This window comes from Cupriavidus sp. BIC8F (genome assembly GCF_032465815.1).
In the GTDB taxonomy this organism is placed as follows: Bacteria; Pseudomonadota; Gammaproteobacteria; order Burkholderiales; family Burkholderiaceae; genus Cupriavidus; species Cupriavidus necator.
Map to the genome: position 1 here is coordinate 2,672,057 of NZ_CP136095.1, position 56,928 is coordinate 2,728,984.

51 protein-coding genes and 2 pseudogenes (2 of these 53 only partly in view) are annotated in these 56,928 nt (G+C 67.2%); 14 read left to right on the forward strand and 39 right to left on the reverse strand.

Going from position 1 to position 56,928, the window contains the following annotated elements; all coding sequences use genetic code 11:
* The 5 genes from RS901_RS32440 to RS901_RS32460 all read right to left on the reverse strand — a co-directional run.
* Positions 1-517, reverse strand: the 5' portion of a protein-coding gene (locus tag RS901_RS32440) for a hypothetical protein (protein ID WP_316154766.1). It extends 65 nt beyond the left edge of the window; only the first 517 of its 582 coding nucleotides appear in the window; its start codon is at positions 515-517; its stop codon lies off the left edge, out of view.
* 312 nt (positions 518-829) lie between these two features.
* Entirely contained in the window at positions 830-3,952 is a 3,123-nt protein-coding gene (locus tag RS901_RS32445; protein ID WP_316154767.1) for a CusA/CzcA family heavy metal efflux RND transporter, read from the reverse strand.
* A 13-nt stretch (positions 3,953-3,965) separates the two neighbouring features.
* The gene (locus tag RS901_RS32450; RefSeq protein WP_316154768.1) at positions 3,966-5,156 is read right to left on the reverse strand and encodes an efflux RND transporter periplasmic adaptor subunit; all 1,191 of its coding nucleotides are present in this window, start codon (positions 5,154-5,156) and stop codon (positions 3,966-3,968) included.
* 54 nt (positions 5,157-5,210) lie between these two features.
* The gene (locus RS901_RS32455) at positions 5,211-6,593 is read right to left on the reverse strand and encodes a TolC family protein (RefSeq protein WP_316154769.1); all 1,383 of its coding nucleotides are present in this window, start codon (positions 6,591-6,593) and stop codon (positions 5,211-5,213) included.
* A gap of 362 nt (positions 6,594-6,955) precedes the next feature.
* Positions 6,956-8,113, reverse strand: a complete 1,158-nt coding sequence (locus tag RS901_RS32460) for an acyl-CoA dehydrogenase family protein (protein WP_316154770.1) — start codon at positions 8,111-8,113, stop codon at positions 6,956-6,958.
* Between the two features lie 233 nt (positions 8,114-8,346).
* On the opposite strand from RS901_RS32460, the gene RS901_RS32465 reads away from it, so the two are divergent.
* Complete coding sequence (locus RS901_RS32465; RefSeq protein WP_316154771.1) at positions 8,347-8,595, forward strand: hypothetical protein; 249 nt, start codon at positions 8,347-8,349, stop codon at positions 8,593-8,595.
* Between the two features lie 10 nt (positions 8,596-8,605).
* Here RS901_RS32465 and RS901_RS32470 read toward each other — a convergent pair whose 3' ends face one another.
* The 7 genes from RS901_RS32470 to acnB form a co-directional block, all read right to left on the reverse strand.
* A complete protein-coding gene (locus RS901_RS32470) occupies positions 8,606-9,466 on the reverse strand; it encodes a LysR family transcriptional regulator (protein WP_316154772.1) in 861 nt (286 codons plus the stop codon).
* A 234-nt stretch (positions 9,467-9,700) separates the two neighbouring features.
* Positions 9,701-10,063, reverse strand: a complete 363-nt coding sequence (locus RS901_RS32475) for a hypothetical protein (protein ID WP_316154773.1) — start codon at positions 10,061-10,063, stop codon at positions 9,701-9,703.
* A 232-nt stretch (positions 10,064-10,295) separates the two neighbouring features.
* A complete protein-coding gene (locus RS901_RS32480) occupies positions 10,296-11,120 on the reverse strand; it encodes a class I SAM-dependent methyltransferase (protein WP_316154774.1) in 825 nt (274 codons plus the stop codon).
* A gap of 141 nt (positions 11,121-11,261) precedes the next feature.
* A complete protein-coding gene (locus tag RS901_RS32485; RefSeq protein WP_316154775.1) occupies positions 11,262-12,110 on the reverse strand; it encodes an EamA family transporter in 849 nt (282 codons plus the stop codon).
* Between the two features lie 77 nt (positions 12,111-12,187).
* On the reverse strand, positions 12,188-13,519 hold the full coding sequence (locus RS901_RS32490; RefSeq protein WP_316154776.1) for a sorbosone dehydrogenase family protein: 1,332 nt from the start codon (positions 13,517-13,519) through the stop codon (positions 12,188-12,190).
* A 143-nt stretch (positions 13,520-13,662) separates the two neighbouring features.
* A complete protein-coding gene (locus RS901_RS32495; RefSeq protein ID WP_316154777.1) occupies positions 13,663-14,367 on the reverse strand; it encodes a glutathione S-transferase N-terminal domain-containing protein in 705 nt (234 codons plus the stop codon).
* A gap of 331 nt (positions 14,368-14,698) precedes the next feature.
* The gene (acnB, locus tag RS901_RS32500) at positions 14,699-17,290 is read right to left on the reverse strand and encodes a bifunctional aconitate hydratase 2/2-methylisocitrate dehydratase (RefSeq protein ID WP_316154778.1); all 2,592 of its coding nucleotides are present in this window, start codon (positions 17,288-17,290) and stop codon (positions 14,699-14,701) included.
* A gap of 442 nt (positions 17,291-17,732) precedes the next feature.
* On the opposite strand from acnB, the gene fliL reads away from it, so the two are divergent.
* The 8 genes from fliL to nadC all read left to right on the forward strand — a co-directional run bounded on the left by fliL (position 17,733) and on the right by nadC (position 23,088).
* Positions 17,733-18,224, forward strand: coding sequence for a flagellar basal body-associated protein FliL (gene fliL, locus RS901_RS32505; protein ID WP_011616679.1), 492 nt, complete (start codon positions 17,733-17,735; stop codon positions 18,222-18,224).
* 59 nt (positions 18,225-18,283) lie between these two features.
* Positions 18,284-19,303 (forward strand): flagellar motor switch protein FliM, encoded by a 1,020-nt coding sequence (gene fliM / locus RS901_RS32510; RefSeq protein WP_010810394.1) that lies wholly within the window; start codon positions 18,284-18,286, stop codon positions 19,301-19,303.
* Positions 19,296-19,745 (forward strand): flagellar motor switch protein FliN, encoded by a 450-nt coding sequence (fliN, locus tag RS901_RS32515; protein ID WP_114133902.1) that lies wholly within the window; start codon positions 19,296-19,298, stop codon positions 19,743-19,745. Before fliM ends, fliN begins: the two co-directional genes overlap by 8 nt.
* The gene (gene fliO, locus RS901_RS32520; protein ID WP_316154779.1) at positions 19,742-20,197 is read left to right on the forward strand and encodes a flagellar biosynthetic protein FliO; all 456 of its coding nucleotides are present in this window, start codon (positions 19,742-19,744) and stop codon (positions 20,195-20,197) included. The genes fliN and fliO overlap by 4 nt, the downstream gene beginning before the upstream one ends.
* A complete protein-coding gene (gene fliP, locus RS901_RS32525) occupies positions 20,194-20,979 on the forward strand; it encodes a flagellar type III secretion system pore protein FliP (RefSeq protein WP_410054203.1) in 786 nt (261 codons plus the stop codon). The genes fliO and fliP overlap by 4 nt, the downstream gene beginning before the upstream one ends.
* Before the next feature lie 38 nt (positions 20,980-21,017).
* The gene (gene fliQ / locus RS901_RS32530) at positions 21,018-21,287 is read left to right on the forward strand and encodes a flagellar biosynthesis protein FliQ (protein ID WP_010810398.1); all 270 of its coding nucleotides are present in this window, start codon (positions 21,018-21,020) and stop codon (positions 21,285-21,287) included.
* 58 nt (positions 21,288-21,345) lie between these two features.
* Positions 21,346-22,131 carry a flagellar biosynthetic protein FliR gene (gene fliR, locus RS901_RS32535; protein ID WP_316154780.1) on the forward strand — a complete coding sequence of 262 codons (786 nt, stop codon included), beginning with the start codon at positions 21,346-21,348 and terminating at the stop codon, positions 22,129-22,131.
* A 123-nt stretch (positions 22,132-22,254) separates the two neighbouring features.
* Positions 22,255-23,088, forward strand: coding sequence for a carboxylating nicotinate-nucleotide diphosphorylase (gene nadC / locus RS901_RS32540; RefSeq protein WP_316154781.1), 834 nt, complete (start codon positions 22,255-22,257; stop codon positions 23,086-23,088).
* A 102-nt stretch (positions 23,089-23,190) separates the two neighbouring features.
* Here nadC and RS901_RS32545 read toward each other — a convergent pair whose 3' ends face one another.
* Positions 23,191-23,736 carry a MarR family winged helix-turn-helix transcriptional regulator gene (locus RS901_RS32545; RefSeq protein WP_316154782.1) on the reverse strand — a complete coding sequence of 182 codons (546 nt, stop codon included), beginning with the start codon at positions 23,734-23,736 and terminating at the stop codon, positions 23,191-23,193.
* A 355-nt stretch (positions 23,737-24,091) separates the two neighbouring features.
* Between RS901_RS32545 and phnN the strand changes: the two genes are divergently transcribed.
* Both phnN and RS901_RS32555 read left to right on the forward strand, forming a co-directional pair.
* Positions 24,092-25,897, forward strand: a complete 1,806-nt coding sequence (phnN, locus tag RS901_RS32550) for a phosphonate metabolism protein/1,5-bisphosphokinase (PRPP-forming) PhnN (RefSeq protein ID WP_316154783.1) — start codon at positions 24,092-24,094, stop codon at positions 25,895-25,897.
* Positions 25,898-25,940: 43 nt separating this feature from the next.
* Positions 25,941-26,932: pseudogene (locus tag RS901_RS32555) on the forward strand (tripartite tricarboxylate transporter substrate binding protein).
* Between the two features lie 160 nt (positions 26,933-27,092).
* On the opposite strand, the gene RS901_RS32560 reads toward RS901_RS32555, so the two are convergent.
* The 7 genes from RS901_RS32560 to RS901_RS32590 all read right to left on the reverse strand — a co-directional run bounded on the left by RS901_RS32560 (position 27,093) and on the right by RS901_RS32590 (position 37,510).
* The gene (locus RS901_RS32560; RefSeq protein ID WP_316154784.1) at positions 27,093-29,534 is read right to left on the reverse strand and encodes a TonB-dependent receptor; all 2,442 of its coding nucleotides are present in this window, start codon (positions 29,532-29,534) and stop codon (positions 27,093-27,095) included.
* 10 nt (positions 29,535-29,544) lie between these two features.
* Positions 29,545-31,713, reverse strand: coding sequence for a TonB-dependent siderophore receptor (locus RS901_RS32565; RefSeq protein ID WP_316154785.1), 2,169 nt, complete (start codon positions 31,711-31,713; stop codon positions 29,545-29,547).
* Positions 31,714-31,870: 157 nt separating this feature from the next.
* The gene (locus RS901_RS32570; protein ID WP_316154786.1) at positions 31,871-32,887 is read right to left on the reverse strand and encodes a FecR domain-containing protein; all 1,017 of its coding nucleotides are present in this window, start codon (positions 32,885-32,887) and stop codon (positions 31,871-31,873) included.
* Positions 32,888-32,893: 6 nt separating this feature from the next.
* Positions 32,894-33,403, reverse strand: coding sequence for a sigma-70 family RNA polymerase sigma factor (locus RS901_RS32575; RefSeq protein ID WP_316154787.1), 510 nt, complete (start codon positions 33,401-33,403; stop codon positions 32,894-32,896).
* Between the two features lie 123 nt (positions 33,404-33,526).
* Complete coding sequence (locus tag RS901_RS32580; protein WP_316154788.1) at positions 33,527-34,756, reverse strand: RtcB family protein; 1,230 nt, start codon at positions 34,754-34,756, stop codon at positions 33,527-33,529.
* Positions 34,757-34,831: 75 nt separating this feature from the next.
* Positions 34,832-35,797: a threo-3-hydroxy-L-aspartate ammonia-lyase gene (locus RS901_RS32585; protein ID WP_316154789.1), complete on the reverse strand. Its 966-nt coding sequence runs from the start codon at positions 35,795-35,797 to the stop codon at positions 34,832-34,834.
* Positions 35,798-35,875: 78 nt separating this feature from the next.
* Positions 35,876-37,510 carry a methyl-accepting chemotaxis protein gene (locus RS901_RS32590; protein WP_316154790.1) on the reverse strand — a complete coding sequence of 545 codons (1,635 nt, stop codon included), beginning with the start codon at positions 37,508-37,510 and terminating at the stop codon, positions 35,876-35,878.
* 407 nt (positions 37,511-37,917) lie between these two features.
* On the opposite strand from RS901_RS32590, the gene RS901_RS32595 reads away from it, so the two are divergent.
* Positions 37,918-38,469: a cysteine hydrolase family protein gene (locus RS901_RS32595; RefSeq protein WP_316154791.1), complete on the forward strand. Its 552-nt coding sequence runs from the start codon at positions 37,918-37,920 to the stop codon at positions 38,467-38,469.
* Between the two features lie 26 nt (positions 38,470-38,495).
* Positions 38,496-38,786, forward strand: a pseudogene (locus RS901_RS32600) (SAM-dependent methyltransferase); the annotation flags it as partial.
* On the opposite strand, the gene dmpG reads toward RS901_RS32600, so the two are convergent.
* The 17 genes from dmpG to RS901_RS32685 all read right to left on the reverse strand — a co-directional run bounded on the left by dmpG (position 38,732) and on the right by RS901_RS32685 (position 54,806).
* A complete protein-coding gene (gene dmpG / locus RS901_RS32605) occupies positions 38,732-39,796 on the reverse strand; it encodes a 4-hydroxy-2-oxovalerate aldolase (RefSeq protein WP_316154792.1) in 1,065 nt (354 codons plus the stop codon). The pseudogene RS901_RS32600 and the gene dmpG overlap by 55 nt on opposite strands.
* 17 nt (positions 39,797-39,813) lie before the next feature.
* Positions 39,814-40,758, reverse strand: coding sequence for an acetaldehyde dehydrogenase (acetylating) (locus RS901_RS32610; protein ID WP_316154793.1), 945 nt, complete (start codon positions 40,756-40,758; stop codon positions 39,814-39,816).
* Positions 40,759-40,782: 24 nt separating this feature from the next.
* On the reverse strand, positions 40,783-40,974 hold the full coding sequence (locus tag RS901_RS32615) for a 2-hydroxymuconate tautomerase (protein ID WP_316154794.1): 192 nt from the start codon (positions 40,972-40,974) through the stop codon (positions 40,783-40,785).
* A gap of 23 nt (positions 40,975-40,997) precedes the next feature.
* Complete coding sequence (gene dmpH / locus RS901_RS32620; protein WP_316154795.1) at positions 40,998-41,786, reverse strand: 2-oxo-3-hexenedioate decarboxylase; 789 nt, start codon at positions 41,784-41,786, stop codon at positions 40,998-41,000.
* A gap of 36 nt (positions 41,787-41,822) precedes the next feature.
* Positions 41,823-42,605 carry a 2-oxopent-4-enoate hydratase gene (gene dmpE, locus RS901_RS32625; RefSeq protein WP_316154796.1) on the reverse strand — a complete coding sequence of 261 codons (783 nt, stop codon included), beginning with the start codon at positions 42,603-42,605 and terminating at the stop codon, positions 41,823-41,825.
* A gap of 9 nt (positions 42,606-42,614) precedes the next feature.
* Positions 42,615-44,069, reverse strand: a complete 1,455-nt coding sequence (locus RS901_RS32630; RefSeq protein ID WP_316154797.1) for a 2-hydroxymuconic semialdehyde dehydrogenase — start codon at positions 44,067-44,069, stop codon at positions 42,615-42,617.
* A gap of 101 nt (positions 44,070-44,170) precedes the next feature.
* Positions 44,171-45,106: a catechol 2,3-dioxygenase gene (locus RS901_RS32635; RefSeq protein WP_316154798.1), complete on the reverse strand. Its 936-nt coding sequence runs from the start codon at positions 45,104-45,106 to the stop codon at positions 44,171-44,173.
* Between the two features lie 71 nt (positions 45,107-45,177).
* The gene (locus RS901_RS32640; protein WP_316154799.1) at positions 45,178-45,501 is read right to left on the reverse strand and encodes a 2Fe-2S iron-sulfur cluster binding domain-containing protein; all 324 of its coding nucleotides are present in this window, start codon (positions 45,499-45,501) and stop codon (positions 45,178-45,180) included.
* 11 nt (positions 45,502-45,512) lie between these two features.
* Complete coding sequence (locus RS901_RS32645) at positions 45,513-46,580, reverse strand: phenol 2-monooxygenase domain-containing protein (RefSeq protein WP_316154800.1); 1,068 nt, start codon at positions 46,578-46,580, stop codon at positions 45,513-45,515.
* Between the two features lie 37 nt (positions 46,581-46,617).
* Entirely contained in the window at positions 46,618-46,977 is a 360-nt protein-coding gene (locus RS901_RS32650) for a phenol hydroxylase subunit P4 (protein ID WP_316154801.1), read from the reverse strand.
* 31 nt (positions 46,978-47,008) lie between these two features.
* Positions 47,009-48,529 carry an aromatic/alkene/methane monooxygenase hydroxylase/oxygenase subunit alpha gene (locus RS901_RS32655; RefSeq protein ID WP_316154802.1) on the reverse strand — a complete coding sequence of 507 codons (1,521 nt, stop codon included), beginning with the start codon at positions 48,527-48,529 and terminating at the stop codon, positions 47,009-47,011.
* A gap of 35 nt (positions 48,530-48,564) precedes the next feature.
* Positions 48,565-48,846 carry an MmoB/DmpM family protein gene (locus tag RS901_RS32660; protein WP_316154803.1) on the reverse strand — a complete coding sequence of 94 codons (282 nt, stop codon included), beginning with the start codon at positions 48,844-48,846 and terminating at the stop codon, positions 48,565-48,567.
* Positions 48,847-48,878: 32 nt separating this feature from the next.
* Complete coding sequence (locus tag RS901_RS32665; protein ID WP_316154804.1) at positions 48,879-49,874, reverse strand: aromatic/alkene monooxygenase hydroxylase subunit beta; 996 nt, start codon at positions 49,872-49,874, stop codon at positions 48,879-48,881.
* A gap of 50 nt (positions 49,875-49,924) precedes the next feature.
* Positions 49,925-50,149, reverse strand: a complete 225-nt coding sequence (locus tag RS901_RS32670; RefSeq protein ID WP_316154805.1) for a phenol hydroxylase subunit — start codon at positions 50,147-50,149, stop codon at positions 49,925-49,927.
* Between the two features lie 596 nt (positions 50,150-50,745).
* Entirely contained in the window at positions 50,746-52,473 is a 1,728-nt protein-coding gene (poxR, locus tag RS901_RS32675; protein WP_316154806.1) for a phenol degradation transcriptional regulator PoxR, read from the reverse strand.
* Between the two features lie 156 nt (positions 52,474-52,629).
* Complete coding sequence (locus RS901_RS32680; RefSeq protein ID WP_018313548.1) at positions 52,630-53,625, reverse strand: tripartite tricarboxylate transporter substrate binding protein; 996 nt, start codon at positions 53,623-53,625, stop codon at positions 52,630-52,632.
* Positions 53,626-53,687: 62 nt separating this feature from the next.
* Entirely contained in the window at positions 53,688-54,806 is a 1,119-nt protein-coding gene (locus RS901_RS32685) for a muconate/chloromuconate family cycloisomerase (protein WP_316154807.1), read from the reverse strand.
* Between the two features lie 112 nt (positions 54,807-54,918).
* Between RS901_RS32685 and RS901_RS32690 the strand changes: the two genes are divergently transcribed.
* Complete coding sequence (locus RS901_RS32690) at positions 54,919-55,809, forward strand: LysR family transcriptional regulator (protein WP_316154808.1); 891 nt, start codon at positions 54,919-54,921, stop codon at positions 55,807-55,809.
* A gap of 6 nt (positions 55,810-55,815) precedes the next feature.
* Here RS901_RS32690 and RS901_RS32695 read toward each other — a convergent pair whose 3' ends face one another.
* Positions 55,816-56,574, reverse strand: a complete 759-nt coding sequence (locus RS901_RS32695) for an enoyl-CoA hydratase/isomerase family protein (protein ID WP_316154809.1) — start codon at positions 56,572-56,574, stop codon at positions 55,816-55,818.
* A 21-nt stretch (positions 56,575-56,595) separates the two neighbouring features.
* Positions 56,596-56,928 carry the final stretch of a glutathione S-transferase family protein gene (locus RS901_RS32700; RefSeq protein ID WP_316154810.1) on the reverse strand. It continues 423 nt past the right edge of the window, so only the last 333 of its 756 coding nucleotides appear in the window; its start codon lies beyond the right edge, outside the window; its stop codon occupies positions 56,596-56,598.

Genomic DNA, 56,928 nt, shown 5'->3' on the forward strand with positions numbered 1-56,928 from the left:
CGCAGCGTTCCTTGTCGGCCTTGTAGGCGGCGTCGGTGGCGTCCTTCTTCGCGTCGGCGCGGGCTTCCGCCACGTCGGCACGCGAACCCGTGGCCGCGGCCTTGTCGACCTTGGCAGCCATCAGTGCCTTTTCATGGGCGGCCTTGGCGTCCTTCTTGCAAACGTCCTTGTCGTTGCCCTTCTTGTCGTCGCACATTTCCTTGGCTACGTCATAGTCGCGGTCGGCCTTGACCTTCTCGGCCTTGGCCATCGACTTCTGCGTGCCGTCGCGGCGGGCTTCGGCCTGGGCCTTGGCCACGTCGCGGTCGCGCTTGGCCTCGGCCTTGCAAACGTCCTTGGCGTTGGCCTTCATGCCATCGCACTTGGTGGAGGCAGCCTTGTAGTCCGCGTCAGCCTGCTTCACCGCGGCGTCATAGTCTGCTTTGGACCCAGCAGCCGTCGTCTGTGCCAGGGCAAAACCTGCCGGGGCTGCAATCAGCATCGAACACACTGCTGCGGTCAGCCATTTCTTCATCATGTCGAGCTCCTTTCCGAAGAATTGCGTAACGGTACGCATGAGAGGCCGGCGGCTACGCTGGCCACGCCGTACGTTCAGAGTAGGCTCGGGGGAAAATGAGAAGCAGGCGTGGGGCTCCGAAAGGCGCGTCAGACTATTCCGACATTGCGATTCGGGCGAGGCACACGGCGGGCCATGCACCGGATTGCGGAGGGACTTGTGGAATGCGCCTTAAAAGAAAAAACGCCGCCCGGTGTGGGGGCGGCGTCATGCCTGGGGCCTGTCTGCAATGCCACACAGGGCCGCGAGGGACATGCCCCCGCGGCCCTGTCATCACCCCGCAATCGACGGCGTCAACCGGCTCTCGTCGGGCTTGTCGCCCTCTTCGTCCGGCCAGTTGCGGCCCACCATCCATTCATACAAGGTGGGCAACACGATCAGCGTCAGCATGGTGGCGGTGATCAGCCCGCCGATGATGACGATGGCCAGCGGGCGCTGCGTCTCCGAGCCGATGGCGCGCGAGATGGCCATCGGGAACAAACCCAGCATGGCCAGCAGCGCGGTCATCAGCACCGTGCGCAGCCGGTCCATCGAGCCGGTCAGCACGGCCTGGCGCACCGGCATGCCTTCGTCGCGCAGCTGGTTGAAGTAGGTCACCATCACCACGCCGTTGAGCACCGCCTGGCCGAACAGCGCGATAAAGCCGATCGCCGCCGACACCGACAGCGGAATGCCGGTCAGGAACAGCGCGAACACGCCGCCGATCAGCGCGAACGGGATGTTCGAGATGATCAGCGTGGCGCTCTTGAACGACTTGAACGCATTGAACAGCAGCAGGAAGATCACCAGCACCGACAGCGGCACCACGATCGAGAGCCGCGCCATGGCGCGCTCCTGGTTCTCGAACTCGCCAGACCAACTGATCTTGACGTCCTCGGCCTTGACGTTCTTGGCCACCAGCGCCTGCATGTCCTTCACCACGCTGCCCATGTCGCGGTCGTGGATAAAGATGCCGATCGAGGTGGTGCGCTGGCCGTTCTCGCGGCTGATGTTCATCGCGCCGGATGCCGCGCGGAAGGTCACCAGCTGCGACAGCGGCACCTGCGCACCGTCCGCGGTCTGCATGAAGATACTGGGCAGGTTCGGCAGCGCGCGCTCCGACGGCTTCAGGCGCACGGCCACGCTGAAGTGCTTCTCGCCCTCCCACAGCTCGGTCGCGGCCTTGCCGGCCAGCGCGGTTTCCATCAGGTCCTGCACGTCGGCCACGTTGATGCCGTAGCGCGCGGCCTGGGCGCGGTCGAACTCCAGCACGTACTGCGGCAGCTCGCCGTCGCGGTCGATAAAGGCCCGCATCACGCCCTTGACCGACTGCACGTTGGCCAGGATCTGGTCGGCCACCTGCTTGTTGTGCTCAAGGCTGTCGCTCTGGACCTTGATCACGATCTGGCCCTTGATCTGCGAGATGCTCTCCAGGATGTTGTCACGCACCGGCTGCGAGAAATTGGGCTCGATGCCGGGGAGCTGGCGCAGGTTCTTGTCGATCTCGCCGATGATGCCGCGCTTGTTGAAGCCGTCGCGCCACTGCTTCTCGGGCTTGAGGTCGACCAGGATCTCGACGGTGTTGATCAGCTTGGGATCGGTGCCGTCGTCGGGGCGGCCCACCTTGGAGATGGTGGTGTTGACCTCCGGGGTCTTGCGGATCACGCTGCGCAGCAGCTGCGCCTGGTCGCGCGCTTCATCGATCGAGACCGAAGCGGGCAGGTCGAAGCTGACCCACATCGAGCCTTCGTCCAGTTCGGGCAGGAACTCGCTGCCAAGGAACTTGCCCACGCCCACGGTCACCACCAGCAGGCCCACCGCCGCGCCCACCACCAGTTTCTTGTGGTCCAGCGCCCAGGCCAGCATCGGCTCATAGAGCCGCTTGCAGTGGCGCACGATGAAGTTGTCATCATGCGCGATGTTCTTGGTGAGCAGCAGGTGGCACAGCAGCGGCACCAGTGTCAGCGAGAGGATCAGGGAACCGATCAGCGCGCCCGTCACCGTGTAGGCCATCGGCGCGAAGATCTTGCCCTCGTGCCGCTGCAGCGTGAAGATCGGGATATGCGCCGCAATGATGATGACCATCGAGAACACGGTCGGACGGCCCACTTCCGTGGTGGCCTGCAGGATGGCGAGGAGGCGCGCCTTGCTGTCCTTGATCTGCTGCTCCTTCAGCTCGCCCAGCCGCTTGAAGATGTTCTCGACCACGATCACCGCGCCGTCGACGATGATACCGAAGTCCATCGCGCCAAGAGACAGCAGGTTGGCCGGAATGCCCACCCAGGTCAGGCCGATGAAGGTCGACAGCAGCGCCAGCGGGATGATCAGCGCCACGATTGCCGCGGCACGCACGTTGGCCAGGAACAGGTACAGCACCGCCATCACCAGCAGCGCCCCTTCCACCAGGTTGCCGAACACGGTGTGCAGGGTCTTGTCGATCAGCGTGGAGCGGTCGTAGTACGGCACGATCTTCACGCCCTTGGGCAGGATCTGGTCGTCCAGCAGGTCGATCCTCTTCTTCAGCGCCTCCAGCACCAGCGACGGGTTCTCGCCCTTGCGCATCACCACGATGCCCGAGACGATGTCGTCCTCGTTGTCCTGGCCCATCAGGCCTTGCGGCGGCGCGCTGCCGACCCTCACGTCGGCGATGTCCTTGACCAGGATGGGGGTGCCCTGGTTCTCGGCCACCACCACGTTGGCGATATCGGCCGAGGTGCGGAAGCTGCCCAGCGAGCGCAGCAGGAACTGCTGCCGTCCGTGCGCCACGGCGCCGCCGCCGGCGTTGGCGTTGGCGCGCTGCAGCGCGGTGAACAGCTGCGACAGCGAGATCTTGGCATCGCGCATGCGCGCCAGGTTGGGATTGACCTCGTACTGCTTGATGGTGCCGCCGATGGTGACCAGGTCGGCCACGCCCGGCACCTGGCGCAGGTTCTTCTCCACCACCCAGTCCTGCAGCGTGCGCAGCTCTTGCGCGGTATAGCCCTTGCCGGTCAGGCGGAAGCGGTAGATCTCGCCGATCGCGGTGGACAGCGGCGCCAGGTCCGGATGCACGCCGTCGGGCAGGTCCACGCTGCGCAGGCGCTCCAGGATTTGCTGGCGCGCGGTCACGTCGGTGGCCTTGTCATTGAAGGTCACCATCATGAACGACAGGCCGAACTGCGTATGCGAGAACACCCGCACCGCGTTGGGCGTGCCGGCCAGCGCGGTTTCGATGGGGATGGTGACCTGGCGCTCCACCTCTTCGGCGGCGCGGCCCGGGTATAGCGTGATGACGTTGACCTGGATGTCGGAGACATCCGGGAAGGCTTCGATCGGCAGGTTCTTGAACGCGGCCAGGCCGCCCCCGACGAAGATAAGCAGGCCCAGCCAGACAAAGAGCTTCTGGTGCAGGGCAAAGCTGACGATGCGTGAAATCATGTGGCGGCCGTCCTCACTTCTTCTCGGACGCACGCGCCGCGTTCACGGCCGTGGCATCGCGCAGGATGTCCTGCAGGTAGAGGTTGCCATCGGTGATCACGGTCTCGCCGTCCTTCACGCCTTCAAGCAGCTCGGTGGTGCCGGGCAGCGTCACGCCCACGCGCACCAGGCGGCGCTCAAAGGTATTGGCGGCGGTGCGCACGAACACATAGTTGCGGTTGTCGGCCAGGAACACGGCCTTGGACGGCACGGCGATGCCCTTGAACGATGCGGCCGGCAGCTTCGCGGTGACGAACATTTCCGCCTTCAGGCGGCGCTCCGGGTTGGGCACCATCAGCCGCACCTTGATGCTGCGCGCGGTGGGATCGACATAGTCGGCGATCTTGATCACGGTGCCGGAGAAGGTCTCGCCGGGCCAGGCAGCGGTGGTGAGCTGCACGTCCACGCCCGGCTTGAACAGGCTCAGGTCAGCCTCGCCCGCGTCGACCTGCGCCCACAGCGTGGTCGGATCGGTCACCAGGAACAGCGGCGCGGCGGGCGGCTGGTCAGGGCGCAGCTCCATGCCGAGGTTGATGTTGCGCTCGACCACCAGGCCGTCGATCGGGCTGCGCAGGGGAAAGCGCTGGTTAACGGCGCCCGCTCCGCCTGCGGCCGCGCCGTACTGGCCCAGCGCCGCCTGGGTGCGCTGCAGGTCCGCCGCCGTACGCGCGGCGTCGGCCTGCGCCTGTTCCAGCTCCTTCTGCGCGATGATGCCGGCGCCGTACAGCTCGCGCTGCCGTGCCAGCGCCTTGGCCGCGACCGCGCTCTCGGCGGCGGCCTTGCGCGCATCGGCCTGGGCCACGCCGAAATCGGGCGAGGTCAGGCTGGCCAGCGGCTGGCCCGCTTTCACGGTGGCGCCGGGCTGCACCAGGATCTCGGTGACGCGGCCGGCAAACGGCGTCGACACGCGCACGGTCTTGTCCTCGTTCCACACAAGCCGGCCGGGCAGGCTCAGCATGCGCTCGCCGCCGGTCTTGGCGGCTTCGCCGGCGATGCCCGGCAGCGTCTTTACGCTGGCCGGGAACTGGATGGTATTGCCGCTGACCTTGGGATCGTCATTGGCCTTGGGCGCTTCAGACTTGCCGCAGGCGGCCAGCGCCAGCGCGCACAGGGACAGGGCAGCAACCCGTGCGGGCAGGCCGGCGGGGAAATGGACAGAAGACATGCGGCGGGACATGCGTGACAGGAGAGAGTGCATTGGATTCGCTGGAACTGCGGTTCAGGGACGCGAGGTCGTCGCAGTGCCGGTCGTGGAGGTCTGCAGCGCGGCGCGGTAGGCCGACAGGGCCTTGGCGTAATCGCCCTGGGCGCTGACGGCGTCGAGCCGGGTCTGGCGCAGCGCGCGGCGGGCATCGAGCAGGTCGAGCACGCCGGTGGCGCCCTTGCCGTAGGCAAACTCGGCGCTGCCGGCCACGCTTTCGGCAGCGGGCAGGACGTCGTCGCGCATCTGCCGCAGTGACTGGCGCGAGGCTTCGAGCTGGCTGCGCAGCCGTTCCATCTCATTGCCGGCTTCAAGCAGCACGCGGTTGCGCTCGTCCAGCGCGGCGTAGTAGTCCACCTCGGCGCGGCGGGCCTCGCCGCCGTTGCGGTGGCGCACGTACAGCGGGATCGTCAGGAACACGCCGTAGCTGTTGCCGCTGCCATTGGTATTGGTGGCCGAGACCGGATAGTGCTCAGCCTGCGCGCCCACGGTCACGTCAGGCACGCGGCCGGCGCGCGCCAGGTCGCGGGTGGCGGCGGCCGCGGCCAGGCGGGCCTCGGCCGCGGTCACGTCGGGGCGGCGCTGCAGCGTGTCGGGGTCGACCTGCGGCACGGGGGTATCCAGCGGCGGCCAGTCCGGCACCAGCCGGTTGTCGGCGAGCGTGCCGGGCACGCCCATGGCCTGCGCCAGCTGGGCCTTGTCGCGGTTGTGGTCGGCCATGGCCTGGCGCATGTCGTTCTGCGCGCGCAGCGCGTCGAGCTGCAGCTTGGTCACATCGGCACGCGAGACGTCGCCGGCCTTGAGGCGGGTCTCGCTGGCCTGGCGGGTGCGGTCGTACAGGCCCAGCATCTCCCTGAGCACGCCCACGCGCTCCTGGCTGACCACCGCCTCATAGAAGGCCTGCTCCGCCCCGGCGCTCTGCTGCACCACCACCGCCTGCACCACTTCGCCGGCGGCCGCGCTGGCCTTGCGCGCGGCGTCCACGCGCAGGCCGCCCTTGTTGGCGGTCTCGATCAGCTGGTCCACGCGCAGGGTGGAGTCCACGGTCTTGCTGCGCAGGTTGCCCGAGCCGATGCCGGCATGCGGGTTGATGTTGGCCACGCCCAGGCTCAGCACCGGGTTGGGCCGCTGCGAAGCGATCTGTATGTCCGCCTGGCTGGCTTCGACGCCGCGGCGGGCGGCGATGATGTCGCGATTGCAGCGAAGTGCGTCCAGGCGCACCTGCGCCAGGGTCAGCGTCGCGCCCGCCGGCGGCGGCACGCAAGGACCGGCAGCATCTGCGGAATCAGCGGAAGGAAGCGGATCGGCCGGGCGTTCGGCGGCAAGGAGTGCCGCGGGCCGGGCCAGAACCCCCAGTACCAGCAGGGCACCCACGGCAATACGGGAAAAGACAAAAGGCACGGTCAGTCAGGCTCAGTTCGACAACGGTCTGCGGTAAACGACCGTGCCCGCCGAACGGTGCACCGGGGCGGCAAATATTCATCCGACCCCGATCCCGCCAGTGCGGCCGCGAAGCGTGGCTGTCTTGGTGCGCCCTCGCCTGCTGTCCTGATGCATCAAACGCCACCCGGACACGATCTCCCGCACGCATTCAAACCGAATCGCATTACAAACAGCTTTCATTGGGCTGACAAAAGCCTTTAACTACGCGAAAACCCTAGCCAACCGGAAAAAACCACCACCGGTGCGGGCCGTTGCCGGCCATGCCGTCGGAAATTGCGGCGGACCTGATCCCTTCGTCCGCCCGCCTGATCCGTTTCTCCTTACCCCTTCACGCGGTCATCCAGCCCCAGGCTGCGGCCGATGATCTCCTTCATGATCTCGCTGCTGCCGGCGTAGATGCGCGAGATGCGCGCGTCGGTGTACATGCGGCAGATGCGGTATTCCTCCATATAGCCGGCGCCGCCGTGCAGCTGCACGCCCTCGTCGACCATGCGCCCCTGCAGTTCCGACGTAAGCAGCTTGGCCGACGCCGCGGTCTCCACGGTCAGCGTGCCGGCGTTGTGCTGCAGCACGCACTGGTCGACAAAGGTCTGCAGCGCATCCAGCTGCGCACGCAGCTCGGCCAGCTTGAAGCGCGAGTTCTGGAACGTGCCGATCGCGCGGCCGAAGGCCTTGCGCTCCTTGACGTAGTCCAGCGTGAGGTCGAACGCCACCTGCGCCGACGCCATGTAGCCGCAGGCGCCAATCAGCCGCTCTTCGGCCAGGTGGCGCGTCAGGTAGCGGAAGCCCTGGCCGGGCTCGCCCAGCACGTTGGCCTTGGGCACCTTGACGTTGTCGAAGAACAGTTCGGACGTATCCTGCGAGTGCAGGCCCATCTTGCGCAGCTTGCGTCCGCGCTCGAAGCCGGGCATGCCGCGCTCGACGATAAAGAGTCCAAGGCCGTGGCTGCGCTCCGCATCGGTGCGCGCGACCACCACCACATAGTCGGCCAGCTGGCCGTTCGAGATATAGGTCTTGGCGCCATTCAGCACCCAGTGGTCGCCATGGTCCTCGGCACGCGTGCGCATGCCGGCCAGGTCGGAGCCCGCCTGCGGCTCGGTCATGGCGATGGCAAAGATCGACTCGCCGCGCGCGGCCGCCGGCAGCAGGCGCTGGCGTTGTTCCTCATTGCCGATGCGGCCGATATATGGCGCCACCAGCCGCGAGTGCAGCGTGCCGAAAAAGCCTGTGTCGCCGTGGCGCGCGTTTTCCTCGATCAGGATCTGCTCATAGCGGAAGTCCTCCACGCCGGCGCCGCCGTATTTCTCATCGGCCCACATCAGCAGGTAGCCCTGCTCGCCGGCCTTGCGGAACACCTCGCGGTCGACGCAGCCCTGTTCGCGCCAGCGCTCCCCGTGCGGCCCCACCTCGCGCTGGTAGAAGCGGCGGGCGGATTCGCAGAAGGCGTCGTGTTCGGCTTCGAAGATCAGGCGTTGCATGGCGGGGTCTCCTGGTGTTTTTGAGAGTGACCGGCTGAGTGTCTGCCGTGCAGCGGCTATGAGACTCGTCGGAAAGGATGATTTTTCCTGCCGCAGCCGAACGGACAGGTTTGAAGGAGAAGCCGGCTTGAATGCAATTTTATTGATATGAAGTGGAAATAACTTTCATTTACCCGCCGTAACGGTTTGCGCCAATACTGGAATCACAGATACCTATTCGATGGAGCGGGAACATGGAAGCCGTCCTCTGGATTGCCCTGGCACTGGCACTGGTGGCACTGGGAGGCGCCGTCACCTGGCTGATCGGGACGCGGGTGCCCGAGCCGGTATTCGCACGCGCGCAACTGCACGGCCGCTTTGCCGGGCTGGAACCCCGCCCGCCGCGCGGCGGCGGACGCGGCCGCCGGGTGCGGCGCGTGCGGCAATGGCGCCTGGTGGCCGTGCCCGGCCCGATGGGCCAACTGGTGCCGGTCCGGATCTGACCGCTTTGCGCTACTGCGGGAAATCCCAGCGCTGCGACCAGTCGGATTCTTCGCGCACAATGTCGCGCAGGATGCGCACGGCATCCTGCGACGCGCCTGCGGGAGTCCTGGCGCAGACGAGGAATACCGGATATGAGAACTCTGAGGCGCCTTCCACGCGCGCCAACACCCCGCTGTCCAGGTAGCTCTGCACCACGCGTGTCCGGAAATAGCCGCTGCCGCCGAACTGCAGGATGTACTGCAGCGCCAGCGGCCCCAGGTTGAAGTACAGCGAGGCGCGCGCATGCTCCGGCAGCGCGCTGTCATGCTGGCGGCGGAATTCCGGCCCCCAGTCGACATAGACATAGCCGCCATCGCGCTGCGTCGAGCGGATCAGGATCAGCTTCTCTTCCATCAGCGCCTCGACATGCATGCCGGGCGCGTACTCCGGCTGGTAGACCAGCGCCGCGTCCAGCGTGCCCGACTGCAGCTTGCGCTGCAGTTCCGCCCCTTCCCCCACTTCCGCCCGCACCGCCTGCGCCGGCATCAGCTGGCGCAGGCGCGTGGTCCACAGCAGCACCAGCGGATTGCCCAGGCTGATTTCCGTGCCGAAACGAAACAGGCTGGCCAGCCCGGCCGGCAACGGCAGTTCGCGGCATGCCGCCTCCCAGGTCTGCACCAGCTGGCTGGCGTAGCCGAGAAAGCGCTGGCCATCGGGCGTCAGTCGTGCGCCCGCCTTGTTGCGATCGAACAGGCGGCAGTTGAGCTGCGATTCCAGGCTCTTGATGCGCGCGGTCACGGCGGTCTGCGTGACATGCAGCCTGTCGGCCGCGGCCAGCAGGCTGCCGGTGCGAACGACTTGCAGGAAGGTGCGGGCGAGTTCGATGTCCATGGGGCGGGGGATTAACCGGTGTGACGAATTGTAGGCAATTGAGGGCGAATATTCCGCAATTGCCGTCACATGGATGACCGCCGACGGTACTGCAACTATGCTGTCCTGCCCGGATGGAATGGGAAAGCACCGACTTCATGTCGGCAGGGCGGGGCGAACAGGAACAGATCAGGCGCTAAAGACCCACACGGCGCCGCTTGCTTCGCCGCCCTGCTCCCGGGGGGCCCCGCCGGGTCAGCGCGCCGGCTGCGGCCGCACCGCCGCTGGCATGGCAACCGGCACTGCGCCTGCCGCCGGCGTGCTGCTCGCCTCGCGCGGCGGCCTCAGCGGCGCGAGGCCTTCCGGCTCCCGCAATGCCAACCCATTGTCATAGCCGGTGGCAACGGCCTCCAGGTATCCGGGCGCAAACTTCTGTTCCGGCATCACGGCCTGCACGGCCGGCGCTGCAGCCTGCGGCGCCTCGGACTGGGCGCAGGCGACGCTGTTGATGCATAAGCCTAGCACGCGCAGCAGCGCCATGGCCTGGCGCGAGCGGTGCAGGATTGCGGGCGGGCGCGGCGCGGCCTGCCCTGTCTGGCATTGGGATCGGGTGTTCATCGGGGTTCTCCGGGAAGCCATTGCTGGCTGGTGGCACAACGAGCCGCGGCGCCGCGCTCGCTGTCCATAGCGCAATGACCGTGCCACCGCCGCAAGGCTGGTTGCGGCGTGGATTACGGCACTTTCCGGGGATCGGGTGGTGGGGCCAGGCCGACGCTGGCGGCAGGGATGTCGGTCGATCTCCAACACTCCCGGCGGCGTCCGCGCCGCGACGGGTGCGTGGGTGCCGCCCTCAGGGCTTGACCGCCGCCGCCAGCACCGCCGGCATCGGCACCTCGAAGCCGCTGCCGCGCATATAGGCGGCGACGGTGCCGCGCAGCACGGCGCGGATCTCATCGCGGGCCCTGGGGGTCTGCGCGCGCAGCGTGGCGGCGGCGCGCACGGTGCCCTGGGCCAGCGCATCGAACAGTTGATCGGGCGTGGAGAAGCGCCATACCTGCGGCACGCTGCGGCAGGTGGGCGAGACAAAGCCGGCCTGCTGCAACGCGGTGCGGCAATGGCCCGGATCGCTGAACAGGAAGAAGTTCGGCCCCACGGGGAGATCGACCTCCATCGAGCCGCAGGCGCGGATCGCGGCATAGACCGCGCCGAAGCCGACCGCGCGCTCGGGCGTGTCCCACACTGTGAAGGCGATGCGCCCGCCCGGGCGCAGCACGCGGAAGGCTTCGGCCAGCGCGGCGTCGGGGTCGGACAGGTGGCACATGCCGAAACCATTGACCACGACATCGAAGCTGGCATCGCTGAACGGCAGCGCCTGCGCATCGGCCTGCTCGTAGTGGACATCCGGATGAAGCTTGCGCGCCAGCTGCACCTGCGCCAGCGAGAAATCGATGCCGACGGATTCGGCGCCGCGCCGCACCGCCCCCGCCGCGACATGGCCGGAGCCGGTGGCCACATCCAGCACGCGCAGCCCGCTGGCCACATGGGCGTCATCCAGCAGGGACTCGACCGATTGCCGGGTCACGTGCGACAGATGCTCCTGGTACTGGCTGACGACCTCGGGATCTTCCCAGCCAGCCAGCTCAAAGGCCCGAAACGAATCTGCGGTGTGGTTCATGCCCTCTCCTCGGCGTCGATGCCAGGCTGCCGGTCTGCGCGGACGCAGTGCCCCTCCGCCGTCTGACCCCGGTAAAACCAAGTATAGACAGCGCCGGCTGCGCGCAGCGGCCGGGCGCCCAGGCGGGCACCCGGATTGCCCTCAGGCAAAGCGCAGCGTGGCCACGCCGGCGGCGATCAGGCAGGCCGCGCCCAGGCGGGCGGCGCCCACGCGCTCCTTGAGCAGCAGTCCGGAGATCAGCGCGCCGAACAGGATCGAGGACTCGCGCAGGGCCGCCACCGGGGCCACCGGCGCGCGTGTCATCGCCCACAGCGACAGCCCGTAGGACGCCAGCGTGCCGCCGCCGCCCACCAGTGCCAGCGACAGATTGCGCCGCACGTAGCCCGCCAGTGCCGGCCGGCGCGCCACCAGCGCCCACGCCGCCAGCGGCACCGCGGTCAGCACGAAGATCCAGAACGCATACGCTACCGGGGCGCCGGAGCGGCGCACGCCGGTGCCGTCGATCAGCGTATAGGCGGCGATCACCAGCGCGTTCAGCAGGGCCAGCCACATGCCCTCACGGCTGCCAGCGGCAGCGCGGGCACCGTGACCGCCGCCCGCCATGGCCAGGATGCCCAGGCTGACCACGGCGATGCCGCTCCACGCCAGCGCCGACAGGTGCTCGCCCAGCCAGCCCACGCTGGCCACCGCCACCAGCAGCGGCGCGGTGCCGCGCATCAGGGGGTAGGTCTGGCTCATGTCAGCGGTGTGGTAGATGCGTGCCACCAGCGCGAAATACACCACGTGCACGCCCACTGACGCGGCGATGAACGGCCAGCTCGCCGGCGCCGGCTGCGGCAACGCCGGCAGCGCCACGGTGGCCATCAGGCCGGCGCTCACCGCCACCATCACCGTCGACAGCATCTTGTCGCCGCCACCCTTGACCACCGCGTTCCAGGCGGCATGCAGGAACGCGGCGAGCAGGACGACAGCGAATACAGTGAGAGACATGGGCGGCAGCGGGCTCGGCGTGGGGGGACGCCGTCATTCTAGCGGCGCAGTGCCGCCGCTGCCGCGCCATGGTCCGCCTACTTCGCGCCGCTGACCCGCCACACCGTATTGCCGACGTCGTCGGCCACCAGCAGTCCGCCGCGCGGGTCGATCGCCACCCCCACCGGCCGCCCGCGCGCGTTGCCGTCCTCATCGAGAAAGCCGGTCAGCACGTCGAACGGCGCGCCGTTGGGGCGGCCCTTGCTGAACGGCACGAAGATCACCTTGTAGCCCGCCAGCGGCCTGCGGTTCCACGAACCGTGCTGGCCGACGAACATGCCTTCGCTGAAGCGCGCCGGCAAGCTGTTGCCGCCGGCGGCGGCCAGCCCGAGCGATGCGGTGTGTGCCCCCACGGCATAGTCCGGCACGATGGCCCTGGCCACCAGGTCCGGCGCCGGCGGCTTCACGCGTGCGTCGACATGCTGGCCATAGTAACTGTAGGGCCAGCCATAGAAGCCGCCGTCGCGCACCGAGGTGATGTAGTCCGGCACCAGGTCGCTGCCGATCTCGTCGCGCTCGTTGACGGCAGTCCAGAGCATGCCGGTGACCGGCTCCCACGCCATGCCGTTGGGATTGCGCAGGCCGCTGGCAAAGATCCGGTGCGTGCCGGCCTTCGGGTCGACCTCCCAGATGGCGGCGCGGCCGACCTCCTTGTCCATGCCGTGCTCGCCCACGTTGCTGTTGGAGCCCACTGTCACGTACAGCTTGCTGCCATCGCGGCTGGCGATCAGGCTCTTGGTCCAGTGATGGTTGAGCGGCCCGCCGGGCAGGTCCACCACCTTCTGCGGCGCGGCAGTGATCTGGGTCTGTCCGGGCTGGTACGGGAAGCGCAGCACCGCGTCGGTGGCGGCCACGTAGAAGTCGTTGCCGACCAGGGCCATGCCGAACGGCGAGTTCAGGTCCTTCAGGAACACCGAGCGCTGGTCGGCCACGCCGTCGCCGTTGGTGTCGCGCAGCAGCGTGATGCGGTTGGCGCTGGGGGTGCCGGCGCCGGCGCGCTTCATCAGCTTCTTCATGATCCAGCCGCGGATGCCCTTGCCGTCATCGGGCTTGGGCGGGGCATTGCTCTCGGCCACCAGCACGTCGCCGTTGGGCAGCACGTAGACCCAGCGCGGATGGTCCAGCTTGTCGGCGAAGGCCGTCACCGCCATGCCTGCGGCCGGCACCGGGCGCTGGCCCGCTGCCCAGCCGATGGCCGGCGCGATCTTGACGGTGGGGATCGCGGTCTGGTTGGGTGGCGGCAGTTGCGGCATGGGGCCGAAGCCCGCTTCGGAAGGCAGCTTGGCCGATTCGCCGCAGGCGGCGAGCGCAGCGGTGGCGCCCGCCAGCAGGACGACACGCAACAGGGAGAGGGTGGTGGGCATCGGCATGGTCCGGGCTCCTCAGGCAACGCGGGGGGGCGCGCCTGTCCCTGGACTATAGGATGCGGGCCACCCGCCCCTCGGTAGGCGCCGCCGAAGCCACCGCGTAGAACGATGCGCACGGCCGCGACGCGCGCACGCCGCGAACTGCCTCAGCCGCGGTGCGGCGTATCGAGCCCCTTCACCACCGCCGGGCGCTTGACGAACGCCTCCAGCACGCGCCTGACATGCGGGAAGTCCTGGATGCCGACCAGTTCGCCCGCTTCATAGAAGCCAAGCAGGTTGCGCACCCACGGGAAGGTGGCGATGTCGGCGATGGTGTATGCGTCGCCCATGATCCAGTCGCGTCCTTCCAGCTGCTGGTTCAGCACATTCAGCAAGCGCCGGCTTTCGGCCACGTAGCGGTTGCGCGGCCGCTTGTCTTCGTACTCTTTGCCGGCGAATTTGTGGAAAAAGCCCACCTGCCCGAACATCGGCCCGATGCCCCCCATCTGGAACATCACCCACTGGATGGTTTCGTAGCGGCGCGCGGGGTCGGCCGGGATCAGCTGGCCCGACTTGTCGGCCAGATAGAGCAGGATCGCGCCCGATTCGAACAGCGCCAGCGGCTTGCCGCCCGGGCCGTTGGGATCGAGGATGGCGGGAATCTTGTTGTTCGGACTCAGCGACAGGAACTCCGGCGACATCTGGTCGTTGGCGTCGAAGCGCACCAGGTGCGGTTCATACGGCAGGCCGGTCTCCTCCAGCATGATCGACACCTTGACCCCGTTGGGCGTGGGCAGGGAGTACAGCTGGATGCGGTCGGGATGCTGCGCCGGCCATTTGCGGGTGATGGGGAAAGCGGACAGATCGGGCACACTGGCTCCTGGTTCAGGCGCTTGCGCACTGCGCAAAGAAGGCGCCGGACAACGGAAAAGCCCGATCATAAACCGCCCCTGCCATGCGTGCAGCGCAGGGCCTCGGGCGGTCTCGGCCGGCTGCACCGCGCGATGCAGGGCCGCGCGCAAGCACCGCGAGTACCTGATGCGCAAGCTCGACCTGCACAACACGGCCGAAGTGGTGGCATACGCCGCGCGCCACGGCGTTCCGCTGGACTGAACCATCCGCCTGCGCCACGGCGTGTCGCAGAAGGCAAAAAAGGGGCCCCGCAAGCGGGACCCCTTCTTCATGCCAGCCTGACTGCGCGACTTACACCGTCACGCCGTCGGCCACTTCCTTGAAGTCCTCGATCTGGTCGAAGTTCATGTACTTGTAGATCTTGTCGCCATTGGCATTGAGCACGCCCATGTCGGCCATGTACTCTTCCTTGGTCGGGATGCGGCCAAGGCGCGAGCAGATCGCCGCCAGCTCGGCGGAACCCAGGTACACGTTGGTGTTCTTGCCCAGGCGGTTCGGGAAGTTACGCGTGCTGGTCGACATCACCGTGGCGCCTTCGCGCACCTGTGCCTGGTTGCCCATGCACAGCGAGCAGCCCGGCATTTCGGTGCGGGCACCGGCGGTGCCGAACACGCCGTAGTGGCCTTCCTCGGTCAGCTGCTTCTGGTCCATCTTGGTCGGCGGAGCCACCCACAGCTTGACCGGGATGTCGCGCTTGCCTTCCAGCAGCTTGGAAGCTGCGCGGAAGTGGCCGATGTTGGTCATGCACGAACCGATGAACACTTCGTCGATCTTCGCGCCGGCCACCTCGGACAGCGTCTTGACGTCGTCCGGGTCGTTCGGGCAGGCCACGATCGGCTCATGCACGTCGGCCAGGTCGATCTCGATCACGGCGGCGTACTCGGCGTCGGCGTCCGGCTCCAGCAGCTTGGGATCGGCCAGCCACGCTTCCATGGCCTTGATGCGGCGCTGCAGGCTGCGCGGGTCCTGGTAGCCCTGGGCGATCATCCACTTCAGCAGCGTGATGTTGCTGTTGATGTATTCGATGATCGGGTCCTTGTTCAGGCGCACCGTGCAACCGGCGGCCGAACGTTCTGCCGAGGCGTCCGACAGCTCGAACGCTTGCTCGACCTTCAGGTCGGGCAGGCCTTCGATTTCCAGGACGCGGCCCGAGAAGATGTTCTGCTTGCCTTGCTTGGCCACGGTCAGCAGGCCCTGCTTGATCGCGTACAGCGGAATTGCGTTGACCAGGTCGCGCAGGGTCACGCCCGGCTGCATCTTGCCCTTGAAGCGGACCAGCACCGATTCCGGCATGTCCAGCGGCATCACGCCAGTGGCAGCGGCAAAGGCCACCAGGCCCGAACCTGCCGGGAAGCTGATGCCGATCGGGAAGCGGGTGTGCGAATCGCCGCCGGTGCCGACGGTGTCGGGCAGCAGCATGCGGTTCAGCCACGAGTGGATCACGCCGTCGCCCGGGCGCAGCGAGATGCCGCCGCGGGTGCTGATGAACTCAGGCAGGGTGTGGTGGGTCTTGACGTCGACCGGCTTCGGATAGGCGGCGGTGTGGCAGAACGACTGCATCACCAGGTCGGCCGAGAAGCCCAGGCAGGCCAGGTCCTTCAGCTCGTCGCGGGTCATCGGGCCGGTGGTGTCCTGCGAGCCCACCGAAGTCATCTTCGGTTCGCAGTAGGTGTTCGGGCGGATGCCCTTGCCTTCCGGCAGGCCGCAGGCGCGGCCGACCATCTTCTGCGCCAGCGTGAAGCCCTTGCCGGTATCGGCCGGGTTCTGCGGCAGGCGGAACAGCGTCGACGGGGCCAGGCCCAGCGCTTCGCGTGCCTTGGCGGTCAGGCCACGGCCAACGATCAGCGGAATACGGCCGCCGGCGCGCACTTCGTCAAACAGCACGTCGGACTTGACCTTGAACTCGGCGATCACGGCGCCATTCTTCAGGGCCTTGCCTTCGTACGGGCGCAGCTCGACCACGTCGCCCATTTCCATCTGGGACACGTCCAGCTCGATCGGCAGCGCGCCGGCGTCTTCCATGGTGTTGTAGAAGATCGGGGCGATCTTGTTGCCCAGGCACACGCCGCCGAAGCGCTTGTTCGGGATGAAGGGGATGTCTTCGCCCGTGAACCACAGCACCGAGTTGGTGGCGGACTTGCGCGAGGAGCCGGTACCGACCACGTCGCCCACGTAGGCGACCAGGTGGCCCTTTTCCTTCAGCGATTCGATGAACTTGACCGGGCCGCGCTTGCCGTCTTCTTCCGGCTGGAACGCCGCGCCTTCGCGCTTGTTCTTCAGCATGGCCAGCGCGTGCATCGGGATGTCCGGGCGGGTGGTGGCGTCCGGAGCCGGCGACAGGTCGTCGGTGTTGGTTTCGCCCGGCACCTTGAACACGGTGATGGTCAGGCTTTGCGGCACTTCCGGACGGCTGGTGAACCACTCGGCGTCGGCCCAGCTTTGCAGCACGGACTTGGCGTTGGCATTGCCCTGGTCGGCCTTTTCCTTCACGTCGTGGAAGGCGTCGAACATCAGCAGGGTCTTCTTCAGCGCCTCGGCGGCGACGGTGCCCACTTCGGCATCGTCCAGCAGCTCGACCAGCGGCGAAATGTTGTAGCCGCCCAGCATGGTGCCCAGCAGCTCGGTCGCCTTGGCGCGCGAGATCAGCGCGCACTTCTCTTTACCCAGCGCCACGGCGGCCAGGTACGAGGCCTTGACCTTGGCGGCGTCGTCCACGCCGGCCGGCACGCGGTAGGTGATCAGTTCCACCAGGTTCTGCTCTTCACCGGCGGGCGGGTTCTTCAGCAGTTCGATCAGCTCGGCCGTCTGCTTGGCGGTCAGGGGCAGAGGGGGGATACCAAGCGCGGCGCGCTCGGCCACATGTGCGCGATAGTTTTCAAGCATGGGAACCTGCTGAGTAATTAGGTTTAGAAAATCTCGTTACGTCGCGATTGTAGTCCGAAGCCGCTCCTTGGTCAAATGTCTTATATCTTATATAAGAGTAAAAACAAAAAACATCATGCAAATCAGCGTGTTGGGAGCTTTATGACTTGCGAACCCACATGAATCACTACCCGACTAGCGTAGTAGGGAATCCATCATGACGCTCCCGCGACCTGCCCGGCGGCCCGACCGGGAATCGCGGCAGCTCGCACCGGCACTCAAGTTCACACGACATCAAGCGTTAACCAGCCTGCAGGCGCGTATCTCGCAGCGCCCGCTCGCGTAGCCGTGCCTGCTCCCTTTCCGCTCAAATGGCCAAGCTGAAAGGGTTTCCCCCTTTTTTTCGGCCCTTTGCTGGCCTGCGATTCCGGAAGAATTGCAGGCATTCCGATACAGGCTTCTCATGGCGAACACGGCTTCCCCTCCCCGGACTGGCAACACAGGCAAGCGCGGCCGGCTGCTGCTGATCGGCGCCGGCGTGCTGGTGGTGGCACTGGGCGCCGGAGGCTTCGTGCTGGGCAGCGTGCTGAGCAACCGCCAGCCGGCGGCGCCCGCTGCGCCCGCCGCCCCGGTCGTACCGCCGCCGATCTTCGTGCCGCTGGATGCGTTCACCGTCAACCTGCGCAGCGACGACGGCGACCGCTTCCTGCACACCGGCCTGTCGCTGAAGGTAGCCGATGCCGAAACCCAGGCACGCCTGGCGCAGTACCTGCCCGAGGCACGCAGCCGCATCCTGCTGCTGCTGTCGGCCAGGCAGCCGGCCGACCTGGCCACCGTCGAAGGCAAGCGCAAGCTGGCCGACGACATCCGCGACACCATCAGCAAGCCGTTTGCCAGCGGCCTGCCGGCGCAGCGGGTGCTGGACGTGCTCTTCACCTCTTTCGTGGTGCAGTAAGCGCAAGCCAGGGCCGCACCGGACTCATCCATAACGCCGCACAAGGGGCAGGACACTAGATGGCCTACGACAAGTTCCTCTCGCAAGACGAGGTCGACGAGCTGCTCAAAGGTGTATCCGGCGAAGCCGATACGCCAAAGGCCAGCGAGCCTGCGCTCGACGAGGGCGGTGTGCGCCCCTACAACCTGGCCACGCAGGAACGCATCATCCGCGGCCGCCTGCACACGCTGGAGATCATCAACGAGCGCTTTGCGCGCTCGATGCGCACGGCGCTGTTCAATTTCATCCGCCGCGGCGCGGACATCACCGTGGGCAGCATCAGGATCGAGAAATTCGGCGACTTCGCGCGTAACCTGCCGATGCCGACCAACCTGAACCTGGTCCACCTGAAGCCGTTGCGCGGCACGGCGCTGTTCGTCTACGACCCGAACCTGGTGTTTCTGGTGGTGGACAACCTGTTCGGCGGCGACGGCCGCTTCCACACCCGCGTAGAAGGCCGCGACTTCACCCAGACCGAGCAACGCATCATCCAGCGCATGCTGGAGCTGACGCTGGCCAGCTACGGCAACGCCTGGCGCACCGTGCACCCGATCGAGACCGAGTACATCCGCTCGGAGATGCACCCCAAGTTTGCCAACGTCGCCACGCACAACGAGGCCGTGGTGACCACCGCCTTCCATATTGAACTGGGCGCCGTCGGCGGGCAGCTTCATGTCTGCCTGCCGTACGCGATGATCGAGCCGCTCAAAGACCTGCTGATGAATCCGCTGCAGGACGAGAAGGAAGTCGACAAGGGCTGGGTCACGCAACTGTCCACGCAGCTGCGCGCGGCCGAGGTGGAGCTGGTGGCCGAGTTCGCGCACCTGCAGAGCACCGTGGCCGAAGTGCTGGCGATGCGCGCCGGCGACGTGCTGCCGATCGAACTGCCGGAGAAGGTGTTCGGCAAGGTGGACGGCGTGCCCGTCATGCAATGCGGCTTCGGCACGATGAACGGCCAGTACGCGCTGCGGGTAGAACGAATGATCAATCACCAGGACGGCGATTCCCACCTGGACACCGAGGACAGCGATTATGAGTGACGGCATCGAGGACAAGCCCGTCGATCCGATGGACGACTGGGCCAGCGCGCTGGCCGAGCAGACCAGCGCCACATCCGCCGGAACCCCCGCAGCTGCCGCACCGGCGGCCCAACCCGCGGCCACCCCGGCGGCCGCCACCGTGTTCCAGCCGCTGGCGAAGGAAGCGCCGAGCGGCTTCCGCAACGATATCGAGATGATTCTCGATATCCCGGTGCAGCTGACCGTGGAACTGGGCCGCACCAAGGTGCCCATCAAGAACCTGCTGCAGCTGGCGCAGGGCTCGGTGGTGGAGCTGGACGGCCTGGCCGGCGAGCCGATGGACGTGCTGGTCAACGGCTACCTGATTGCGCAGGGCGAGGTGGTGGTGGTGAACGACAAGTTCGGCATCCGCCTGACGGACATCATCACGCCGTCCGAACGCATCCGGAAGCTGAACAAATGACCATGCAGACGCGCGCCAGCCTGGCCGTGCTTGTGGCGCTGCCGGGGGCCGCCATGGCCGCCGACGGCTCGCATGTGCCGGCCATCAGCGGCGCGGCCAGCCTGGCGCAGGCCGGGCTGGGGCTGTTCGCCATCGTCGCGCTGATCCTGGGCATGGCCTGGGTGGCCCGGCGCGCCGGCCTGATGCGTCACGCCACCGGCGGCGCGATGAAGGTGGTCGGCAGCACCATGCTGGGCGCACGCCAGCGCCTGGTGCTGGTGGAAGTGGGCGATACCTGGCTGGTGCTGGGCGTGAGCCCCGGCGAAATCCGGCCGCTGCATACCCTGCCCGCGGGCACCAACGCAGCCAATCCCCTCGCCGCCACCGGCGGTGCAGGCCCTTCGCAACAGCCGACCGGCGGCACCTTTGCCGAAAAGCTGCTGCGCTCGATGCAGGATCACTTCAAATCATGAATTCCCCGCGTGCCGCGCTGCGGCGCCCGCAGCCGGGCCCGCTGCTGCCCCTGCTCGCCCTGATGCTGGCCATTGCCACGCTGGCGCCCGCGCCGGCCTGGGCCCAGGCACTGCCCGGCGTCATCAGCAAGCCCGCGCCGGGCGGCGGCCAGATCTGGTCGCTGCCGGTGCAGACGCTGCTGCTGCTGACCTCGCTGTCGTTCCTGCCGGCGGCGATGCTGATGATGACCGGCTTCACCCGCGTCATCATCGTGCTGGGCCTGCTGCGCAGCGCACTGGGCACCGCCAGCTCACCGCCCAACCAGGTGCTGGTGGGCCTGTCGCTGTTCCTGACCTTCTTCGTGATGGCGCCGGTGTTCGACCGCGTCTACAACGACGCCTACAAGCCGCTGTCGGAAAACAAGATCAGCCTGGAGGCCGCCGCTGCCAAGGCCGCGGAGCCGCTCAAGGCCTTCATGCTGCGCCAGACCCGCGAGAAAGACCTGGCCATGTTCGCGCAGATGGCCAAGGCGCCGGAGATGCAGGGCCCCGAGGAAGTGCCGCTCAGCATCCTGGTGCCGGCCTTCGTCACCAGCGAGCTGAAGACCGCGTTCCAGATCGGCTTCACCATCTTCATCCCGTTCCTGATCATCGATCTGGTCGTTGCCAGCGTGCTGATGGCGATGGGGATGATGATGGTGCCGCCGGCCACCATCTCGCTGCCGTTCAAGCTGATGCTGTTCGTGCTGGTCGACGGCTGGCAGCTGCTGCTGGGGTCGCTGGCGCAGAGCTTCATGAACTGAGGCGGCCCCAGCGCCCGCCACACACCGCAGACTCCGCCATGACACCCGAGACCGTAATGACCATCGCCACCCAGGCGATGAAGATGACCCTGCTGCTGGCCGCCCCGCTGCTGCTGGTGGCACTGGCCGCCGGCCTGGTGGTCAGCCTGTTCCAGGCCGCGACGCAGATCAACGAGATGACGCTGAGCTTCATCCCCAAGCTGATCGCGCTGTTCGCCACCATGGTGCTGGCCGGGCCGTGGATGATCAATTCCATGGTCGACTACATGCGCGAGGTGTTCCAGAGCATTCCCGCGCTGGCGCACTGAGTGCGGCCGCGCTCGCCTTCATCACCCCCTCGCCCTCCCTGCCCGCTGACTCCCCGCCGTGGTCGAATTCACCTCAGCCCAGCTCTACAGCTGGCTCGCGGCGTTCCTGTGGCCCTTCTTCCGCATCCTGGCCCTGATCGGCACCGCGCCGCTGTTCGGTGAGTCCACCATCCCGCGCCGCGCCAAGATCGCGCTGTCCGCGATGATCGCGATGGTGGTGTCGCCCACCATCGCGCAGCTGCCGGTGGTGCCGGTGTACTCCTTCGGCGGGCTGATGATCATCCTCAACGAAGTCGGCATCGGCCTGGCCACCGGCTTCGCCATGCGGCTGGTCTTTGCCACCGTGCAGCAGGCCGGCGAAATCATCGGCCTGCAGATGGGCCTGTCCTTTGCCTCGTTCTTCGACCGCGCCGCCGGCGGCCAGACCATGGTGCTGTCGCGCTTCCTGAACCTGATCGCGATGCTGCTGTTCCTGGCGCTGGACGGCCACCTGCTGATGCTGGGCACGCTGGTCGACAGCTTCAACGGCCTGCCCATCGGCGGCACGCCGCTGTCCGCCGGCGGCGCCATGGCCGTGGCCCGCGCCGGCGGCATGGTGTTCTCGTCCGGCCTGCTGCTGGCGCTGCCGATGATCGCCGCGCTGCTGACGCTGAACCTCGCGATGGGCATCCTGAACCGCGCCTCGCCGCAACTGTCGATCTTTGCGGTCGGCTTCCCGGTCACGCTGTCGGGCGGGCTGCTGGTGCTGATGCTGGTGATGCCGCAGATGGGCACCTACATGCAGCACATGATCGAGGCGGGGCTGGAGGCGGTCGGGACGGTGCTGGGGCAGTTTGCGCGGTAGGTTTGCATCTTATCTTAGATCTCGAATATTACTTGACATGGCGCATGAAAGGGCTAGTATTGCGTCATGTACTTCGATCTCTAAGATTATTGAGGTACCGCAACCACCGTTCAGGAGCCCTTCATGTACGACATTTTCGCCACCGACAAGCTGATCGACCTCTGGCTGACCGAAGACATCGGCATCTGCGACTTGACCGTCCAGACCATGATTGAAGCGGGAGAGACCGGCACCTTCTGCATGAACGCCCGCGAGCCGATGCTTATCGCCGGCATCGATGTGGCGGCACGCATCTTCGCGCGCTACGATCCGACGCTGTCGGTCGATGTGCGCGTCGCCGACGGCGACAAGGTTGAAAAAGGCGCGGTGCTGCTTAACGTGAGCGGCAATGCACGCAGCGTCCTGACGGCCGAGCGCACCGCGCTGAACATCATGCAGCGCCTGTGCGGCATCGCCAACCATACGGCAACCTATGCCCAGGCCATCGCCCATACCAAGGCGCGCCTGATCGACAGCCGCAAGACCACGCCGGGCCTGCGCGCGCTGGAAAAGCATGCGGTGACCTGCGGCGGCGGACTGAACCACCGGCTGAGCCTGGACAACGGCGTGATGATCAAGGACAACCACATCGCCGTGTGCGGCAGCATCGCCGCCGCCGTGGCACGCGTGCGCCGCAAGCTGCCCGTGCTGACCAAGCTGGAAGTGGAATGCGACCGGCTGGAACAGGTGCACGAAGCCCTGGCAGCCGGTGTCGACGTGATCATGCTGGACAACATGTCGGTGCCCGACATGAAGGAAGCCGTGCAGATCGTCAATGGACGGACCAAGGTCGAGGCGTCAGGCGGCATCCGCCTGGAAACGATCCGGGCCGTGGCGGAAACGGGCGTGGACTACATCTCCACGAGCAAAATCACCCAGTCCGCCCCTGCCGTCGACATCGGGCTCGACGAAGCCTGACACCTGCGGGGTCCAGGGCCCCCTAACCGATTCACGCCTTCTACCCAAGGCATTCACCCTTGCCGGGCTCGCCCGGCGAGGGTCTTTTCCGTTGCGGGTCGCCTACAGATCCGAGAGCAGGCGCCCTACCTCCTGTGTGGACGGGACCCGCCGGCCATGTTCTGCCGACGCGACTTCGTCGGCGACCAGCCGCTTCGCAATCGTGATCAACACGCGGCGCGTGGTCAGCACATCCTCTTCGCTCAGCCCTTCCACGCTGAGTTCGTTCACCTCGGTCGCCAGCGGTTCAAGCTTGCGGCGCAGCGCGCGTCCGGTCTTGCTCAGGAACACATGCACCTTCTTCTTGTTGCCGGGAAGATGCGTGCGTTCCACGTAGCCCAGCGCCTCCAGCGCCTTGACTGCCGCAAACGTCGTCGGTTCGGTCACGCCGGCCCGCTCGCTCAGCTCTCGCTGCGACACGCCGTCATGGCGCCACAGGATACGCAGGATGGTCCAGTGCCCATACGAAACCGAATGTTCCGCCAGGCGCAGCTGCAGCGCGCGGATATAGGCCCGGGCGGCATCCTTCACCAGGTGGGCAAGCCGTTCTTCATCGGCTTCATCCGCTGGCGTGATCGGGACCGGAGCATCCGGCTTCTTTGTGGCCATAGTCGTGAGGGAAAGTAGAGCGTATGCATGCGGCACCGGACGACCCGGTGCCAGCGAGAGCGCACATGATAGCGCCTCCGGCGCTGGCACGCCGACATCACCGCTTCATCGGCAACGCCTCTCCATGTAGCGTTCACTCCATCAGTGCACGATGCCCGCAACCCATGCATGGGGCACCGTCACCGCGCACCCTGCTTCCCCGTGTTTTCCCCTATAAGCCCGCGAATCCCGCGTACACACTGGATTTGCGGACGCTGGCCCGTTGCTTGCATTACCTTAGACATCGAACTTATCTTGACACCCCCTTGGCCGGTGCTAGCATAGCCACATAACTTCGACATCTAAGGTAATTCTCATGAAGGCGACCGGCACATTCTTCTTTGTTGTGGGGCCCAGTGGCGCTGGCAAGGACTCCCTGATCGACGGTGCACGTGCCGCGCTCGATGACGATTACGTTTTTGCGCGGCGCGTCATCACCCGCCCTGACGGCTCTGCTGGCGAAGCGCACGAAGGTGTCACGGAGGCCGAGTTCGCACGGCGCCAGCGAAGCGGAGAGTTCCTGGTGACCTGGGACGCGCACGACCTGCGCTACGGATTGCCCCGCTCCCTGATGCTCGAACTCGAATGCGGCCGCAACGTCGTGGCCAATGGCTCGCGAGGCGTCATCGCCGAACTTGCGGCCCGCCTGCCCCGCTTCGTAGTGATCGTGGTGACGGCACCGCATGACGTGCTTGCGCGGCGCATTGCCGCGCGCGGGCGGGAATCGGGCGACCAGGTTGCCAGCCGCGTGGCACGCGCGGGGGCACCGGTGCCGCCACACGTCCCGTGTATCACGGTGTCGAACGACAGCACGCTGGACGCGGGTACGGCACGCTTTGTCGAAGCCTTGCGCAACGGCACCAGGGCATCCGCCACCGAACGGCCGGCCAGCCGCACCAACCTGATGGCCAAGCTGCGCGGCGAGCCGCTCGACGAAGCGGCCTACGTCGCCGTGCTGCAGGACGCCATCGCCGGGCGGTACACCGAGGCAGAGCTGACCGAGTTCCTCATTTCCGCGACCCGCACGCTCACAGACGAGGAAGTGGTGGCACTGGCACGCGCGCGTACCGCCTTCACACCCCGCATCGACTGGGACGAACCGGTAGTCGTCGACAAGCATTCGATGGGGGGCGTTCCCGGCAGCCGCATCACGCTGATCGTGGTGCCGATCGTCGCGGCCTACGGGCTCGCGATGCCCAAGACATCGTCGCGCGCGATCACCTCTGCCGCCGGCACCGCCGATGCCATGGAGACCATCGCACGGGTCGACCTGGCGCATGAAGACGTGCGCCGATGCGTGGCCCAGGCGCGCGCATGCATCGCTTGGAACGGACGGCTGAACCATTCGGTGGTCGACGATGTGATGAACGCCATCACCCGGCCGCTGCGCCTGGATTCGCGGCGCTGGTCCGTGGCGTCGATCCTGTCGAAGAAGTACACCGCCGGCGCTACCCACGTCATCGTCGACCTGCCCTACGGGCCGCAAACCAAGCTGGCAACGCGCGCCGATGCCGCGGCGCTGGGCGCACTGTTCGAACACGTCGGCAAGGGACTCGGCCTGCACGTACGCGCACTGGTCACGGACGGCAGCCGCCCGATCGGGCGTGGCATCGGCCCCGCGCTGGAAGTGCGCGACGTCCGACTCGTGCTCGACAACGCTCCCGATGCACCCGCCGACCTGCGTGAAAAAGCCCTGCGCTTTGCCGGCGAAATCATCGCATTCGATCCCCGCGTGGACTCGCCCGAACACGGCATGCAAATTGCGACCGCGCTGCTGCATGAAGGCAAGGCCAAGGCCGCGTTCGATCGCATCGCCGCCGCACAGGGCGTTCGCCCCGATCCAGTGGCGCCGGGTACGCATACGCAGATCGTGCCCGCCGCCAGGCGGGGCCGGGTGACGGGCGTCGATGGCCTGCAGATTTCCGGCGTGGCGCGCGCCGCCGGGGCGCCGCGCGATGGCGGTGCAGGCGTCGACATGCTGTGCGCGATCGGTGCAACGGTAGCGCCAGGGCAACCCCTCTACCGTATCCACGCCGGCTCCGCTGAAGCGCTTGAGGCGGCTGCGGCACTGGTGCGCGCTGGCGGCGAGTGCTGCCAGGCGGTGCGTATAGACCCCGATTGACCGGCTTTTCCGCTTCCTTCACCCTAACCGACGAGGCATATCAATGAGACCCCTATCCGTCGTCAGAAGTCTGGCATCGCTCCTGTTTGTCGCAGGCAGCCTGGGCACCCTGCCCGGGCGCGCCGAAGCCAATATCGCCAGTACCTTCCCGCAAAAGCCGATCCGCGTGGTGGTGACGTTCCCGGCCGGAGGGGGGACCGATTCCCTTGCGCGCCTGATCGGGAATGACCTCAGCAAGTCGCTGGGGCAGCCCGTGGTCGTCGACAACCGGCCCGGTGCCAGCGGCAATATTGGCGCGGAGTTCGTCGCCAAGAGCCCTGCCGACGGCTATACGCTGCTCATCGTCAACAGCAGCTTTGCCATCAACCCGAGCGTCTTCAAGAAGCTGCAGTTCAATCCCAAGTCCGATTTCAGCGCCGTCATCACCTTCGCTTCGGTGCCATCGGTGATCGCCGTGCCATCGCATTCGAAGCTCCGCACCTTCAGCGACCTGCTGGCGGCGGGCAAGAGCGGCTCCCCCCCAGCTACGCGTCGTGCGGCAACGGCACCCCGCAGCATCTGGCCGGCGAATTGCTGAAGGTCTCGGCAAAGATGGATATGCTGCATGTGCCGTACAAGGGTTGCGCCCCCGCCATCGCCGACGTGCTCGGCAACCAGGCCGATGTCAGCATCAACACGCTGACCAACACCATCCCCTACCTGAAAAGCAACAAGCTGCGCGCGCTGGCCGTCACCTCGAAGGCGCGCTCGCCGTTCCTGCCCGACGTACCCACCGTGAGCGAGCTTGGCGTGGCCGGCTATGACGTCGACCAGTGGTTCGGCATCCTTGCCCCGGCAAATACGCCGCCCGAGATCGTGCAAAGGCTGAACACGGAAATCGCCAGGGCCATCGCCAAGCCTGAGATCAAGGCATCGCTGACGCAGCTTGGCTTTGCCACGACGACAAGCACGCCCGCTGAATTCCAGAAGCTGGTGAGTTCCGACATCGATCGCTGGCAGAAATTCGCGACGAAGATCAATCTGCTCGTCGACTGACCCACCTGGGGCACCGGCCAGGCCACAGCAGGCGGATCCCCCGACTTCCCGTAGTCCATCGTTGCCACGCGGGCGCAAGCCAGCCCCCGTGAGAGCGCGTTCGTGCCCGCGGGATGGCCGCGACAATCCGGTCGCCCCGGGCGCATGCCATCAGGCCGGATCAGAAGCCGACCGTCGCCGACATCATCAACATGCGCGGCTCGCCAATGGCCAGGCCGCCATAGCTGTCCACCGCAGCCCAATAACGGCGGTCGAACACGTTGCGCAGATAGAGGCGAAGGGTCGTGTCTTTCCCGGCCACCTTGGTCCGGTAGCGCGCCCCCAGGTCCACGCGCGTCCAGGCTGGCAAGCTCTGGGTATTGGCCTGGTCAGCATACTGGCGCCCGGTGTAGGCAAGCGCGCCGCTCAGTGTCAGGCCTGGCAGCCACACGGCATCCCATTCAGCACCAAGGTTCACCTGCAGCGACGGGGCGCCGATGACGGATCTGCCCACCGTGCCGGCGTCCGCGTCGCGGGTGATGGTTGCATCGAGCAGTGCAGCGCTCGCCAGCAAGCGCACGTTGCTGGCGGGCTCGCCGTACAGCCCGAACTCGAGACCCCGGCTACGCTGCTCGCCGTTGACGGCGAACAACGAGCCAGCAAGTTCTCCGCCGGGCTTGCTGATCTGGAATGCGCTGACGGTGGCGCGCATTCCGCCTTGTTCCAGCTTTACCCCTACCTCGTATTGGCGCGACTTGTACGGGGCGAACACTTCCCCGGCGTTGCTGGCACTGGCCGGTGCGATATCGCCCTTGCTCAGGCCCTCGATGCGATTGACGTAGAACGATACCTGTTGCCACGGCCTGACCACCAACCCAGCAAGCGTCGTCCACGCGCCCTGGTCGTAGCGCGAGGCCAGCCCTCCGTCAGCGTTGAAGTTGTCCGACTGCACACGCTGCTGGCGCAGGCCAAGGGTCAGTTGCAGGCGACGGTCAAGGACCGAAAGCGTATCGGCCAATGCCACGCCGGTGAGCCATGTCTTCGATACCGTCGGCACGCTGGACGGCGCCGGCACATCCTGGAACGGCAGCGTCGCGGGCGCATAGAGGTTGGTCAGCACGGCCGTGCTGGCGGTCTTGTACGCGCGTCCGAGCTTGTCGTGGTAGCCGCTGGCCACGATGCTGAGCTGGTGACTCACCGGCCCGGTCCGAAAGCGCGCGCGCACGCCGGTGTCGGCGCTGACACGCGCCACCTGGAAGCGATAGTTGGAGTCGGCTACCGCCACATCGCCCGCGGCATCGACGATGGTGGGCGTGATGGCAAACAGCCGCGCCACGTGCGTCTGCCCGCCACCGGCATCGGCGAACCAGGTCACGTCGTCGGCAAGGTCGTACTCCGCGCGCAGCAGCTGCGAGCCGTCGCGGATATGGGATTGCTCCCACGGCTGCGAGATATTGCGGCGGCCATCCGGCGCGTCGGGCACGGCAATGCCTGGCACGATATGCAGCAACCGCGAAGGCGCCGAAATCCGTTCGCGCTGGTCAATCAGATCCAGCGTGGCGCGCAAGCGCTCGCCCTGGTAGTCCAGCGCGAGCGCACCCGAGGTGGCGCGGCGGGACTGGTTGTCGAGCGCGGTACCGCCACCCAGATAGCTGCCATTGAAGCGGATGCCGAACTGGCTGGCACTGCCCAGGCGGCGGCTGATGTCCACGCTGCCCCCGAACTGCGAGGCCGCCGCGTAGTCGGCCGTGAAGCGCGTCACGTTGACGGCACCCGCGCGCTTGGGCACGATGTTGATGCCGCCGCCCACGCTGCCGCTGGGCGCCATGCCGTTCAGCACCGCCGTGGGGCCCTTGATCAGTTCCACGCGCTCGACATAGCTGGTGGAAACGCGATAGTTGGACGCCACGCCATAGATGCCATCGAACGCGATCTCACCGAAGTTGCCGTTGCCCACCGGAAACCCACGGATGCTGAACGCATCCAGGATGCCGCCGGGCTGGCTGATATAGCGCACCGAGGCATCGTTGGCCAGCACGTCGCCAACGGTTCGTGCCTGCTGGTTTTCGATGAAGCCGGCGCTGTATCCGACAGCGTTGAGGGGCGCATCCATGTTGTCGGTGTTGCCGAGCAAACCCAGGCGCACGCCTTGCGTTACCTGTCCACCGGCCAGCAGCGGCGGCTCGCTGTCATGCTTGCCGATGACGCGCACCTCGGGCAGCGTTGCCGGCGCGCGTTCACCTTGCACAGCGGCGCGGCGCACGGCATAGCCGCCGCCGTCCATCGGCACCGCTTCCAGGCCGGTGCCGGCCAGCAGCACGCGAAAGCCCTCGGGAACAGCATAGCTGCCATGCAGCCCCTCGCTGCGCAGCCCGGACAGCTGCGCGGCATCGTAGGAAAGATTGATGCCGGCGGCGCTGGCAAAGCGGTTCAGCGTGACCGTGAGCGGTCCGGGCGCGATGGCGAAGGCGCGCATGGCGGCAACACTACCCTTGTCTTGCGCCAGCGCTGGCAGCGCGACGGCTCCCAGCATCAGGACAGCAAGCCACGTCCCCGTGGCGGCCGAAGCGCGCCGCGTGCGCCACACCGTGGCCGGGGATCGTTGCGACTGCTGTCTCCTCACGCCGCTCCGCTCAGAAGTCCACGACCACGGACGCCATGAAGGTACGCGGGGCGCCTTGCGAAAGGGTGCCGTACGATGCCACGCCCGACCAGTACTTGCGATCGAAGGCGTTGATCAGCGCCGCGCGGAAGGTGGTCGCATGACCGCTGACCTTGGTCCGGTAGCGCGCACCCAGGTCCACCGTGGTCCACGACGGCACATGCTGTGTATTAGCCTGGTTGACGTACGCATTGCCCGTGTAGTTCACCGCGCCGGTCAGCGTCAGGCCCTGTACCCACGGCAGGTCCCACTCGGCGCCCGCGTTGGCCATCACCTTGGGCACGCCCACCGGGCGATTGCCGAGGGTCGCGGCGCTGTTGGTCCTGGTCAGCTCGCCGTCCAGCAGGGTCACGCCGCCGAGCAGTCGCACACCCTTCCAGGCTTCCCCGGACAGCGTGAGCTCGATGCCCTGATTGCGCTGCTCGCTGTCGATCGCATAGACCGTGCCGAACAGCTGGCCGCTGGGCTTGCTCATGCGGAACACGGTCAGCGTGGCCATGACCTTGCCGGCATCGAGCTTCACGCCCACCTCTTGCTGCTTCGTCTTGTACGGCGCGAACACCTGGCCCGCGTTCGACGCGGTGGCGGGCGCGATATCGCCCTTGCTCAGGCCTTCCACGTAGTTGGCGTACAGGGACACATGCTGCCAGGGCCTGTACACGATGCCGGCCAGCGGCGTGACGGCGCTCTTGTCATACGAAGCCGTCCTGGCGCCGCTGCTGCTGTAGTTGCCGGATTTCACTTGCTGATAGCGCAGGCCCAGCGTCAGTTGCAAGTGCTCGTCGAACGCGCTCAGCGTGTCGGCCAGCGCCACGCCGGACAGCGTGGAGTCCGACACCTTGGGTACGGAGCCGGGTGCAGCCACGTTCTGCTCGGGGCTGGCGACCGGGTCATAGATATTCGACCGCACTGCCGTGCCCGCCCTGCTGGCGCTCGCGATCCGATCCGTGTAGAGATTGGCCTGCAGCGCCAGCGCATGCTTGACTGAGCCGGTCTCGAATTTGGCTCGCACACCGGTATCGAACGAGGACCGATTGATCTGGAACTTCCAGCTCTGCGGCACGGCCGAGGTGTCGCCGCTGGCGTTCAGGATGGTGGGGGTCTGGTCGGAGAAGCGCGCCACGTCCGAGCGGGTGCCGCCGGCATCGGCAAAGATGGTGACGTTGTCCGTCAGGTCGTACTCGGCGCGCAGCAGCGTCGAGACGTCGTTGGACTTCCACCAGCCCCATGGCTGCGAGACATTGCGCCGGCCGTCCGGTGCCGCTGGCACCTCCAAGCCGGGGGCGACCAGGAACGGGCGCGTGGGTGCATCGATCCACTGGTACTGCTCGATCACGTCGAGCGAGGCGCGCAGGCGCTCGCCCTGATAGTCCAGCGACAATGCGGCCACCTCGGCTCGCGACTTCTGGTTGTCCAGCGGGGTCGGGCCCTGGCGGTGCAGCCCGTTGAAGCGCACCCCCCATTCGCGCTTCTCGCCGAAGCGGCGGCTCAGGTCGACGGCGCCGCCCACCTGCGCGTCGGAGGCATAGTCCAGCGTAAAGCGCGTCAGGTCCGTGGCCAGCGCACGCTTGGGCACCACGTTGACCACACCGCCCACGCCGCTGTTGGGCGACATGCCATACAGCAACGCGGCCGGGCCCTTGATCACTTCGACCCGCTCCAGGTATTCGGTGAACAGGTGATAGTTGGGCGAGACCCCGTAGACGCCGTCGAAGGCCACCTCGGACAGGTTGCCCTCGTTGATCGGGAAGCCGCGGATGTAGAACGAATCGGTCACGCCGCCGATCTGGCCGGTGAAGCGCGTGGACGGATCGCTCCCCAGCACTTCCGCCAGTGTCACGGCTTGCTGGTCCTCCATGCGTTGTGCGGTGTAGTTGGTCGTCGCGAACGGGGTGTCCATCACCCCCTTGTTGCCAAGCAGCCCGAGCCGGCCGCCGCGCGCGACCTGGCCGCCCGCGTACGCCGCGGGCAGGTCGCCGGCACCATCGGCGCCGGCGCTGACGGTCACGGCCGGCAGCGTTTGCGGATCGGCGGCCTGCGCCATGGCTTCAAGCGGTGCCACGGCCGCCCCGAAGGTCAGGCAGACGCAGGCACGGTGCAGCGCGACGGCCAGCGGCCTGGGCCGCGGCGTGCAGGCCATGCGAGGCGACTTTGCAGGGCGGGCGTGGGCAAAACAAGATACAGACATCATTCTCTCCGGCAGCGACAGGTTCTGGTTTCCTATGCTGTAGGCCGGTCGAGAATCGAAATCCCCTCACCTTTTCTGAAAGTATTTCTCGCACGCACGGCATCGTCGTTCAGCGCGGCCCGACGCTGACCCAGAAGCGCGTGCGATAGCGAATACTGATGGGCTGTGCCTGCGCAAGGAATGCCAGCGCCCGGTCGGTGTCTCCCAACTGGTATGCGCCGGACACGCGCAGGTCCGCCACGGCGGGATCGCAGACGATGCGCCCGCTCCGGTAGCGCGACAGCTCGGCCAGCAGCTCCGCAAGCCGCATGTCGTTGCCGGCGATCACGCCGTCGGCCCAGCCATCGTCCGTGAACGGCCGGGCTGGTGCCGGTGCGCTGCCGTCGGCCGCGAGCCACCAGTTCGTGCCGGCTCGCGCCACATTTGCGTTGTCTTCGGCGGCAAGGCCGTTAGCGGGATGCAAAGCGACCGCCCCTTCAAGCACGCTGATGCGCGCGCGCCCGTCCTCCAGCCGCACCACAAAGCGCGTACCCAAGGCACGCAGTCCGCCAAATGACGTCTCTACCCAGAATGGCCGCATTGCAGCGGGCGTATCGTGCCCAGTGGCAACCAGGATCTCTCCGCGCCGCAACGTCACGACGCGTCGCGTGGCATCGAAGCCGGTGCTGATCGCGGTGTCGGTATTCAGCACGATCGTGCTGCCGTCGTCGAGCCGCACCGTGCGCTGCTCTCCGGTGGCGGTGCTGGCATCGGCGAGCAGGCGCTGCCACGGGGCCAGCTCGCGCGCTGCGCCCGCAGCCAGTACCGAGACACCAGCCAGCGCAAGGATCTTGATTGCCTGGCGGCGCCGGATGCCGCGCGTGCCACGACGCTCGCCCACGGCCTTCAGCGTATCGAGCGCCAGAGCCGGCGGCATCCGGCTGAAATCGTCCTTCAGGCCCTGCACACGTTGCCAGGCCACGCCATGCAGCGGACTGGCGGCCAGCCATTGTGCAAAACCCTTCTGCGCAACGGCATTGCCCTCGCCAAAGTCGAGCTTGACCATCCAGCGGATGGCCTGGTCGACGACAGCGGACGGAACAGAGGGTTCGGGCTGCGGCTGCGCAGGCCCGCCAGGATCGGTCACCGGCGCCTACTCGCCAAAGCGCAGCGTGTAGCAATGCCGCAGCGCCGTGGCCACGTAACGTTCCGCCGTGGCAAGCGATACCCCCAGACGCTGGCCAATCTGGCGGCATGTCAGCCCTTCGAGCTGCGCCCACAGGAACGCGGTGCGCACCTGCGGTTTCAATGCATCGAGGATGCGGTCGATCGCGATCAGCGTCTCGAGAAACTGGAGCCGGCTCTCAGGCGACGGCGCTTGCGGTTCGGGCAGCTGGGCCAGCGTCTCCAGCCAGGCCAGTTCCAGTTCGCGGCGGCGCCAGTGCTCGATGACCAGCCCGCGCGCAATGGTGCTCAGGTAGGTGCGCGGCTCGCGGATATCGCAGGGCTCACGCCGCAACAGGCGCAGGAACACGTCCTGGGCGAGATCGGCAGCATCGCAGGCATTGCCAAGCTGACGGCGCAGCCATCCCTGCAACCACCCGTGGTGGTCGCAATAGAGAACATGAACCTGTTGATTGCCTGAAATGTCGGCGGCGCCCACCTGCGAAACCCTCGTTCATTCCCGCACCCCAACGATGCGCGCTCTATGCAAATGAGAATGATTTCTATTTTAAGACGAGATTCACGGATGCTGCAAGCGCTTCCTGGCAACGCTCACCCTCACTCACCCCTTCACGCACACCACCTGCCGTAGCGTGTGCACGATCTCCACCAGATCCGCCTGCGCCGCCATCACCGCATCGATATCCTTGTACGCCATCGGGATCTCGTCGATCACAGCGGCGTCCTTGCGGCATTCAACGCCTTCGGTCGCATGCACCTGGTCGGCCACAGTGAAGCGGCGCTTGGCCTCGCTGCGGCTCATGGTGCGCCCCGCGCCGTGGCTGCATGAGCAGAACGACTCCGGATTGCCCTTGCCGCGCACGATGAACGAACGCGCGCCCATCGAGCCCGGGATGATGCCCAGCTCGCCCAAGCGCGCACTGACCGCGCCCTTGCGCGTCACCAGCACGTCGGCGCCGAAGTGGTGTTCCTTCTGCACGTAGTTGTGATGGCAGTTGACCGCCTCCAGCCGCGCCTGGAACGGCCTGCGCAGCACGCGCTGCGCCGCTGCCAGCACCGCCTCCATCATCAGCTCGCGGTTGCGGCGCGCGTAGGCCTGGGCCCACGCCACGGCGAAGATGTAGTCCTCATAATGCTCGGAGCCTTCGACCAGGTAGGCCAGGTCGCGGTCCGGCAGGTTGGCGAGGTGCTTGCGCATGTCCTGCTGCGCCAGAGAAATGAAGGTCGTGCCGATGGCATTGCCGACGCCGCGCGAGCCGCTGTGCAGCATGAACCAGACTGACTGGGCCTCGTCCAGGCACACCTCAATAAAGTGGTTGCCGGTGCCGAGCGTGCCCAGGTGATTGCGATGGTTGGTGCGCGCCAGGTGCGGATACTTGTCGGTGATGCGGCGAAAGCCCGGCGCCATCTCGGCCCATGCCGCGTCAACAGGCGCCGGCGCCGAGCCCCAGGCACCCTGGTCGCGCCGCCCGCCTTGCGCGGTGCGGCCGTGCGGCACGGCGTGCTCGATCGCGCTGCGCAGCGGTCCGAGGTTGTCGGGCAGGTCAGCGGCGGTGAGCGAAGTCTTCACGGCCATCATGCCACAGCCGATGTCCACGCCCACCGCGGCGGGAATCACCGCGCCCACGGTCGGGATCACCGAACCGATGGTGGAGCCCTTGCCCAGATGTACATCCGGCATCACCGCGAGATGGCGGAAGATGAAGGGCATCCGCGCCGTGTTCAGCAGTTGCTCGCGGGCAGCGCTTTCCACCGGGACGCCGCGCGTCCACAGCTTGACCGGCTTGCCGGCGCCGGTGTCCAGCACGTCATAGTGGCGCTTGTCCGTCATGGCCACCCCTGGCATTGTCGTCGCGGATTGCAGGTTAGACGGCCGGGGCCAGTCCAGGATTCCCTGCCGCCCGACTCAACCCAGCAGGAAGCTGCCAAAGGCGCCCAGGTCGACATTGCCGCCCGAGATGATGACCCCCACGCGCTTGCCCTTCACATCCAGCTTGCCGTGCAGCACCGCGGCGGCAGCCAGGCAGCCGGTGGGCTCGACCACGATCTTCATGCGCCCGGCGAAGAACTTCATGGTGTCGACCAGTTCGGCATCCGACACCGTGGCGATGTCCGTCACCAGCTCGCGGATCACGGCAAAGGTGTGGTTGCCCAGGAACGGCGTCTGCGCGCCGTCGGCGATGGTGCGCGGGGTGTCGATGCGGACGATTTCGCCGCTGCGCAGGCTGCGCTGACCATCGTTGCCGGCCTCGGGTTCGACGCCGTAGACGGCGCAGCCGGGCGACATCGCCTGGGCCGCGACCGCACAGCCAGACAGCAGCCCGCCGCCGCCCAGGCACACCACCAGCATGTCCAGCGGGCCGGTTTCCTCGAACAGCTCCTTGGCGGCCGTGCCCTGCCCCGCCATCACATGCGGATGGTCATAGGGCGGGATCAGCGTCATGCCGCGCTCGGCGGCGATACGCCGGCCCAGCGCTTCGCGGTCGTCCTGGTAGCGGTCGTACAGCACCACTTCGGCGCCATAGCCGCGCGTGGCTTCGATCTTGATCGCGGGGGCGTCCTGCGGCATCACGATCACCGCCTGCACGCCCAGCAGCCGGGCCGACAGCGCGATCGCCTGGGCATGGTTGCCGGAAGAGAACGCGAGCACGCCGCCCGCCTTCTGCTGCGGCGTGAACTGGGCGATGGCGTTGTAGGCGCCGCGGAACTTGAAGGCGCCGATGCGCTGGAAATTCTCGGCCTTGAAAAACAGCTGCGCGCCGGTGGCCGCGTCCGCGGTGGCGGAAGTCAGCACCGGGGTGCGGTGGGCCGCCGCGCGGATGCGTTCGTGGGCGGCGGCGACGTCGTCGAAGGAGATAGGCAGGGCGGTCATGGCGGTGGCAAGGAAGCTGGGACCGGCCAGTTTACCCGCCCCGGGGCCACCTTGCAGCCACGCCGCCCCGGCGTGGCGCTATGCCGCTGCCAGGCTGTGCGCCGCGCGCCGCTGCGTGGCCAGCGTCCCGGCACCCAGGTGCGAGGCGCCGCCTTCGCCCGGCAGGCGGAAGAATGCCACCACCTCAGTGAGTTCGCGGCCCTGCTCTTCCAGCGCGCGTGACGCGTTGGCAGCCTCATTCACCAGCGACGCGTTCTGCTGCGTCACCTGGTCGATCTGCACGATGGCCTGGTTGACCTGCTCGATGCCGCGGGTCTGCTCGGCCGACGCCGTGGCAATCTCTTCCACGATGCCGGTCACGCGCGCCACCGCCTGGGTCACCTCGGCCATGGTCTGGCCAGCCTCTGCCGCCAGCGACGCACCGTCGTGCACCTGGCGTCCCGACGCCTCGATCAGGTCCTTGATCTCCTTGGCCGCGCTCGATGAACGCTGCGCCAGGCCGCGCACCTCGCTGGCCACCACGGCAAAGCCGCGGCCCTGCTCACCGGCACGCGCCGCCTCCACCGCCGCGTTCAGCGCCAGGATGTTGGTCTGGAAGGCAATGCCTTCGATGATGCCGGTAATCTCGGCGATCTTGGACGAACTGGCACTGATGTCCTGCATCGTGCCGACCACGCGCTGCACCGTGGCGCTGCCGCGCTGCGCCACATCGGCCGCGCTGCGCGCCAGCTCGCTGGCCTGGCGGGCGTTGTCGGTATTCAGGCGCACGGTCTCGGTCAGCTCTTCCATGCTGGCCGCGGTTTCTTCCAGCGACGCCGCCTGTTCCTCGGTGCGGCTGCTCAGGTCAGCGTTGCCGCGCGCGATCTCGCTGGTGCTCACGGCAATATTGCCGCTGCCTGCACGCACCTGGGTGACGGTGGCGGTGAGGCGCTCGTTCATGTCGCGCAGCGCGGCAAGCAGGCGACCGGTCTCGTCATGGCGATCCACCTCGATGCGCGCGCCCAGGTCGCCGCTGGCCACGGTGCCGGCCACCTCCACGGCACGCTGGATCGGCCGCGTGATGGCACGCGTGACCAGCAAGCCGCCAACGACGGCGATGGCTGCCGATACCAGGGAAATCAGGATCAGCAGGTTGCGCTGGCGCTCATAGTCCGCCTCCAGCCTGCGCTCCATCTCTTTCTGGCGCGTCTTGGTGAACTCCATATAGGCGTCGGTCGCCTTGACCAGCGCCGCCAGCAGCGGGCGGCATTGCTTGTCGATACGGGAGATTGCTTCCTCGATCTTGCGCTCCACCGCCAGGCCGACGATGCCGGTGGCAACCGGGCCGTACTGGGCCTCGACCTTCGCCACCTCCTCCACCAGCTTGCGCGCCTCGTCGCTGATGCCGGGCTGGCGCACCATCTCATTGAGCCGCGCCAGGCGGGTCTGCACGTCCTGATGCGCGCGCAAGGCATCGGCCTTCTCGCGCTCCAGTTCCGCCGCGTCGGTCACCAGCACCAGGTTGCGCGCCGCGATGGCACGCCGGTCCACCGCGCTGCGCACTTGCGCAGCCATGTCCGCGCGGGCATTCAGCCCGTTCAGGTAGTCATTGAAACCTGCGGTCGCATCGCCGAGCGCATGCAGCGAATACGCGGACACCACCAGCACCATGCCCGCCAGCGTGCCGAACCCGGCCAGCAGCCGCGTGCGGATAGACAGACTCCTGAAATTCATGATCACTCCCCTTACCGTCCAATAGGACGCATGCGCTTCGTTTGTTTTGAATCCAACCCTGCATGCCCGACTGCTGCATGCAACACTGCGCGCCCGTTCCTGCTGGTCGGCTCGGCGTCCGCGATCCGGCCGGGGTACTTTGCCCTGGCGACTTTCTGGCGTATCCGTGCTCTTTATTGCGCTGGCTAACGGACGCGACGGGCCGAACTGATCCCTACGATAGAGGGGGTTGGAGGATTGCCAGTTGTGGGGATTGGACTCAGGGTGCGCCTTGAATCACACATGCGCGACTAACGCAAGAAGCCGTGGCGCACTGGAGCTGTTCCAGCCGAACGGGACGTTCCTGGCATTGCGGGTGCAGCGTAGCGCCGGCAAGCTACAGTCGACCACCTTTACGGGAGCACAACATGAATTGCGCACTGCTCATCATCGATTTCCAGGCCGGCCTGGTCGATTCCGCACCGTTGCCAGGCGATGCCGCCACGGTTGCCAGCAACATCAACACCCTGAGCACACGGGCCCGTCAGGCAGCCATGCCGGTCATCTTCATCCAGCACGAGAATGAGGACGCCCTGCGGCAAGGTTCAACGGCGTGGCAACTGTCCGCCGGACTTCAGGTCGAACCGGGTGACTACCGGATCGGCAAGCGCACCCCCGACAGCTTTCTGCGCACTGAACTCCAGACGGTCCTTGCTGAACATGGTGTGAAGCATGTGGTCGTGTGCGGCTATGCCACCGAGTTCTGCGTTGACACCACCGTGCGCGGCGCGGCAGCGAATGGCTACGCGGTGACCATCGCCGCGGACGCGCACACGACGCACGACAAGCCACATGCCGAGGCAGCGCGCATTCGCGAGCATCACAATGCGACGTTGTCGAATATCAGGAGCTTCGGGCCGAAGATTGCCGCGGTGAGCACGGATGCGATCGATTTTCGCTCGCTGGCGCGGCCAGGTTGACGTCAAGCTGCGGACATTCCAGACCCATGACCCAGAACATCTACGAGAACCCCGATTTCTTCACCGGCTACAGCCAGCTGCAGCGCTCCCGCCAGGGGCTGGATGGGGCCCCGGAATGGCCGGCGCTGCGGGCGCAGCTGACGGCCATGGAAGGGTTGCGCGTAGTCGACCTTGGCTGCGGTTATGGCTGGTTCTGCCGCTGGGCGGCGGCCGAGGGCGCGACCGAGGTACTGGGCGTCGCCCCGACCGCGCCTGCCGACGGTCAGGCCACCGCCGCCGACGACACGCCCTGCCCCGCCTGCGCACTGCGCCGCGCCAGCAAGTCCAGCGCCACATCCACGATCATGTCTTCCTGCCCGCCCACCATGCGCCGCCGGCCCAGCTCGACCAGAATGTCGACCGTGCCCAGGCCGTAGCGCGCCGCGGCGGCCTCGGCATGGCGCAGGAAGCTGGAATAGACGCCGGCGTAGCCCAGCGCCAGGGTCTCGCGGTCGACGCGCACCGGGCGGTCCTGCAGCGGGCGCACGATGTCGTCGGCGGCATCCATCAGCGTGTAGAGGTCGCAGCCGTGCTGCCAGCCCAGGCGTTCGGCGGCGGCGACAAAGACTTCCAGCGGGGCGTTGCCGGCGCCGGCACCCATGCCGGCCAGGCTGGCGTCGACGCGGTCGCAGCCCTCTTCCACCGCGACGATGGAATTGGCCACGCCCAGGCTCAGGTTGTGATGGGCGTGCATGCCGGTCTGGGTTTCCGGCTTAAGCACGTCCTTGAAGGCGCGGAAGCGCTCACGCACGTCCTGCATTCCCAGCGCGCCGCCGGAATCGACCACATACACGCACTGGGCGCCGTAGCTTTCCATCAGCTTCGCCTGCTGCGCCAGCGCCGCGGGCGTGGTCATGTGGCTCATCATCAGGAAGCCGACGGTATCCATGCCGAGTTCGCGCGCAAACTCGATGTGCTGGCGCGAGACATCGGCTTCGGTGCAGTGCGTGGCCACGCGCACCACGCGCGCGCCGGCATCATAGGCGGCGCGCAGGTCGTGCACGGTGCCCACGCCCGGCAGCAGCAGCGTGGCCACGCGGGCATGGCGCACGGTCTCGGCCACGGCGGCGATCCATTCCAGGTCGGTATGGGCGCCAAAGCCGTAGTTGAAGCTGGAGCCCGACAGCCCGTCGCCGTGCGCGACCTCGATCGAATCCACGCGCGCGGCGTCGAGCGCGGCCGCGATGCGGCGCACGTGGTCCAGGCTGTACTGGTGGCGGATGGCGTGGCTGCCGTCGCGCAGCGTCACGTCGGAGATGTAGAGCTTCTTGGTAGGTTGTGCGGTCATCTTTGTCTCCCTGCGGCTCATGCGGACAGCCGGGTCTCGGCCAGGCGCTCGGCGCAGGCCAGCGCGGCGCTGGTCATGATGTCGAGGTTGCCGGCATAGGCCGGCAGGTAATGGGCGGCGCCCTCCACTTCCAGGAAGATCGAGGTCTTGAGCCCGCTCATCGGTCCCAGGCCGGGGATATTCAATGGCGCCGACGCAGCGATACGCTCGAACTGCACGCGCTGCTTGAGCCGGTAACCCGGTACGTAACCCTGCACTGCCTGCGCCATCGCTTCGACGCTCGCCGCAATTTCCGCTTCATCACCGTCCTCCGACAAGGTGAAGACCGTGTCGCGCATCATCAGCGGCGGTTCCGCCGGGTTGAGCACGATGATGGCCTTGCCGCGCGCGGCGCCGCCCACCGAGCACAGCGCCTGGCTGGTGGTCTCGGTGAACTCGTCGATATTGGCGCGCGTGCCGGGCCCGGCCGACCTGCTCGAGATCGACGCCACGATCTCGGCGTAGTGCACTTTGGCCACGCGCGACACCGCCGCCACCATGGGGATGGTGGCCTGGCCGCCGCAGGTGACCATATTGATGTTGGGGGCGTCCAGGTGCTGGTCCAGGTTGACCACGGGCACTACGTACGGGCCGATCGACGCCGGCGTCAGGTCGATCACGCGCACGCCGTGCTGCTGCAATACGCGGTTGTGGTGCGCATGGGCGCCCGCCGAGGTGGCATCGAAGGCGATGCGGATATCGCCGAAGCCCGGCATGCCGACCAGCCCGTCGATACCCTCGGCCGTGGTCGGCACGCCCAGGCGCGCGGCGCGGGCCAGCCCGTCCGACGCGGCATCGATGCCCACCATGGCGCCCATCTCCAGGTTCCGGCCGTGGCGCATCACCTTGATCATCAGGTCGGTGCCGATATTGCCGGACCCGATGATGGCCACCTTGTGGCGGCCGCTTGCTTTCATGTCCATGTCGTTTTCCTTTTCGCGTGGGTGTCAGCGGCCGAGTTCCCTGGCGGTCTTGCCGCCGATGCCAAACTGCGCCTTCGGCACCTCGATGATCATCACGCGCACGGTTTCCACCGGCGCGCCCACCGCTTCGACCGCGGCATCGGTGAGCGCGCGGATCAGGCGCGCCTTCTGTTCGTCGGTACGGCCTTCGATCAGGAAGACCTGCATGATTGGCATGGTGTATCTCCTTGGTGCGCGGTTCAGGTGAAGCGCATCGATACCGTGCCCAGGTGCTGGTAGCGAACGGTGATGTTGTCACCGGCCGCCACCGCGATGGCCTCGGTCGCGCCGCCTGTCATGATGAACGTGCCCGCCGGCAGCTCGCACCCGCGCGCACCCAGCATGTTGGCCAGCATGGCGACGCTGTTGGCCGGATGCCCCAGCACCGCCGCGCCGGCCGCGGTGGCCACCACCTCGCCGTTCTTCTCCAGCACCACGCCCAGGTTCCTCAGGTCCAGCCCCTCGGCGCCGCGGTGCGTGCCGCCCACGACGAAGCGCGCCGACGAGGTGTTGTCGGCAATCACGCTCTTCAGGTCGAAGCGGAAGTTCTCGTAGCGCGAGTCGATCACCTCCACCGCCGGCACCACGAAATCGGTGGCTGCCAGCACGTCGCCGATATGGCAGCCAGGCCCCCTGAGCGGGGCCTTCAGCACGAAGGCGATCTCGGCCTCCACCTTGGGGTGGATCAGCGTGCCGGTATCGATGGCGGCGCCGTCCATGCAGGCGCCATAGTCGGTGAGGAAGCCGTACACCGGGTCGCTCACGCCCATCTGGCGCATCTTGGCAAACGAAGTCAGGCCCATCTTGAGCCCGGCGATACGGGTGCCGCGCGCCTCCTTGCGCGCGCGGATGGCGTCCTGGATGGCGTAGGCGTCGTCCCAGTCCATGTCCGGGTATTCATCGGTAATCTTGCGCACCGCCTCGCGCTGCAGCTCGGCGTTCTCCAGGTGCTCGGCGAGCCGGGCAATGGTGTCTTGTGTCAGGTTCATGGCTTGTCCTGCGCTGAGTTGGAAAAGGGCGCGGGCTCAGACGAAGCGCACGCCGGCCGAGCCGATGCCGCCCAGGCTGATGCGCAGCTGGTCGCCGGCGGTTACGGGCACCATCGCGGCAAGAGAGCCGGACAGGATCACCTCGCCCCGCTTCAGGCCAATGCCCAGCCGGCCGAGCGTATTGGCCAGCCATGCCACCGCATTGACGGGATGCCCGAGCGCGGCCGCGCCGGCGCCGGTGGCGACGATCTCGCCGTTTTTCTCCAGCGTCATGCCGACCGTGCCCAGGTCCACGCTGCGCGGGTCCACCGCGGCGTCGCCCAGCACGAACACGCCTGAGGATGCGTTGTCAGCCACCGTGTCCTGGATGCGGATCTTCCAGTCGCGGATGCGCGAATCGACGATCTCGAAGCAAGGCAGCACGTAGGCGGTGGCGCGCAGCACGTCGGCATTGGTCACGCCCGGCCCTTCCAGGTCTTCCTTCAGCACGAAGGCAATCTCGCCTTCGGCCTTGGGCGCGATCAGGGTGTCGGCGGGAATCGCCGCGCCGTCGGGATAGACCATGCCGGACAACAGGTGGCCAAAGTCGGGCTGGCGCACGTCCAGCATGTCCATCACCACGCGGCTGGTCACGCCGATCTTCTTGCCGACCACGCGCTCGCCGGCGTCGAGCCGGTGCTGCACCATCGCCAGCTGGATGCGGTAGGAATCTTCGATGGTCAGCTCCGGCCAGGACTCGGTCAGCGGCGCCACCGGGCGACGGGAGGCCAGCGCATGGTGCAGGCCGGCGCCGATCTCAAGGATAAGTTCGCTATGCATGATGGGACCTCACAGGCGGACGCAGACGTTGCGCAGCTCGGTGTAGAACTCGAGCGAATGGACACCGCCCTCGCGGCCGATGCCGGACTGCCTGGCGCCGCCAAAGGCGGTGCGCAGGTCGCGCAGGAACCAGGCATTGATCCAGCAGATGCCAACGTCCAGCGCGCTGCCCATGCGGTGCGCGGTGCCGAGGTCGCCGGTCCAGACCGTGGCGGCCAGGCCGTACGGGGTGTCGTTGGCCAGCGCGGTGACTTCCTCTTCGGTGTCGAACGGGGCGATATGGCAGCAGGGCCCGAAGATCTCCTCGCGGATCACGGCGGCGCTTTCCGGCAGGCCGGTCCAGATGGTGGGCTGCACCCAGGCGCCTTCGGCCAGCGCCCCCGGCATCTGCGGCACGCCGCCCCCGGTGACCACGGTGGCGCCGGCCTCGGCAGCCTTGCGGTAGTAGGACAGCACCTTGTCGCGATGCTCGTGCGACACCAGTGGGCCCATGTTCACGCCGGGCTCGGTGGGCTGACCCAGCTTCAGGCCCTCGGCCTTCGCCTTCAGTGCGGCGACAAAGCGCTCGAAGATCGGCCGCTGCACGTAGACGCGCTCGGTGCCCAGGCACACCTGCCCGCTGTTCTCGAACGCCGAGCGGGCGATGCCGGCCACGGCCTTGTCGAAGTCCGCGTCGGCAAACACGATGCCCGCGTTCTTGCCGCCCAGTTCGAACGACACCGGCCGCACGCCGTTGGCCGCGGCCTTCATGATGGCCTCGCCGGTGCGGGTCTCGCCGGTGAAGGTGATGCCGTTGACTTGCGGGTGCGCGGTCAGGAATGCACCGGCCGAATCCGGGCCAAAGCCGTGCACCACGTTGTAGACGCCGGGCGGCACGCCGGCCTCGTTCATCACCTCGCCCAGCAGCGACGCGGTGGCGGGGGTCTCCTCCGAGGGCTTGACCACCACCGTATTGCCGCAGGCCAGCGCCGGCCCGACCTTCCACGTCATCAGCAGCAGTGGCAGGTTCCACGGGCACACCACGCCGATCACGCCGCGCGGGCTGCGCACCGCATAGTTGATGGCCTTGCCGCCATCGGGCGTGTCCATGGCAAAGCTTTCGGTCGGCACGTTGCGGATCAGGTCGGCAAAGACCTTGAAGTTGGCCGCGCCGCGCGGGATGTCGATATGGCTGGCCAGCCCGAAGGGCTTGCCGGTGTCGGCGATCTCGGCCTGCACGAATTCCTCGAAGCGGCGGTTGATGCCGTCGGCCACCGCGTGCAGCAACTCGACCCGCTGCGCCACCGTCATGCGGCCCCACGGCCCCTGCAGCGCACGGCGCGCGGCCTGCACCGCGGCGTCGACCTCGGCCTGGCCGGCCTCGTGCACGTGGCCGATCAGGCTGTTGTCGGCCGGGTTGCGGTTCTCGAAGGTCCGCGCGGTGCCGACCCACTCGCCGTTGATGAAGTTCTTGAAGTCTTTCATATTGGTTCTCTTGAATTTGAGCATCTCCACGACCGCCTGTTTGCTCCCCTCTCCCGCTTGCGGGAGAGGGGAGCAAACAGCAGGTGAATCAGAACGACGGTTCAGGTCAGCACATTCAAAAACGCTTCGTTCAGCTTCCTGTCGTGATAGAAGATCGCGCGCCCCAGCTCGTTGTCGGTCCAGGTAATGGTGGGCTTGTCCGGGTAGTGGATATAGCCGCCGGAGAACACCTCATTGCGATTGCCCGAGGGATCGAAGAAGTAGATCGTCGCGCCGCGCGTGATGCCGTGGCGGGTCGGACCGATGTCGAGCGAGACATCCTTCTTGGAGATGATGTCGGCCGCCTTCAGCACCTCGCCCCAGTTGTCGAGCAGGAACGAGGCATGGTGGAAGCGGTTCTTCTCCGGGTGCCGGATAAAGGCGATGTCGTGCGCCTTGTTCGAGCAGGTCAGGAAGGCGCCGATCAGCATCTCGCCGTCGGGGCCGGCCACGACCTGCTCGGCCAGAGAAAAGCCCAGCACGTCGCGGAACAGCCTGACCGTGCCGTCGACATCGTCGCCGTACAGCAGGCAGTGGTCGAAGCGGCTGGGCGCCATGCCGCGCAGGTCGTCCGGCCAGGGGTCGGGGTTGAGGTCGCCGGTCTTGCAGCCAAGCTTGTCCTTGTCGGCAAAGAGCTCGATCGCATGCCCTGTCGGTATGGTGAAGCGAAAGCGCACGCCGGTGTGCGGGTGCTCGCCCGCGGCGATCCACTGGCAGTCGGTGGCCAGGCCGGATTGCTCCACCTCCTGCGCCAGCCGCTCCAGCGTGTGGCCGCTGTCGACGCGGAAGCCCATGTAGTCCATGCCCGGGCTGTCGGCCTCGCGCAGCACCACGCTGTGGTGGTCGTGCTCGTCCCATGCCTTCAGGAACACCCGGCCCTGCGCATCGCGCGCGGTTTCGATCAAGCCGAGTACCTCGGTGTAGTGTTTCAGCGCCGGTTCCAGCTCCAGCACGCGCAGGGCTACGTGCCCCGGTCGCAATACGCCTGTCAATGCCATGATGGGTCTCCTGGTGTGGTGGGGTGGCGTTGTGTGGGTGCCACCTTCTTTGCTTGTGCTTCGTTTGCTTGCTACCGGCCCTGTTCGCGCCGCCGCTGCTTGTCCAGGCAGCGCTGCAGCAGGGCCACCGGCCGCAGGCGGATATCGCTGTCCGGAAAGGTCTTGCAGGCCAGCACCAGCCCGTCGCGCTGCTCCGCTTCGGACAGGCAGGCGCGGCTCATCTTGCCGGCGTGGTAGTCGCCGGCCTCGATGCGGACCTTGCACACGCCGCAGCCGCCGCCGCGGCAGCCGGCGGGGATGCCGCGCTGGCCCAGCACCTCCATGGCCCGCAGCAGGTTCTGCTCCGGCGCGCAGGGGTAGCGCAGCCCGCTGCCGGCGATCTCGACGGTATGCATGGCCGGCCTCCTCAGATCTTGAACAGCGGACTGCGCGCGCTGTTCTGCGCATCGGCCGCGGACAGGAACTTCTCGGTGTGGATATCCGCCTCGAACAGCCGGCCCTGCATCAGCGTGCGGATGCAGGCCTCGATCATCGGCGGCGGCCCGCACAGGTACGCCTTGTGGCCGCGGAAGTCGGCATTGCCGTCCTGCGCGTAGAGCTGCTGCAGCACGTCGTGCACGTAGCCGCGCGCGCCGCTCCAGCCGCTGTCGGCGGGTTCGTCCGACAGCGCGGGCACGTAGCGGAAGTTGGGGTGGGCCTGCGCCAGCGCCTGGAACTCGGCGTCGTAGTACAGCTCGCCGCGGTTGCGCGCGCCCTGCACCAGCGTGATCGGCAGGGTTTCGCCGGCGGCCAGCAGGTCCAGGATCATCGCGCGCGGGCTGGACAGGCCGGAGCCGCCCGCCAGGAACAGCATCGGCACCTGCGCCGACTTGCGCACGAAGAAGCGGCCATAGGGCGCGGAGAACGACAGTTCGTCGCCGACCGCCAGCTGGTCGTGCAGGTAGCCGGTGGCCTGCCCGTCCGGCACGCGCCGCACGTGCAGCTCGACCAGGTCGTCGCCCGGCGCGTTGGCCAGCGAGAACGCGCGCGGCTGGGCGCAGCCCGGCACGGTCAGGTTGACGTACTGACCGGCCTGGAATGCCGTGCGTCCGCCATCCTTCACACGCAGCCAGATGCCCAGGATGGTGGGCGTCAGGGCGCGCGTCTCGACAACTTCGGCGCGATAGTCGGCCAGCGGCAGGCCCAGCGCATCGGCGTCTTCCTCGATGTCGGCCTCGATCACCAGGTCCGACTGCGCGGTCGCGCAGCAGGCCAGGCACTGGCCGTTGTCGCGCTCGAAATCCATCAGCGCGAAGCTGGAGGCCTCGCCCTGCTCGACCTCGCCGTCCACCACCTGCACCTTGCAGGTGGCGCATAGGCCGTGGCAACAGGCATGAGGCAGCCACACGCCGTTGCGCAGGCAGGCGTCCAGCACGGTCTGCCCGGGAGCGATGGGGATGGTCTGCCCGATCGGTTCAATGGTCAGCGAATACATCTTGGTCTCCTTCCGGTGGTGCGTTCGACCATGCGCCTCAGCTGCGGCTGCCGCCGATGCCGTCCAGCCCCGGCGTGCGGAAGCGGATCACGTCCTTGTGGCCCAGGCCGTTCTCTTCCAGCGAGCGGTCCAGTTCCGGCTGCCAGGGCTGGCCGCCGCGCAGCCACTGCACCTGGCCCCAATCGATGCGGGCAAAGTCGGGGTGGTAGCCGTAGACGCCGGGCAGCACCTTGTCCACCACGTCGCGCAGCGGCATCGACGGCGGGAACGGGAAGCAATGCGGGGCGCAGAACAGCAGGTGGCCGTCCCAGCCGATATAGAGCAGGCGGTTGCCGTGGAACACGGCCTCGCGGTCGGCCGCCTCGAAGGCGTAGTCGCCGATGGATACGACGGGCATGGTTGTCTCCTTGTCTTTTGATGGGGCCGCCTTAAGCGGCGTCGGCGGCAGGCCCGATGCCCTTCCACTCGTTCCAGTTACGCTGGTCCTGCGAGCCCTCGAAGTCCAGGTTGTCAGCGCCCGGGTTCAGCCGGTACCACTTGAGCACGTCCTCCAGCGTGGCGCCGCCGCAGTTGCCCTGGTAGATCTGGTGCACCGGCAGCCAGGCCTGCGCGTACTTGGCGGGCTCGTCGTCGAAGATGTCTTTGCAGCCGTCCGAGCAGAAATGGAACTTCATGCCGTGATAGCTGCTTTCGCGGTAGCAGGTCTGGGTCGGGTCGTCCGGCTCCGAGAACACCATCGGGATCTGGCAGGTCTGGCACAGCATCGGCAGCGTGGCGTTGTAGAAGCGGTCGCCGGCCTGCTGGCGCTCCTGCCAGTGGTCCAGGCGCGGCTTGTAGTAGCGCTCAAAGGTCTGCGGGTACTTCTCGGCCAGCCAAGCCATCTCGTCGGCCTTGGGCACCCAGGTATGGAAGCCGGCCGCCCCCGCGTAGTTGTAGAAGGTGGCCCAGGCCTCGTGCGTGATGCGGTCCTTGGTCTTGGTGGCCACTTCGTGGTACTTGGGCATGCGCAGGCCGTAGCGCTCCAGGTCCTTGAACAGCGCCCCGCCCGCCTGCTCGAAGTACATCTCCCAGGCCTCGGCCCACGACATCACGCGCTTGGGCAGCATGTAGTCCATCATCATGCCGACCAGCGTGAGCAGGCGGAAGCCGCGCCAGAACCACTTGTCCAGCCACTTCTGCAGGATCGGGATATTGCCGGGGTCCTGCTCGCACAGGAACTTGACCACTTCCAGGCCCAGCGTCATGTGGCGCGACTCGTCGGACTGTGCGGAGAAGCCGAAGGTCACCGTGGCCATGTCGCCGTTGTAGGCGGCGCCCGACATGAACGGCATGAACAGCAGGTTGGTCAGCACATACTCGAACGAGAACGAGATCGCGGTGATGAACTCGAACGGCCCCGCGCTCATCGCGTCCTCGAAGTAGGACTTGGGCACCGACAGGTACCAGACCCGGTCGTGCATATGGCGCCATTCGCCAAAGCCGTGGAAATACTTGTTGTAGACCGACAGCGTGTGCAGCTGGGTCTGGGCGTGGCGCAGTTCGTCGACCGACTGCATCTGCGCCGCCACGCGCGCGCCGGCGCCGCGGAAATGCCGGCCCAGGTGCGCGTAGCCGCGGTGGGCGGCGTATTCCAGCGGCGTCACGCCGGTCAGGAACAGCCGCAGCGCGTTCAGGTAGCGCGGATCGGATACGTTCAGGTGGCCGTTGTTCTGCACGAACGAGTCGATGATCGCGTACAGCTTGCGCTCCTTCTCCGACTGGTATTTCCAGTAGGCATCCATGGTCATGCGGAACGGGTCTTCCCATTTGTCCCAGTCGTGGATGCGGATGCCCTCGTACTTGTCGAACGGGAAGACCTTGTCCATCGGCTCGTAGGTCGTTTCCCAGGCCAGGTCCCGCGTCATCGAGGCGTACTTCTCGCGCAGGTTGAGCTTCTTGCGTGCGTCCATGATGTCTCCGTGATGTTCTCTATGCCGCCGCGGTGTCAGGCGTTCCAGCGCAGCGTGAAGGCGTCTTCGTCTTCGTCGATGTTTCCGCACAGCGAGATCAGGTTCAGGTGGATCTCCTGCAGGTCCCAGCCGCGGCCGAGCTTGCCGGCCACCAGTTCGCGCACGATGGTCAGGTGGCCGGGGGCGTCGATCTTGACCATGGCGGGAAACTGCGACACCACCGCATGCGGGTTGGCCTCGGTGATGGCGTCGATGATGGGTCGGGTGTCGTCGTTGTTCTGCAGCGCGATGTAGACGTTGGCAGCGGTGGCTGACATGGCGTGTCTCCGTGGGGTTCGTTGTGGGCGGATCAGGCAGCCAGGCCGAGCTTGCCCAGGCGGACTTCGAACTGCTCGCGGCACAGCGCCACCATCTGCGCGCCGTCCTCGCCGGTGAGCGCATCGGCCACCGGCACCAGCGCCTGCGCCACCTCCGCGCAGGCGGCGCGCGCCCAGCCAGACAGCAGCACGCGGTTGGCGTCGGACTCGGCCGCGGCGCCCTGGATCACGGCATCGACCCAGCGTGCGTGTTCGTCGCGCCAGTCGTTCATGAATTCGGTCAGCACCGCCAGCCCGGTGCCGCAGGCGCGCGCGATCACCGCGTCGGCATGCTGGTAGACCAGCGGGTAGAGCAGCCCGTCGAGCACCAGGTTCTGGGCGACGAAGGTCTCGAACCAGTCCTCGGTGACAAAGGTGTGCTCGACAAAGCGGCGCAGCGGCTGCCACGCGGCGCTCTCCAGCCAGGCCACCCTGGCCCGCTCCAGCGCCACGCCAGTATTGCCGTCCAGCAGCATGCCGATGCGCGACAGGTATTGGGCGATACCCAGGCGATCCATCGCGCAATAGGTGCAGGCCTGCGTGATGGCCGTGCCCCAGCCATAGTCGGCGCAGTAGAAGTTATTCATGTTGGCGCCCCACTCCACATGGCGCAGCGGCAGCAGGCCGGTGGCCAGACGTTCCTGCCATTCGGCTGGCAGCGCCTGCAGCAGCCCGCGCTTCTCGACAAAGGCAAAGCTCTTCTCCGTTGCATCCTGCTGGCGCCCGCGCGCGGTAACGTAGGCGCCGTAGTAGAACTGGCGCGGGTCCTTCAGCGCGTACCAGTCCTGCATCACGATCGCCGTGCGGCGCTTGTCATACAGCTCGAAGCCGGGATCCCAGGTGGGGCGGTAGTGGAAGTTCACCTCCGACTGCACGTCGTAGGTCGCCTCCTGGTAGCGCGACGCCGGCTTGTCGCCGAAGCGGCGCGCGACATGGCCGTAGGTCTGGCGCAGCGGCTGAATCTGCTGGGTCTTGATATCGACTTGCATCGCTTGGTCTCCTGTATCCCTTCTCTCTTTGTGATGCGGTGGCTGCGGCCTCAGTCGTCGGCTTGCGGCTGCGACGCGGCTTCCAGCGGGGGCAGGAAGCGCACGCGGTTGACGCAGCAGAAGGCTTCGAACATCGGCTCCGGCATGATCAGTTCGACGTTGAGCTCGGGGTCGGCCACGCTGAAGGCGAACTGCACAAACCCTTCGGGGGTGCGGCCCTCGACCCGCACATAGCGCGGCGTGGCTTCGAACAGGGGAACCGACGGCGTGTTCATGGCGCGCTCCTTTGCGTTGGCTGGACGCAGGCCTTACTGCGAAGACCGTGCCAGCGAGCGCGAAGCGTTGTGGGACAAGGGTTGCGGGGAATTGGCGGTGGCCAGCGTGCGCGTTAACCCGGAAGGGTCCGCCCGAAACCTGTCGATGAATTGATGAAGCTGTCCGCAAGCCTTGATCAAATGATCAAAAGCCGCGCCGGGCGGGCGTTAGCGGGGAGCGAGCCGATGCGGATGGGATTGCCCTGCGGCGCAGCAGCGTGCGTGGGCAACATAGGAGAGAAGACTTAATCTGACAGGGAAAAATGGCTGACGCGGTGCAGCATCGGGCAACTTCGGGCCGATGCGCGGCCCGGAGGGGCTGCATCAAATGATCAAGTGGGGACGAAGCGAGGATTCGAGGCGCGTGGCAGACGAGATCGATGGTTGATGGCCATCGGCGCGCTCCCTCTCCCGCTTGCGGGAGAGGGTTGGGGAGAGGGCCGGCTTGTCCACGAAGTGAGGGCCTGCGGTATGCCACCGCCTGCCCTCACCCCCTGCCCCTCTCCCGCAAGCGGGGGAGGGAGCAAACCCTCAGCACTTGAGGCGAGGCAACGGCCTCAGTTACCGTTGCCGTGGCCGTTACCCCCGCGCGTGCCGCGGATCTTCCACCGATACGCCAGCTGCGGCCGCGTAATGCCCAGCAACCGCGCCGCCTGACTCATATTGCCGTCGGCCCGCTGCATCGCCGCCTCCATCAGCACGGTCTCGACGTCGCCCAGCGCCAGCTGCTGCTCTGACATCTGGTCCAGGAGCGCATGGACCGCGGCTTCGCGCAGGTCTGGCAAGGTGCCGCCCGCCCCCAGCCGCGGCGCGGTATCCACCACCGGTGCCACGGTGCCCGGCAGGAACAGGTGGTCGGCGGTGATCTGGCCGCCCTGGCTGGCCAGGATCACGCCGCGCTCGATCACATTCTCCAGTTCGCGCACATTGCCGGGCCAGTCATAGTGGCGCAGCTCGGCCAGCGCGCGGTCGGTGATGCCGACGATGCGCTTGCCGTGGCGCGCGCCGTAGCGGGCCACGAAGCGCTCGGCCAGCGGCCGGATGTCGTCCAGGCGCTCGCGCAGCGGCGGGATCGTGACCGGGTAGACATTTAGGCGGTAGTACAGGTCCTTGCGGAAAGTGCCCCGCTTCACGGCTTCGGCCAGGTCGACATTGGTGGCGGCCACCAGCCGCACGTCCACCTTGCGCGTGCCGGTGCCGCCTACGCGCTCGACCTCGCCTTCCTGCAGCACGCGCAGCAGCTTGGACTGGGCCGAGGCTGAGAGTTCGCCCAGCTCGTCCAGGAACAGGGTGCCGCCGTGCGCACGCTCGAAGCGCCCGGGGCGCGACTGGCTGGCGCCGGTGAAGGCGCCCTTTTCCACGCCGAACAGCTCGGACTCGATCAGCTCATCGGGAATCGCCGCGCAGTTCACGGCAATGAAGGGCTTGTCGGCGCGCCCGCTCACGCTGTGCAGCGCCTGCGCGAAACGCTCCTTGCCCACGCCGGTCTCGCCCAGCAGCAGCACGGTCACGTTGCTGGCCGCGGCGCGCTGCAGCAGGCTCCAGGCGGCGCGAAAGCCTGGCGAGGTGCCGACCAGGTCGGCCGGCGTGGCCGGGGTGCCCTGCAGCGCGCGCAGGTGCTCGACCTCGCTCTGCAGGGCGATGATGGTCTCGATCACGGGATCGGGCTGGTACAGCGCCAGCGCCTGTGCGCCGTCTTCCCAGGCCTCCACCGGCTTGCCGATGATGCGGCAGTGCGGGTGCCCGCAGGCGATGCACTCCACCTCGCGGTACAGGATGGTGCGCCCCATCAACGCCGAGGTATAGCCAGTGGCGTAGCCGATCTGCATCCAGCAGGCTGGCTCGTCGACGATGCCGAACAGCTGGCGGTGGACGTCGCCCTCGAAGGAGTCTTCCCACAGGAATTCGCCATCATAGATGCCGGCGGCGATGTCGATGTCGACCTTGACCGGCGTGACCCGCACCACCCCCTCGATGGTATGCAGGCAGGGCCCGATCTCCAGCTGGCCGAAGTCGCTGTGGCCGGCGCGCAGCTTGCGCGCGACCTCCGCATCGCGCATGCCCGAATGGAAGCCCATGCGGGTGAACAGGCCGCGCGCGCGCTCCATGCCCAGGGTGTCCACCAGTTCCTTGCGCAGGGCGCCCAGGGCGGCGGTATGGATCAGGATCATGCGCTGCTCGTCCAGCCAGATCGCGCCCTCCTCCATGGCAAAGCGCAGGCGGCGGGCAAGATCGGCCAGGCCATCGCGCATGGTGGCCGAGAACTTGTCGGTTGAACTGCTCATTGTCTCCCCTCAGTGCCGGCGGGTGATCCGCTCGAGTGTGCCTTTCGGCTGGCATCTTACGCACATTATGTGCCAGGGAGACGGGGGGCTGGGTAAAGACATTCCCCCGGAGCATTTCCGGGGGAGCCCCCTATGAACCGCGTTGGTCCGGGCCGCTCAATCCGCCCGGATACCCCGCTGGCGGATCAGCACACCCCACTTCTCGGTTTCCTTCGCCAGGTGCTCGCGCAGCACCGCCGGCGAACTGCCGATCGGCTCGGCGCCGATCAGCGCCAGCCGCTTCTGCACCGCAGGCTTGCGCAGCGCCTCGAGCATGGCGCGGTTGAGCGTGTCGATGACCGGCTGCGGCGTCTTCGCCGGCACGAAGGCGGCGAACCACGGCGACAGTTCATAGCCCGGCAGGCCGGCTTCGGCCACCGTCGGCACATTGGGCAGCGCGCTGGAGCGCTTGCTGGTGGTGACCGCGATCGCCGTCAGCTTGCCCGATTCGATATGCGGCCTGGCCGAGGTGATGCTGTCGAACATGTAGTCGACCTGCCCGCCCAGCAGGTCCGTCATGGCGGGGCCGCTGCCCTTGTAGGGGATATGCAGCATGTCGACGCCGGCCATCGAGGTGAACAGCTCGCCCGCCAGGTGGATCGAGGTGCCGTTGCCCGCGGAGGCATAGGTGTACTTGCCCGGCGCCGCCTTGGCGTGCGCCACCACATCCTTGACGGTGCTTTCCTGGCGCCGCGCCTTGCTGGCCACCAGCACGTTGGGCACCACCGCCAGCAGTGACACCGGCGCAAAGTCCTTGACCGGGTCGTAGCTCAGCCGGCCGTACAGCGCCGGGTTCACGGCCATGCCGTTGGCGACGATGATCAGTGTGTAGCCGTCGGCGGGCGCGCGCGCCACCAGTTCGGCGCCGATATTGCCGCCGGCGCCCGGCCGGTTCTCGACCACGATGGCCTGGCCCAGCGTGCGCGACATGTCTTCGCCCAGCGTGCGCGCGATATTGTCCATGGCACCGCCCGCCGGGAACGGCACGATCCAGCGGATCGGGTGGTCGGGATAGGCCGCGTGCGCGGCCGGTGCGGCGAACGACAGGCCGGCAGCCAGTGCCAGCGCCCCTGCGCGGCCGGTGCTTGCCAGCCGCTGGAATAACGTCTTCATTAGTCTCCTCACTTGATGCGTGCAGGCGGTGTGCCATGCGGGGGGGTGAACTGCCTGCCAGTTCAGCCGCGCCGGTAGTGCGCCAGCTTGTCTTCGTCCAGCGCCAGCCCCAGGCCGGGGCCTTCGGGCAGGTGCAGGCTGAAGTCGCGGTACTCGGGGCGCTGCTGCACGATATCGTCCTTGAGCAGCAGCGGCCCGAACAACTCGGTGCCCCAGGCCAGCTGCAGCAGCGTGCAGAAGCCATGCGCCGCGGCGATGGTGCCGACGCTGCCCTCCAGCATGGTGCCGCCGTACAGCGCGATGCCGGCGGCGTCGCCCACCGCGGCGGTGCGCAGCATGCCGAAGATGCCGCCGGCCTTGGCGATCTTCAGCGCGAACACGTCGGCGCCGCCGATGCGCGCCAGCTCCATCGCATCTTCCGGGCCGCACACCGCTTCATCGGCCATGATCGGCACCACGAAGCGCGCGGCCAGCCGGGCCAGCGCCATGCGCTGCTCACGCGGAGTGGGCTGCTCGATCAGGTCGATGCCGGCGGCTTCCAGCATGGCGATGCCGGTGGCGGCGTCGGCCTCGTTCCAGGCCTGGTTGACGTCGACGGTGACGCGCGCCCGGTCGCCCAGCTCGCGCTTGATCGCGGCCACGTGGGCCACGTCGTCGCGCACGCTGCGCCGGCCGATCTTCAGCTTGAAGGTATTGTGGCGGCGCTCGGCCAGCAGTTGCTCGGCCTCGGCGATGTCGCGGGCGGTGTCGCCGCTGGCAAGCGTCCACAGCACCGGCAGTGTCGAACGCACCGCGCCCCCCAACAGCGTGGCCAGCGGCACGCCCAGGCGCTTGCCCTGCGCATCCAGCAACGCGGTCTCCAGCGCGGACTTGGCGAAGCGGTTGCCGCGCGCGACCTTGCCCAGGCGCGCCATCGCGCCATGCACGTTGGTGGCATCCTGGCCGGCCAGCGCAGGGGCCAGGTAGGTGTCGATGGTCAGCTTGATGCCTTCCGGGCTTTCGTCGCCATAGGACAGGCCGCCGATGGTGGTGGCCTCGCCGATGCCCTCCACGCCGTCGCTGCAGCGCAGCCGCACGATCACCAGCGTCTGCTGCTGCATGGTGGCCATGGCCAGCTGGTGTGCCCGGATGGTGGGCAGGTCCACCAGGATGGCTTCCACCGAAGTGATAGTCGTGGTCATACCTTGTTGATGCAAATTGATAATTGAAGCCAAGTATGCGGCTTGACTTTGCCGGCGTCCAAGACCGATGATGTCTCAATCGATACCCTACGGGTATGGGAACAGGACACCAATGGAACTCCGGCACCTGCGTTATTTCCAGGTCGTGGCCCAGGAACTCAACGTCACCCGCGCCGCCGAGCGGCTGCATATGGCGCAGCCGCCGCTGTCGCGCCAGATCCGCCAGCTGGAAGAAGAAGTGGGCGTGGCACTGTTCGACCGCGTCGGCCGCGGGCTGCGGCTGACCGAGGCGGGCCGCTTCCTGCTGGAGCAGGCCACCCAGCTGACGCAGCGGCTGGAAGAAACCATCGAGGGCACGCGCCGCATCGGGCGGCAGGACAAGCGCTGGTTCGGCATCGGCTTCGTGCCGTCGGTGCTGTATGGCGTGCTGCCAGAACTGATCCGCGAGCTGCGCGAATCAGACCGGCACGACCAGCAGGTAGAGGTAGGACTGGCCGAGATGATCACCGTGGAGCAGATCGAGGCGCTCAAGGCCGGCCGCATCGACCTGGGCTTCGGCCGCATCGCGCTGAATGACCCCGCCATCCGCCAGCAGGTGGTGATGGCCGAGCCACTGGTGGCCGCGCTGCCCGCACGCCTGCCCGCGCCGCGCCGCAAGGCGCTGACGCCACAAGCGCTGGCGGCGCAGCCGTTCATTCTTTACCCGGCCCGGCCGCGGCCCAGCTATGCCGACCACCTGCTGTCGCTGTTCCGCGCGCAGGGCCTGCAGTTGCGTGTGGCGCAGGAGGCCAACGAACTGCAGACCGCGCTGGGGCTGGTGGCGGCTGGCATCGGCATCACGCTGGTGCCGGCGTCGATCCAGCGCCTGCATCGCGACGACGTGCGCTACTGCCCGATCGACGCGCCGGGCTTCGTGTCGCCGGTGATCATGAGCTATCGCGAAGGCGATACGTCACCGTTCCTGGCGCGGGCGGTGGAATGGGTGATGCGGCAGGCACAGTAAGCTGCATCAGGTGCCGGTGAACTGCGGCTTGCGCTTTTCCTTCCAGGCCAGCGCACCTTCGCGGATATCCTGCGACTGCGTGGCCCGGCTGATGTCGCTCGCCAGCGCCTCGGTATCCAGCGCGCCGCGCCCGATCGCGTTCAGGTGCCGCTTCATGCCCTGCACCGCCAGCGGCGCCAGCCCGGCCACCGTGTCGCTGAGCTGGTCGGCGCGCTCGCGCAGGCGCTCGGCCGGCAGCAGCTCGGTCAGGAAGCCGCGGCGGAACATCTCGTCGGCGTCGATGCGCTCCGCGGTCAGGAACAGGTGCTTGGCGTGGTTCAGGCCCAGCCTGCTGATATAGCGCTCCATGCCGCGCTGGTAGAAATGCAGCCCCAGCCGCGCCGCGGGCATGAACATGTCCACCGCGGCGGTGCCAAGCCGGAAATCGCACGCCAGCGCCAGGTCCGTGCCGCCGCCGTAGACGCCGCCGTGGATCTCGGCAATGGTCACCGCGCGGCAGTCCTCCACCGCGTTGACCAGGGTCTCGAAGCCGGCGCCGCGCTGCCCGGCCGCGAGCCTGCCGATATCGAAGCCGCTGCAGAAGTACTTGCCGGTGCCGCGCAGGCGCAGCACACGCACGTCGCTGTCGTTCACGGCATCGACATGCCGTTGCAGCTCGGCCAGGTCATCCGGCCCGAGGCGGTTGGCTACCTCCGGGCGGCGCAGCGTGATCGTGGCGACATGACCGGCAATGTCGAGCGAAGGAAGGGAACCATCAGTCTGCATCGGGAATACTCCAGGTAGGGATCATTGGGCACCGGCCTGCGGGGCGCCACGGCGCGCGAGCGCGCTGTCGAAGCGCTCCAGCCGTGCTTGCGCAAACGCGGGCCGGGCTTGCACGCGTTGCCACCAGGCTGCCACCGCCGGCGCCGCGCTGAGCACCTCGGGCGCCAGTTCGGCAATCCGCGCGATAAACGGAACGGCGGCGATATCGGCCAGCGTATAGCGCGCACCGAGCAGCCAGTCGCCATCGGCCAGCATGGCCTCCATCTTCGGCACCAGCAACAGCAGCCCGTCGAGCGCGCTGCGCTTCTCTGCATCCGTGTAGGGCTTGCGCGCAATGCGCAGCCATGCCTCGCG

Coding starts and splice junctions, on each gene's coding strand:
- RS901_RS32580 (WP_316154788.1), bottom strand. CDS start 34,756: ATGACGGACAAGCGCCACTATGACGTGCTGGACACCGGCGCCGGCAAG.
- RS901_RS32460 (WP_316154770.1), bottom strand. CDS start 8,113: ATGCAACGCCTGATCTTCGAAGCCGAACACGACGCCTTCTGCGAATCC.
- fliN (WP_114133902.1), top strand. CDS start 19,296: ATGAGTGACGGCATCGAGGACAAGCCCGTCGATCCGATGGACGACTGG.
- acnB (WP_316154778.1), bottom strand. CDS start 17,290: ATGCTTGAAAACTATCGCGCACATGTGGCCGAGCGCGCCGCGCTTGGT.
- phnN (WP_316154783.1), top strand. CDS start 24,092: ATGAAGGCGACCGGCACATTCTTCTTTGTTGTGGGGCCCAGTGGCGCT.
- RS901_RS32690 (WP_316154808.1), top strand. CDS start 54,919: ATGGAACTCCGGCACCTGCGTTATTTCCAGGTCGTGGCCCAGGAACTC.
- RS901_RS32450 (WP_316154768.1), bottom strand. CDS start 5,156: ATGTCTTCTGTCCATTTCCCCGCCGGCCTGCCCGCACGGGTTGCTGCC.
- RS901_RS32445 (WP_316154767.1), bottom strand. CDS start 3,952: ATGATTTCACGCATCGTCAGCTTTGCCCTGCACCAGAAGCTCTTTGTC.
- RS901_RS32565 (WP_316154785.1), bottom strand. CDS start 31,713: ATGGCCTGCACGCCGCGGCCCAGGCCGCTGGCCGTCGCGCTGCACCGT.
- fliL (WP_011616679.1), top strand. CDS start 17,733: ATGGCGAACACGGCTTCCCCTCCCCGGACTGGCAACACAGGCAAGCGC.
- RS901_RS32585 (WP_316154789.1), bottom strand. CDS start 35,797: ATGACCGCCCTGCCTATCTCCTTCGACGACGTCGCCGCCGCCCACGAA.
- dmpH (WP_316154795.1), bottom strand. CDS start 41,786: ATGAACCTGACACAAGACACCATTGCCCGGCTCGCCGAGCACCTGGAG.
- RS901_RS32660 (WP_316154803.1), bottom strand. CDS start 48,846: ATGTCAGCCACCGCTGCCAACGTCTACATCGCGCTGCAGAACAACGAC.
- fliO (WP_316154779.1), top strand. CDS start 19,742: ATGACCATGCAGACGCGCGCCAGCCTGGCCGTGCTTGTGGCGCTGCCG.
- RS901_RS32655 (WP_316154802.1), bottom strand. CDS start 48,529: ATGGACGCACGCAAGAAGCTCAACCTGCGCGAGAAGTACGCCTCGATG.
- RS901_RS32630 (WP_316154797.1), bottom strand. CDS start 44,069: ATGAAAGACTTCAAGAACTTCATCAACGGCGAGTGGGTCGGCACCGCG.
- RS901_RS32645 (WP_316154800.1), bottom strand. CDS start 46,580: ATGTATTCGCTGACCATTGAACCGATCGGGCAGACCATCCCCATCGCT.
- nadC (WP_316154781.1), top strand. CDS start 22,255: ATGTACGACATTTTCGCCACCGACAAGCTGATCGACCTCTGGCTGACC.
- RS901_RS32685 (WP_316154807.1), bottom strand. CDS start 54,806: ATGACCACGACTATCACTTCGGTGGAAGCCATCCTGGTGGACCTGCCC.
- fliP (WP_410054203.1), top strand. CDS start 20,194: ATGAATTCCCCGCGTGCCGCGCTGCGGCGCCCGCAGCCGGGCCCGCTG.
- RS901_RS32480 (WP_316154774.1), bottom strand. CDS start 11,120: ATGAACCACACCGCAGATTCGTTTCGGGCCTTTGAGCTGGCTGGCTGG.
- RS901_RS32545 (WP_316154782.1), bottom strand. CDS start 23,736: ATGGCCACAAAGAAGCCGGATGCTCCGGTCCCGATCACGCCAGCGGAT.
- RS901_RS32665 (WP_316154804.1), bottom strand. CDS start 49,874: ATGCAAGTCGATATCAAGACCCAGCAGATTCAGCCGCTGCGCCAGACC.
- poxR (WP_316154806.1), bottom strand. CDS start 52,473: ATGAGCAGTTCAACCGACAAGTTCTCGGCCACCATGCGCGATGGCCTG.
- RS901_RS32695 (WP_316154809.1), bottom strand. CDS start 56,574: ATGCAGACTGATGGTTCCCTTCCTTCGCTCGACATTGCCGGTCATGTC.
- RS901_RS32475 (WP_316154773.1), bottom strand. CDS start 10,063: ATGAACACCCGATCCCAATGCCAGACAGGGCAGGCCGCGCCGCGCCCG.
- RS901_RS32595 (WP_316154791.1), top strand. CDS start 37,918: ATGAATTGCGCACTGCTCATCATCGATTTCCAGGCCGGCCTGGTCGAT.
- fliM (WP_010810394.1), top strand. CDS start 18,284: ATGGCCTACGACAAGTTCCTCTCGCAAGACGAGGTCGACGAGCTGCTC.
- RS901_RS32590 (WP_316154790.1), bottom strand. CDS start 37,510: ATGAATTTCAGGAGTCTGTCTATCCGCACGCGGCTGCTGGCCGGGTTC.
- RS901_RS32615 (WP_316154794.1), bottom strand. CDS start 40,974: ATGCCAATCATGCAGGTCTTCCTGATCGAAGGCCGTACCGACGAACAG.
- RS901_RS32470 (WP_316154772.1), bottom strand. CDS start 9,466: ATGGACATCGAACTCGCCCGCACCTTCCTGCAAGTCGTTCGCACCGGC.
- dmpG (WP_316154792.1), bottom strand. CDS start 39,796: ATGACCGCACAACCTACCAAGAAGCTCTACATCTCCGACGTGACGCTG.
- RS901_RS32680 (WP_018313548.1), bottom strand. CDS start 53,625: ATGAAGACGTTATTCCAGCGGCTGGCAAGCACCGGCCGCGCAGGGGCG.
- RS901_RS32490 (WP_316154776.1), bottom strand. CDS start 13,519: ATGCCGATGCCCACCACCCTCTCCCTGTTGCGTGTCGTCCTGCTGGCG.
- RS901_RS32640 (WP_316154799.1), bottom strand. CDS start 45,501: ATGCATACCGTCGAGATCGCCGGCAGCGGGCTGCGCTACCCCTGCGCG.
- dmpE (WP_316154796.1), bottom strand. CDS start 42,605: ATGCATAGCGAACTTATCCTTGAGATCGGCGCCGGCCTGCACCATGCG.
- RS901_RS32465 (WP_316154771.1), top strand. CDS start 8,347: ATGGAAGCCGTCCTCTGGATTGCCCTGGCACTGGCACTGGTGGCACTG.
- RS901_RS32610 (WP_316154793.1), bottom strand. CDS start 40,758: ATGGACATGAAAGCAAGCGGCCGCCACAAGGTGGCCATCATCGGGTCC.
- RS901_RS32650 (WP_316154801.1), bottom strand. CDS start 46,977: ATGCCCGTCGTATCCATCGGCGACTACGCCTTCGAGGCGGCCGACCGC.
- RS901_RS32670 (WP_316154805.1), bottom strand. CDS start 50,149: ATGAACACGCCGTCGGTTCCCCTGTTCGAAGCCACGCCGCGCTATGTG.
- RS901_RS32485 (WP_316154775.1), bottom strand. CDS start 12,110: ATGTCTCTCACTGTATTCGCTGTCGTCCTGCTCGCCGCGTTCCTGCAT.
- RS901_RS32635 (WP_316154798.1), bottom strand. CDS start 45,106: ATGGCATTGACAGGCGTATTGCGACCGGGGCACGTAGCCCTGCGCGTG.
- fliQ (WP_010810398.1), top strand. CDS start 21,018: ATGACACCCGAGACCGTAATGACCATCGCCACCCAGGCGATGAAGATG.